Below are 55,147 nucleotides of genomic sequence, written 5' to 3'. Positions count from 1 at the left end.
CGTGAACCTTGAGAGATCTCCCCAGCCTTGAAACCACGGGCGATTTTCCCCAGAAGCTTCCCCTGACAAAGACCCAAGACTGCGAACAGGTTTATCCCCATGAGTCTTCCGCTGATCCTCGCCTCCGGCTCGCAAATCCGCGCCGATCTGCTGCGCGCGGCGGGCGTTTCCTTCGCGATCGAGGTGGCGAAAGTCGACGAATCCTCGATTCGCGACTCGCTGCTGGCCGAGGGTGCGGCGCCGCGCGACGTGGCGGACGCGCTGGCCGAGTACAAGGCGCGCAAAGTCTCCGCCAGGAACCCCGCGGCATTGGTGCTGGGCTGTGACCAGGTGCTGAGCTGCAACGGCAAGCTCTATTCAAAGCCGCAGAGCACCGAGGACGCGCGGGCCCAGCTCATGGAGCTGCGCGACCAGCGGCTGCACCTTCTTTCGGCAGCGGTGATCTACGAGGGCGGCGAGCCGGTCTGGCGGCATGTCGGCGTGGCCCGTCTTAAGATGCGTGCCTTCTCCGAAACCTATCTTGATGACTATATAGAGAGAAACTGGGAGAGCCTGCGCAGCTCCGTGGGGGGCTTCAAGCTGGAGGAGGAAGGCGTGCGCCTGTTCGCGAGTATCGAGGGAAGTCATTTCACCATTCTGGGCCTGCCCCTGCTGGAGCTTCTGGGCTTTCTTGAAGTGCGCGGGGTGATCGCGGGATGAGCGGCGACAGGATCCCTCTCGCGGGCGTCATTGGCTCGCCCATCGCGCATTCCCGCTCGCCGCTTCTGCACGGGCACTGGCTGAAGACCTACGGCCTGCCCGGTCACTACATTCCCATGGACGTGCCGGCGGCGCGGCTGGAAGAGACGCTGCGCCTGCTGCCGCAGATCGGCTTCGTCGGGGTGAACATCACCATTCCGCACAAGGAACGGGTGATGGAGATTGCCGATGTCGTGTCGGACCGGGCTACTCTGATCGGGGCGGCCAACACGCTGACCTTCCGCGAGAACGGCACGATCTACGCCGACAATACCGACGGCTACGGTTTCATCGAGAACCTCAGGCAGAACGCGCCGGGCTGGCGCGCCGATGCCGGGCCTGCCGTCGTGCTTGGTGCGGGCGGCGCGTCCCGCGCGGTGATCACCTCGCTGCTCGAGGCGGGCGTGCCGAAGCTCTACCTCAGCAATCGCACTCGGACCCGGGCCGAGGCCCTGCGTGACGATTTCGGTCAGCGCGTGCATGTCATCGACTGGGTGCATGCGGGCAACGTGCTGGAAGAGGCGAATACGGTGGTCAACACCAGCTCGCTCGGCATGGTCGGCAAGCCCGAGCTGCGGGTGCCGCTGGATGGGCTGCGGCCGGGCACGCTGGTGACCGACATCGTTTATACGCCGCTGGAGACCCGGCTGCTGCGCATCGGGCGCGAGCTGGGCTGCACCTGCGTCGATGGTCTGGGCATGCTGCTGCATCAGGCGGTGCCCGGGTTCGAGCGCTGGTTCGGCAAGCGCCCGGTCGTGGATCAGGCCACCCGAGACGCGGTGCTCTGATGCGCTTTCGGCTCGGCCTCACCGGCTCCATCGGCATGGGCAAGTCGCAGACCGCGGCCTTCTTTGCCGAGGCGGGCTGCCCCGTCTGGGACGCGGATGCGGCGGTGCACAGGCTCTATGGCTCGGGCGGCGCGGCGGTTGGCCCCATCGCGGCGGAATTCCCGCAGGCCATCGTGGAGAAGGCGGTTTCACGTGAGGCACTGCGCGGGGTCATCGCCGCGGACGCCGGGGCGCTGAAGCGGATCGAGGCAATCGTGCACCCGCTGGTGCGGGCCGACCGCGCGGCCTTCGACGAGGGGCATCCCGAGGCGATCGGTGTCTTCGACATCCCCCTGCTCTACGAGACCGGCTCGGAAGCCGAATTCGACGCGGTGGCCTGTGTCACCATCCCCGAAGAGATCCAGCGCGAGCGCGTCCTGGCACGCGGCACGATGAGCGCGGCGGACCTCGACCGCATCCTTGCCCGGCAAATGCCGAACGCCGAGAAATGCGCCCGCGCGGATTACGTGATTACAACGGACACGCTGGACCATGCCCGCGCGCAGGTTCAGGATGTGCTGAAAGACATCGAAAGGCGGCGCCATGCGTGAGATCGTTCTCGACACCGAAACCACCGGCTTCGAGCCGGAACAGGGCGACCGCATCGTCGAGATCGGCGCGGTCGAGCTCTACAACCACGTGCCGACGGGCAAGGTCTACCACCAGTACATCAACCCCGAACGCTCGATGCCGCAGGAGGCCTTCGAGGTGCACGGGCTGGGCGACGATTTCCTGCGCGACAAGCCGGTGTTTGCCAAGATCGTCGACGAGTTCATCGCCTTTGTCGGCACCGACGCCAAGCTGGTGATCCACAACGCCACGTTCGACGTGAAATTTCTCAACGCTGAGCTGAAGTGGGCGAACCGTCCGCAACTCCCGAAGGATTGCGCCATCGACACGCTTATGATCGCGCGCAAGAAGTTCCCTGGCTCGCCCGCCTCGCTGGATGCGCTCTGCCGCCGTTTCGGCATCGACAACTCCAGCCGGACGCTGCACGGGGCGCTGCTCGACAGCGAGATCCTGGCCGAGGTCTATCTGGAACTGATCGGGGGCAAGCAGCCGGACCTTGTGCTGGCGCCGGTGTCCTCGGGCCGCAACAGCGCGGGCGGCGAGGAAGAATGGCGGCCGCAGCGGCGTGCGACACCGCTGCCGTCACGGATCACGGAAGAAGAAAAGGCGGCTCACGCCGCCTTTGTCGAGAAACTCGGAGAGAACGCGCTCTGGTCGCGGGGCTGAGGCCCCGCCACCGGGAGGTCGCTTACGCGTCGAGCTTGCGCTCTTCGCCGGCCGCGGCAGTTGCCTGCTGACGGCGTGCGATTTCGTTGCGGTAGAGAGCGACAAAATCGATGGTTTCGAGGTTCAGCGGCGGGAAGCCACCGTCGCGGGTCACATCCGAAACGATGCGGCGCACGAAGGGGAAGAGCATCCGCGGGCATTCGATCAGCAGGAACGGGTGCAGCTGCTCTGCGGGCACGTTCTCGATGTTGAACACGCCGGCGTAATCCATCTCGAGGATGAAAAGCATGTCGCCGGTCGCCTTCGACTTGGACTCGACCTTCAGCTTCATCACGACTTCGTACTGGTTCTCTGCCGTGCGCTTCTTGGCATCGAGGTTGACCTGCACCTGAACGTCGGGCTGGACCTCACCGCTCACGCCCTTCTGCGCGAGGATGTTCTCGAAGCTCATGTCACGCACGAATTGCGCGAGCACGTTCATCTTCACCGGTGCGGGGGCCTGCTGCGCGTCTGCCGCGCCATTTTCGCTGATTTCAGCCATGGAAATCTCCTGTTGGATTTTGCACCGGAATAGCAGCCCCGGGTTAACGGCTCAATGCTTAGTCCAGCCTGACCCAGGGTGATTGGGCCGCTTGGAGCCGGGAATCTCGGTGAATTCGCCCTCGATCACGTCATCTTGTGACTTCGGGCCGGGCCGGTAGGGTTCGGTCTGGGGGCGCGGACCGCTCTGGGGACGCCCGCCCATCTCGAAGCGCTGCACCTTGATGCGGCTCGACACGAAGCGCATCACTGCGTCGCGCACTGCAGGGATCAGCAGCGCGAAACCGCAGGCGTCGGTGAAGAAGCCGGGCGTCAGCAGCAGTGCGCCGGAGAACAGGATCATCGCGCCATGTGCCAGCGGCCGGGTCGGATCCTGCAACTGCGAGAAAGAACTCTGCACGTCCGAGAGCGCCCGCAGCCCCTCGCGCCGGACAAGCGCCGTGCCCAGGATGGCGGTGACAACGACGATCAGCAGCGTCGGCCAGAGCCCGATAAGCCCCCCAACCTGGATGAACAGCGCGATTTCGATCAGCGGCACTGCGACGAATGCCAGAAAAAGCCACATGGCCTCACTCCTTTTCCGTGGCTGCGCACCGGTAGACTTGGCGCTGCCCAGTGCCTACATAGGAATGCAACATCAGATTTTCCATGTTTTGCCCAAGAGGTGCCGATGAATATGCCGATCGTCCAGCTGCTGGTACTTGCCGCGATCGCGATCTTCCTGATCCTGCGTCTGCGGAGCGTGCTGGGCACACGCGACGGGTTTGAGAAGCCGCCCGCTCAGGCGCCCGCCCGCCGCGACGACAGCCGTCGCGACTTCGAGGTGATCGAGGGCGGACCGGATCATGACATCATCGACCACGCCCCCGAGGGCAGCCCCTCGGCCAAGGCGCTGGCCAAGATGAAGGCGGTCGAACCGAGCTTCAACGTCGGCGAGTTCCTCGGCGGCGCGCGCGGCGCCTATGAGATGATCCTCATGGGCTTCGAGCGCGGCGATGTGGAAGAGCTGAAGCCCTTCCTCGCGCCCGACGTCTACGACAGCTTTGCCGAGGTGGTCGAAAGCCGCCGCCAGCAGGGGCTGACCATCGAGGCGGAATTTGTCGGCGTGCGGGAAATGTCGCTGGTCGAGGCCACCTTCGACGAGGCCACCAAGCTGGCCGAGATCACGGTGCGCTACACCGGCGAGCTGACCTCTGTGGTGAAGGACGCGACCGGCGCGGTGATCGAGGGCAGCCCGACCTCGGTGAAACGTCAGAAGGATGTCTGGACCTATGCCCGCAACATGGGTAGCGACGATCCGAACTGGCAGCTGGTCGCGACCGACGAATGAGGCGTGCGATCCGGGCGGCCGTGCTGACAGGAGCAATACTGGCAGGGACCATGGCCGCTGCGGAGAGCGACACCACTTACGAGATCCTGAGCTTCGGCGATCTCGACGGATGGGCGACGGATGATCATTCCGCCGCCCTTTCGGTTTTCCTGAACACCTGCGGCGATATGACCGACCCGGACTGGGTGTCGCTCTGCGCTTTGGCGCGGGATGCCGGCGATGCCCGCGACTTCTTCGAGCTGTTCTTCCGTCCGGTGATGATCACCGGCGCGCCCGAGGACGAGGAGGAAGGCACCGAGGGGCTGTTCACCGGCTATTTCGAGCCGGAGATCGCGGGATCTCTGGAACGCGATCCGCTTTACAGCCATCCGATCTACCGGCTGCCGCCCGAGGTGGGCGAGACCGAGGGCCCTTGGCTCACCCGGCGCGACATCGTCACCGGCGACACCATGCTGGGACGCGGGCTCGAGATCGCCTGGATCGCCGATCCGGTCGAGCTGTTCTTCCTGCAGGTGCAGGGCTCGGGACGCATCCGCCTGCCCGACGGCCACCACCTGCGGGTCGGCTACGGCGGCGCCAATGGCCACCCCTACCGCTCCATCGGCAAGGAGCTGGTGCAGCGCGGCATCTTCACCCTGCACGAGGTCTCGGCCCAGGTGATCAAGTCCTGGGTGCGCGAGAACCCCGAGGAAGGGGCCGAGCTGCTGATGCACAACCCCTCCTACGTCTTCTTCCGCGAGGTGAACGAGGTGCCTGCCGAACTGGGGCCGCTGGGGGCGATGAACCGTTCGATCACCACGCTGCGCTCGATCGCCGTGGATCCGGCCTATGTGCCGCTGGGCGCGCCGGTCTGGATCGAGAAGCAGGGCGCCGAGCCCCTGAACCGGCTGATGATCGCGCAGGACACCGGCTCGGCGATCAAGGGCCCGCAGCGCGCCGACATCTTCATGGGCACTGGCGACGAGGCCGGGCGCCGCGCTGGCACGATGAAGGATCCGGGCCGCCTCGTGGTGCTGTTGCCGATCCAGCGCGCCTATGCGCTGTTGCCGGAGTCGGTGCTGTGAGCCGCCGCAAGCTGCGCCCCGATGAGGTCGAGCTCTGGGAACTGGTCGCGCGCAGCGCCGAGAAGCTGCCGGGGCGCAAGGTGGCACCCGAACCCCCTGCCCCGAAGCCGTCCAAGCTGCGCAAGCCGATCGCGCCGCGCGACCCGGTGCAGAACTTCGCGCTCGGCACCCGCGCTCCGACGCCGCAGGAGCGGCATGACTTCTTCGCCTCTACTTCGGATCGGCTGGCGCAGGACCCGGTGCGCATGGACGCCAAGGCCTTCGGCCGGCTCAAGCGCGGCAAGCTGCAGCCCGAGGCACGGCTCGACCTGCACGGGATGACGCTGGATCAGGCGCATCGCGAGCTGGCGGGCTTCATCCTCGGCACGCAGATGCGCGGCTTCCGGCTGGTGCTGGTGATCACCGGCAAGGGCATGCGCGAGGACCCGCACGACCCGATGCCGCGTCGTCGCGGCGTGCTGAAGACCCAGGTGCCGCAATGGCTGCGCATGCCGCCGCTCTCGGCCTGCGTGTTGCAGGTCTCGGAGGCGCATATCAAGCACGGCGGCGGCGGGGCCTATTACGTCTATCTCAAGAAGCGGCGGTAGGGCGCTGCGGTCGCCGGGAGGCGCCCTTCAGCCCAGGATCATCTCGCCATGTTCGGCGAGGTAGATGCGCAGCCATGGGGTGAAGGCCTCGGGCTCCGCCGTGATGCGGGCGCGGAGCTCGGGCAGCGTGAGCCAGGCGGTATCCATCACCTCGGCGGCATTGGGCGCGGGTTCGACCCCTGCCCCCGCCTCGGCCACGAAGATGTCGACCAGCTCGTGCTCGGTCATGCCGCCGCCGACCTCGGCGCGGTATTCCACCTGCCCGCGATACAGCGGGTCGAGACCGCGCAGCCCCAGCTCTTCGTCGAGCCGGCGCAGCGCGCAGTCACGCGGTGCTTCGCTCCAGTGCGGATGGGTGCAGCAGGCATTCGCCCAGAGGCCCGGCGTGTGGTACTTTTCCAGAGCGCGGCGCTGCAGCAGGGTACGGCCGTCGCGCATGACGAAGACAGAGACCGCCTTGTGACGCAGCCCCTTGAGATGCACATCGAGTTTCTCCGCCGGAACGAGCTCTCCGTCCACCCATGCGGGAATGTCCTGGGCCATGCTTTGCCTCCATCTGAGGCGCCTGTTTCCTCTCTGCCCGCATCAAGGTCAAGCCACGGGAAATTCTCGGCACCGGGCATTCCGTCGCAGCGCGCCGCGGTGCAGAGTGTCCTAGACCTGTCCCTGGAGACGCGAAACTGGAGAAGTGTATGTACAGCAAGATGATACTGGGTATCGCAGCCATGATCGCGGCGGGCTCCGCGCAGGCGGGTGACGCAGAAGCGGGCAAGAAGCTCTTCGAACAGCGCTGCCGCGCCTGCCACATGATCCAGGCCGATGATGGCACCCCGATCCAGAAAGGCGGCAAGACCGGCCCGAACCTCTACGAGGTGATCGGGCGCACCGCCGGCAGCGAGGAAGGCTACCGCTACAAGGACTCGGTGGTCGAGGCGGGTCAGAAGGGGCTGGTCTGGGACGAGGCAAGCTTCACGGCCTACGTCCAGGACCCCTCGGCCTTCCTGAAGGAGTACCTCGGAGACGGCGGTGCGCGGTCGGGCATGACCTTCAAGCTGCGCAAGGGGGCCGAGGACGTCTACGCCTACCTCGCGTCGGTCGGCGAGTAAGACACGGGATATACCGCGAAATCGAAAAAGGGCGCTCCCCGGGGAGCGCCCTTTCTGTCTGCGTGGGTCAGCGTCCGATCAGAAGGCGTTGGCAGCCGCCACCGAACGCTGTGTCGTCGTCACGCCGCTGTTGACGATGCTGAGCAGGGTCTGCAGTCCGGCCAGCGGGCTCTCGGTCGCGAGCACCACGTCATCGGGATAGATCTGGAATTTGCGGGCGGCGAAGAGACCGTCGGCGGTGGTCATGTCGAAGGTGAACACCACCTGCTGCATGTTCGGCCTGGAGGCGGACCGGCTCAGCTGCTGCGGGGTATATTCGCGCAGCACCATGACGCCGGTGGGATCGGCTCGCACGTCGTAGAGGCCGCCGATCAGCGACAGCGCCTCGAGTGCATTGATCTCGTCCTTGGGGAAGTTCACCAGCGTCTGCCGCGACGAGGCGCCGATGCCGGTGAAGGTGCGGTAGTCCTCCTCGATGATCACCGAGTCGCCGGGCAGCAGCAGCGTGTTGTAGCGGCCGTCCTCCATCAGGGTGCGTGCCGATATCTCGTAGGTGCTGCCCTGCCGGATCAGCCGCACCAGCGGGTTCTTCAGCGTCGGGCTGATGCCGCCGGCATCGGCAATCAGGCCGAAAATCTTGTAGTTGCGAGAGGGCATCGGGAAGCTGCCGGGCCGGGCCACGCCGCTGACCATCTCGATGGCATTGCCGCGGCCCTCGGTGAGGCTGACCTGCACCTGCGCCGTGGGCACGATCGCCTCGAGCTTTTCCTGGATGCGCTTGCGCGCCGACGCCGGGGTCAGGCCGCGGATGAAGACCTCGTCCACATAGGGCAGGAAGATCGCGCCATCGGCATCGACCTGCACGTTGGGCAACACGGTGGATTTCTCGGCGGCATTGGTCAGCAGGGAGTTTTCCTGGCTGTCCCAGATGCGGATGTCGACCAGGTCGCCGGCCTGGATCACGCTCTGCTCGGCACCGGCGCTGGTGCCAAGCCACCGGCTGTCGAGCACCGGGCCGGTCGGCGGCCACGAGGTGATCAGCGACATGTTGGACCGGGTTACCTCGACAACCTGGAAGCTCGGATTCTCCTTGTCCGCTTGCGCCAGGATTTCGGATTGCACCGCGGCCCCCCGGGGCAGCGCGCAGCCGGAAAGAAGAGCAAGGCTCGCGACGAGAGCAATGAGGCTTCGCGATCGTGTAGGCACGTCAGTCTCCGGATCGTTCCGAGGGATTCTAAAGTCCTGTACAAGGTGATAGACAGATCCCGGGGGCGGGAAAAGAAAACGGTCCCCCGGCCCGGCATTTCTTCGCTGCGCGTTGCGCGCTTGCCTACAGGAGACCGACGGTCATGACGCTCTCGAAGCGGTTGCTCGACATCTTGTTGTCCTCGCTGCTGCTGATCGTCCTGTCGCCGCTTCTGCTGGGGCTGGCCCTCGCCATCCTGATCCGCGACGGCGCGCCGGTCCTCTACCTCTCGGAGCGGATGAAGACCCCGGAGCAGGCCTTCCGCCTTTGGAAGTTCCGCACCATGCGCCCCGATGCGCGGGACCGTGGGGTGTCGGGCGGCGACAAGGCAGGCCGAATCTCGAAAACGGGAAACTTTCTCAGGCGCTGCAGGCTCGACGAGCTGCCGCAGCTCTGGAACATCCTGCGCGGCGACATCAGCTTCGTCGGCCCGCGCCCGCCGCTGCGCCGCTACACCGAGATGTTCCCCGAGCTCTACGCCGAGGTGCTGCGGGCCCGCCCCGGGGTGACGGGGCTGGCCACCCTCGCCTTTCACCGCACCGAGGAGCGGCTGCTCGCGCCCTGCCGCGATGCCGACGAGACCGAGGCGGTCTATTGCCGGCGCTGCGTGCCGCGCAAGGCACGGCTCGACCTGATCTACGCCCGCCGCCGCAGCCTTTGTTACGACCTGCGGCTGATGGCCGCGACGGTGGTTCGGCGCATCGGCCTGCATTGATCGCTCAGCGGCGGAGCTGCTGCAGGGTGACCGGGCCGGTGGTCTCGCCGAGCCATTGCATGGACGTGAGGATCTCTCCGGTTCCGTCCACCAGATAGGCGTCGGTAAAGGCGATCTCGCCGCCGTCGCTGCAATCGGCGCGCAGGGCGGTGACCGTGGCACGGACCAGCCCCTGCGCGATCTCAGAGCTCTGGCCCGGGGTGACCGTGCAGCTAAAATTCAGGGTCTCGGTCACGCCCTCGGCGGTCAGGTAACGCTGCACGTAGCGCGCCTGCCCGGCGCTGCGGGCGCGCAGCAGGGCCAGAAGCTGGTCTTCCTCGACCGACATCAGATCGCCGCCGAAGCCGCGCGTGGCGGTTATCATGCCGTTGCGCAGCACGATCGCCAGACGGTCGGAGGTGGCGTAGGTCCGGTGCGCGCCGTTGCGCTCGATCTCCAGCGCCAGCCCCTCGGCCTTTCGCTCGGTGATGCCGAAGCGGATCACCGGCAACTCCGTGGCGGCAAGCGTCTGCGCGACCTGCTGGTCGGAAACCGGCTTCGGATCCCCGGATCCGCCGCCGCCGAACAGGCTGGTATAGGTGGTTTGCAGCACCGGGTCGCGGCGGGGGTCGTTGCCGCAGGCGGCCAGTGCGGCGATCAGCCCGGCCAGGAGCCCGGCGCGGCAGCATGTCTTGAAGGTCATCGCCAGAATCGTCCCCAGGAAGCGGCCGCGTCGGGCTCGTGATTTTCGCGGATGCGCTCGTATAGCCGATTGTCGACGGACAGCCGCGCGCCGCCGTCGCGCTGCACCGAGCGGATGGTCAGCGTGGTGTCGTTGCGCGACGGCTTGCCGGTGCCGACGGACAGCGGGATGGTGAATATCAGGCCCTTGTCGAAGGATCCCTCGCCGAAATCATCGGCAGAGACATCGGTGACCGTGGCAAAGGCGCCGATCCGCCAGCCGTTGACGAACTCTCGGGTGAAGGTCAGCGTCGCGCCGGTGTCGCCGGCGAGGTAGCGGCCGACGTCGAGCTGCGCGTTGTAGCCCTTGCCGAAGTCGTAATAGGCCGAGACGTGGCCGTTCACATGCGGAAAGCTGCGGGTGATGCCGGTGACCGGGTCGGTGGTCTCGTTGCCCTGCAGGCCGAACAGCATGTCGTAGTCGCGGCGTTCGACGTAGTTGATCTCGGCTCCGATCGCCAGGCGGCTGTCCATCGGTTTCCACAGCAGTTCCGCCGAGGCCCCGGCGTACATCGCCTCAAGGTAGCCCACGGTCAGGCGGCTGTAGAACTGGCTCGCGGGCTTGCCGTAGAAGGCCAGCGTCAGGCGCGGGATCCGCGGATCGGCCTCACGCGCGTATTCGGCGTAATCGGTGCGGACCCGAGGCAGCTCCGAGGCCGACTCCCGCGTGATTTCGTCGAGGTTGCCGACGATCTTCTTGTTGATCGAGCCGCTGAAGATGATGTTCGGGGTGAACTGGACTTCGCCGCGCAGCGAGGCGCCGAGGTCGATGCGCAACGGACCGTCGGGGTCGAAGGTGGCATAGCCGAAGGAGGGCGCCAGCGACCACAGGAAGCGCGGGTATTCCGCGAGCTCCATCGCCGGGGTGTCGCGCGGGGCCTCGTCGAAGCGCGCCCGCGCCAGCATCTCGACCGCGGCCTCGTTCTCCAGCGCCTCGAGATCGGAGCGACGGAGGGTCACCGCTGAGGTCGGCATGCCGTTTTCGGACGGAACGATCACGAATTCCTCGACCGAGCCCGGCAGTACCCGGCTCATCACCCGCGCGGCGCGGCCGATGGCCTGGGCCGGGGCGCTGTAGGTCGTATTGCGCAGTCGCAGCGTGGCGCGGTGCGGCTCGAGGTCGAAGCCCTCGAGATCGAGCCTCTCGCGTTCGAGGCTGCGCGCCAGCCGAGCCTGGGTCGAGGCCTCGGCGGCGGCAAGGTCGGTGGTCCAGCCGAGGTCCGCGGTTTCGGCCGGGCTGCGCGGGCTGACCGGGTCGGGCGCGCTTTCGACACCGCCGGGAACGCCGAGCGTCCTGGGGTTCATCGCATAGGTGAGCTGGGCCCCCAGCGTGCTGCCATGAGCATAGTAGAGCGACAGCTGCGTGCCGCCGGCGAAGCGGTAATCCATGCCGAGGTTGATTGGCGAATTATGCTCGAAACCGGCCTGTTCGGATTCGATGTCATAGGCGTCCGAGGAGTATTCGACCTTGAAGGTCAGCCGCTCGTTCGGCGACCAGGCGACGCCGCCGAAGGGCGCGATGTCGCCACGGAACCAGCGGTCGGTGGTGGGCTGGCCGCCGGTGCCGAGGACTTCCGCGGAGCGCTCACCGAAGCCGTCGAAGCCGTTGTAGCTGCCGAGGCGCCCCCAGCCGAGACCGCCGGTGACCTGCCAGCCCGGGGCGACGGTCTTGGTGGCGACGAGATACTCGCCGCTGTAGATGCCGGTGCCGATGAAATCCTGCAGGCCGAGCACCACCGACGGGCGCCACGTGCCCTCAGTGAGGATCTGGAAGCGCAGGTCGAAGCTGCGGTCGTAATAGACCCCGTCCACCGAGGCGTTGTGGTCGAAATCCTCGATGCCGGTGTAGCGGAAGGTGCCGATGAGCCGGGGGGCGATCTGGAAGCTCACCGAGCCGCGGTTGGCGGTGCCGATGCGGCCATAGGTCATCCCCAGCGTCGCATCGGGGGCCATGTTGGCGTCGGGCATGTCGATGAGGCCGGGCAGGCCGTAGAGGTTGAAGCTCGGCACGGTGTCCGCCTGAACGGCGCCTGCCAGCGCCGTCGCTCCGGCCAACATTGCCGCGATACCCGCACGTCTTGCCATCACGTCCTCACCCGCCCATGCGCACACGCCTTTTTTGAGAACGCTAAGGGCAAACAGGACACCTGTCTACGATTTGCATTCCGTAGCGTCAGCCTTTCGGGCATCGCGGCACGGTTCCGCCGGGGCGGGGCCGGAAACTCCGGAGATTTCGATATTTTAAGGCAGGGGTAACCGCGAGACCGTTATTCCGGCGTCGGGGTGCAAGGAAAGTGGTGGATATGGCCGTCGACAGCAATGTCGCGCCAGTCATCATCAAGCGGAAGAAGAAGGCAGGCGGTCATGGTCACCATGGCGGCGCCTGGAAAGTTGCCTACGCGGATTTCGTGACGGCAATGATGGCCTTCTTCATGCTGATGTGGCTGCTCAACGCGACGACCGAGAAACAGCGCAAGGGGCTTGCGGATTACTTCAACCCGTCCATCGCGGTCGCCCGCATCTCGGGCGGCGGCGACGGGCTGATGGGCGGGGACAGCACCTTCTCCGAGAACGTCCTGCCGCGCATGGGCACTGGCGCGACCTCGCTCCACGCAACAGAGATGACCGCCGCGCGGGGCAGCGAGACCGAGGGCGATGCAGAGGCCGCCGCCGAAACCGCCGAGCTCGAAGAGCTGCGGGACCGGCTCACCGCCCGCAGCGGCGAGAGCATGGTGGACGACGGGCTGATGCGCCATGTGGTGACGCGGGTCACCGACGAGGGGCTGGTTGTCGAGCTCTTCGAGACCCCGGAGGCGCGGCTCTTCGACGAGGGCGGAAATCCGACCTTCCTGTTGCGCCGGCTGTCGCAGATCGTGAGCGGCGCGGGCCGGACGGTGCGCAACCCGATCGCCATCGAGGCGCATGTGCCCGCGTCGCCCATCGTGCTGGCGCACGACCGCAGCTGGGAGAATTCCGCCGAGCGCGCCTCGCGGATGCGCGAACTGCTGCAGGGTGAAGGCGTCGCCAAGAGCCGTATCGCGCGGGTCACCGCCCATGCGGACCGCGAGCCCGCACGGGGCAATCCCATGGATGTGCGCAACGGCAGGATCGAGGTGATCTTCCTGCGCAAGTGAACGGCGGGGTGTGCGCTGGGCGTATCTGCGGGGGCAGGGCAGCGCGTCGGCTGCCTGACACGCGCGATCAGGGCGCCGCGCTGGGAAAGATGCCTCGCGCCGAGCGGGGCGGACTCCGCTGCGCCTGCGGTGGCGGGGTCTTCGGCCCGATCTGGGGCCAAGACGAGCGGGCGGAGACGAGCGGGTCAAGACGAGCGGGCGAAGCCGGATTTTCCGGGGATTTTACCTGTTAGCGCCGCGTTAAGTCGCCGCCCGTAGTGTCCCTGAAGACGGGAACAGGTGACAGCAGAAAGGTGCGCCCATGACCATCTCTTCGTCTCTGAACGCCGGTGTCTCGGGGCTCACGGCCAATGCCAGCCGGCTGGCGGCGATCTCGGACAATATCGCCAATTCCTCGACCTACGGCTACCGCCGGGCCGAAACCGAGTTCAACGCGCTGGTGATGACCGACGGGGGCCGATCCTACACGGCGGGCGGCGTGATGTCATCGAACATGCGGGTCATCGACCAGAAGGGATCGCTCGTCACCACCGAAAGCGCGACGGACCTTGCGGTGCGGGGCAGGGGGATGCTGCCGGTCGTCCCCGGTCCGCAATACAATGCCAACCCATCCGAACCCGAGCTCTTGCTGACCTCCACCGGCTCCTTCCGCATCAACGAGGAAGGGTACCTGGCGAACGAGCTGGGCTACTACCTGATGGGCTGGCCGGCCGACATCGACGGCTCCATCCCCAACTTCCCGCGCGACACGGTGGACGGGCTCGAGCCGGTGCGCTTCAGCCTCAATCTGCAAGGCGATCCGACCACCTCGGTGGCGATGAGCCTGAACCTGCCCGCCACCGCGACGATGTCCGATTCGGACGGCGCCTCGGAAACCCTGTCGGTGGAATATTTCGACAATCTCGGCGTGTCGCAGAACATCGCGATGACCTTCACGCCGACGGTGCCGGCAACGGGCATGTCCAACGAATGGACCATCCAGATGACCGATTCCGCCTCCGCCGGCGCGGTGATCGGCGAATACGTGGTGACCTTCGACGACACGCGCGCGGCGGGGGGCAAGATCAGCACGGTGACCACGGTCTCGGGCGGCGCCTACAACGGCACCACCGGGACGATGACGGTGACCGTCGCCGGCGGGCCGATCGAATTCGACATCGGTGCGATCGGCGACACCATTGGCCTGTCGCAGCTGTCGAACAGCTTCGCGCCGATCTCGATCAACAAGGATGGCTCGCCGGTGGGCAACATGGTCTCGGTCGAGGTGGACGAGAACGGCTATGTCAACGCGCTCTACGACAGCGGCGTGAGCAAGACGATCTACCAGATCCCGCTGGCCGACCTGCCGAACCCGAACGGCATGATCCCGATGGACAACCAGACCTTCAAGCCATCGCCGGAAAGCGGGTCCTACTTCCTGTGGGACGCGGGCGACGGGCCGACCGGGGACATCAAGTCCTATGCGCGCGAGGAATCGACCACCGACGTGGCGCAGGAGCTGACCGACCTGATCCAGACCCAGCGGGCCTACTCGTCGAACGCCAAGGTGATCCAGACCGTCGACGAGATGCTGCAGGAGACGACCAATATCAAACGCTGACCGTCCGCGCCGCGGGGCCTGAGCTGACGGCAGGTTCCGGGTGCTGGGCGTCACGCAAGACGCAATTCCAGAGGAGATCGGCGCATGTCCCTGACCGGAGCGCTTTCCAACGCGACAAGCGGGCTCACGGCGAACAGCCGGGCGGCCACCGTCGTTGCATCCAACATCGCCAATGCCACCACGGAAAATTACGGCCGACGTGTGCTGGACACGGCGTCGCGCGGCAGCGGCAGCCACGGCGGGGTGACCGTGCTCGGGGTGACCCGTCTCGTCGATTCCGCGGTGCTGTCGGACCGGCGGCTGTCGGACGCCGCTGCCGGCTTCGCCTCCGACATGGAGGCTTTTGCCACGCGCTTCGGCGGGGTTGTCGGCGAAAGCGGCGCGGCGGGCTCGCTCACCGGCCGCCTCTCGGTCTTCGAGACCGCGCTGGTTTCTGCCGCCGCCGACCCGGCCTCGACGCAGCGGTTGCAGACGTTGGCGCAGGCCGGACTGGATTTCACCGACACGCTGAACACGCTCAGCTTCGAGCTGCAGCAGAGCCGGGTCGAGGCGGATGCCTCCATCGCGCGCCAGGTGGACCGGCTGAACATAGGCCTCGCGCGTGTGCGCGCATTGAACGAGGCGATCTCGGCCGAGGTCATCCGCAAGGGAGATGCCGCCTCGCTGAAGGACGAGCGCCAGCGGGTGATCGACGAGTTGGCCGAGATCGTGCCGCTGCGCGTTGTCGAGCGGCCGCTCGGGGCGCAGGCGCTCTATGCCGCCTCCGGCACCGTGCTGCTAGACCCGACGATCAACAGCGCCCCGGCCGAGATAGGCTTCACCGCCACCGGGGCGATTGACGCCGCGATGACGCTCGCGGGCGGCGCGCTCTCGGAGTTGTCGCTCAACGGCGTGGCCATTTCGAGCAGCAACAGCGGTCCGCTGGGCGGCGGCACCCTCGGGGCGCAGCTGCAGATCCGCGACGTACTGGCCCCCGAGCTACAGGCCGGTCTCGACGGGCTGTCGCGCGACCTGATCGACCGCTTCGCCCCTGGCGGGCCGGACACAACGCTGGCGGCGGGGGATCCCGGGCTTTTCACCGACGCCGGGGCGGCTTTCGATCCCTTGGACGAGGCCGGTCTTGCGGGGCGCATCACGCTCAACGCCCTGGTCGATCCCGAGGGAGGGGGCCCTTGGCGGTTGCGCGACGGGCTGGGCGCGGCGAGCCAAGGTCCGGTCGGTGATGCGACGCTGATCACCGGCTACATGGCGGCGATGGAGGCCCTGACCGTCCCCGCCTCCGCCAGCCTCGGCACCGGCAGCAAGGGCTTCGCGCAACACGTGGCCGAATTCCATTCGGCGATGTCGCTGACCCGGGTGCGGGCCGAGGACGCGCTGAGCTTCACGCAGGCCCGGAACACGGCGCTGCGCGAGATCGAATTGTCGAAGGGGGTCGATACCGACGCCGAGCTGCAGGCACTGATCCGCATCGAACAGAGCTATGCCGCCAATGCGCGGGTCGTCAGCGTCGTGGACGAGCTGATGCAGCGGCTGCTCGCCATCTGAGGAGAATGGACATGGACACGGTCGGAGACCTGGCACGCAGCCTCGTTCTGGGGACGCATCACACCCGGCTCAACCGCGAGCTGGACCAGCTCGGGGTCGAGATCGCCACGGGGTTCGTGCGCGATCCGGCGCGGCACCTGCAGGGCGACGTCACGGGGCTGGTGGCGCTCGACCGCGATCTGTCGCGCCTCGAAGCCTTTCGCATCAGCACGACCGAGGCCGCGGCGCGGGCGGCGACAATGCAGACCACGCTCGAGGAGATTCAGGGCCGGGTCGAGCTGTTGTCGCAGGTGTTGCTTTCGGCCGAGCTGACACCCACGCAGGAAATGCGCGAAACCTTTGCCGAAGAGGCGCAGAACGCCATGGGGCAGGTCCTGGGCGGGCTCAACCGCAACATCGGCGGACGTTTCCTCTTTTCCGGCACCGCGAATGACACGCCCGCGGTGGCCGGTCTCGACACGATGCTCGCCGATCTGAGAAGCGCGCTCGCGGGTCAGACCACGGCTGATGATATCGACACCGCTCTGGACGCCTGGTTCGACACGGTCGGCGGCAGTTTCGAGACGTCGGGCTATCTCGGGGCCACCGAGGATGCCAGCCCGATCCGCCTTGGCACCGGCGAGTCGGTTGCGCTGGATGTGCGCGGTGACGACGCTGTGTTCCGCGCCGTGCTGAAATCCGTCGCCAAGGCGGCGCTCGCAACGGATGACACGCTGGCGCTTGCGCCCGAGGTGCAGACCGAATTGCTGTCGCAAGCAGGGCGCGAACTCCTGGGGCACCAGCAGGGGCTGGTAGAGATGCGCGCCGGGCTCGGTGCCAAGGAGGCGCGGATCGAGGAGGTGACCGCGCGCAACGCGGCGCAGCGCACGGCGCTGAGCATGATGCGGGTCGAGCTGGTTGGGACCGACAGCTTCGAGGCGGCAGCGCGCTACGAGAACGTTCGGGCGCAGCTCGAAAGCCTCTACGCGATCACCGCGCGCTCGTCGCAGTTGTCACTGGTGGACTTCCTGTAATGCGATCTGCGCGGCTCCGCCTCCTGACGATCCTGGCGCTGGGCGCGCTCGTGCTTGGCACCGCGCCGCAGGTGGCAGCGCAGGCGGTGCGGATCAAGGATCTGGTGGAGATGGACGGGGTGCGGTCGAACGACCTGGTTGGCTACGGGCTGGTGGTCGGCCTGAATGGTACCGGCGACGGGCTGCGCAATGCGCCCTTCACCGAGGAGATCATGCAGAACATCCTCGAGCGCCTCGGAGTAAATGTCACCGGAGAGCAGTTCCGCCCGCGCAACGTGGCGGCGGTTTTCGTCACAGGGCGGTTGCCGCCCTTCGGTCGTGCCGGAAGCCAGATCGACGTGACGGTCTCGGCGATCGGCGATGCCAGCAGCCTGCTTGGCGGCACGCTGATCATGACGCCGTTGAATGCCGCTGACGGGCAGATCTACGCGGTGGCGCAGGGCACGGTGATTGCCGGCGGGGCCGACGCGCAGGGTGCCGCGGCGCGGGTGGTTCAGGGGGTTCCCACCTCCGGGGTGATCCCGGCCGGGGCGCGGATCGAGCGCGAGGTGGAGTTCGACTTCACCCGGCTGTCGACGTTGCGTCTTGCCCTGAGGGAGCCGGATTTCACCACCGCGGGCCGGATCGAGCAGGCAATCAACGCCGCGGTCGGATCCGCCGCAGCCCAGATGCTCGACGCAGGAACGGTGTCGGTCGACCTGCGGCAGACCGGTGCAGGGTCCCCGGCGCGGGCGGTGGCGGCGATCGAGAACCTGCCGGTCCAGCCGCAGCGCCGCGCCCGGGTGGTGGTCGACCAGCGCTCCGGCACCATCGTCATGGGCGAGGACGTGCGCATCTCGCGGGTCGCGGTCTCGCAGGGCAATCTCACACTGCGCATCGACGAGGCGCCGCTGGTGGTACAGCCCAACCCCTTTGCCGAGGGCGAGACCATCGTCGTGCCCCGCACCAATGCGGAGATCGTCGAGGAGCCGGGCATCGGCCTTGCCGAGGTCCCGGGCGGGACCTCGCTCTCCGAGGTGATCGCCGGGCTCAATGCGCTGGGCGTCTCGCCGCGCGACATGATCGACATACTCAAGAGCATCAAGGCGGCGGGCGCGCTTCATGCGGAATTCGTCGTCATGTGAGCCGGGCGGCGGGCCGTTCGCCGCACCGGCAGTTGCTGAAAACCAGGGGTGAAGGAGTCACCGGATGCTCGGCATCATCGGCATAGTTGTCATCTTCGGCATGGTCTTCGGCGGCTACCTGGCCGCGGGGGGCAAGATGGCGATCATCATAAAGTCGCTGCCCTTCGAGATGATGATGATCGGCGGGGCGGCGGCTGGAGCTTTCCTGCTCGGCAATGATGGCGGCGTGGTGAAGCACACGCTCAAGGACATCGGCAAGGTGTTCAAGGGGGTGAAATGGAAACCCGGCGACTACAAGGAGTTGCTGTGCCTGCTCTTCGAGCTGATCAAGCTTGCGCGGCAGAGCCCCGTGGCGATCGAGGAACACGTGGAATCGCCGGGCGAGTCGGCGATCTTCTCGAAATACCCCAAGATCCAGTCCGACAAGGTCGCCATCGAACTGATTTGCGACACCATGCGGTCGATGTCGATGAACTACGACGATCCGCACCAGGTCGAGGAGGTGCTCGACAAGCGCATCGAGGCGATGGAGGAGCATCTCATGCATTCCAGCCACGCGCTGCAGAGCATGGCGGACTCCCTGCCGGCGCTGGGGATCGTGGCGGCGGTGCTCGGGGTGATCAAGACCATGGCCTCGATCGATCAGCCGCCGGAGGTGCTGGGCAAGCTGATCGGCGGCGCGCTGGTGGGCACCTTCCTCGGGGTTTTCCTCGCCTATGGGTTCATGGGGCCCTTCGCCAACAAGGTGAAATCCGTGGTCGGAGAGGACCTGCATTTCTACAAGCTGATCCGCGAGGTGCTGGTGGCCAACTTGCACAACCACGCAACCAACATCTGCATCGAGGTCGGCCGCCAGAACACACCGGCGCATTTCCGGCCAAGCTTCGTCGATCTCGAGGAGGCGCTGAAATCGGTCAAGCAGGAGGCGGCATGAGGCGCGCCTGTCGTCGAACCGCCAGAGGCATCGCGCGCCTGTGCCGCCTGTGCTGCCTGTTCGCCTTGCTGCCGTGCGCCGTGGTCGCTCAGACGATCGAGGTGCGCAGTGGCGAACATGCAGGCTTCACGCGGCTGGTGCTCGATCTCCCTGCCGGTGTCGGTTGGCAGGGAAAGGTCGCGGCGGAGCGTATCTACCGGATCGAACTGGACAGTGCGGGCTTCGATTTTGCGCTCGATGGTGTCTTCCGGAGGATCGGAGGCGAGCGTCTCTCGGAAGTGACCGCGCTGGACGGCGGCAGGGGACTCGAACTGCGCCTGGCCTGCGACTGCATCGTCGATGCGTCGCAACATGACGGTCGGATGGCGGTGCTCGACATCAGGGCACGGCGCGCTGACGAACCGCTGCCCGGGCCGACCGCGCCACCTGCAGCGTTTTCAACAGAGGCGCTCCGCGCGTCCGTGTCGTCGCCCGGCACGGTGCCCGGGTCGTCATCCGGACCGGAGACTGGACAGAGGTCTGGACAGAGGTCTGGACAGGGGGCTGGCGCCGAGTTTGGCCCGGAAGCTGGACCGGGGTTTGCGCAGGCGCCCGCGGTCGTTGTCGCCACGGCCCAGACGGCCCAGGAGGGCGCGGCCGCTGGAGCAGCTGGCGCCGGGGTTGATCTTGGGCTTCTCCCGGGCCTGTCCGATGCGGCAGGGGCGCGTTCCCTCTTGCCGGTCTTCGACCCGGGGCCGGCATTGGCGGCACAGGCCGAGGCGACGCAGGCCGAGCGCGAGATCGCCGACGACTTCGGCCGCGCGCTTGCCGAACAACTCGCGCTTGGGGCGACCCAGGGCTTGCTCGACGCCGATGGCCCCGGGCGCGCCCCGTCGGAGACCGCGAACCGGGGCGAGGCGGTTCCCGGTACAGGCGGCGTGCAGCCTTCGGCCCAGAGCAGTGCCCAGACGAGTGCCCCGACCAGCGACCCGCTCGGCGCCGAGCTGGTCACCGGGTCTCCCGCCCAGGGATTCGGCTCCTCCTCGGTGCTGCGGATCGGCGGCCAGCGCGCCTGTCTCGATGACCGGCGGCTCGATGTCCCGGGCTGGTTCGGGACTGGCGGCGAGGCCGGGGCCGTTGCGCGGATCGGAGAGCTGCGCGGCCGGCTTTTGGGCGAGTTCGACCGGGTCGATGGTGCGGTGCAGCGCGATCTGGCGCGGCTCTACGTGTCTCTCGGCTTCGGCGCCGAGGCGCGGGCACTGTTGCGGCTCGAGGATGACCTTCCCGACCCGGTGCTCATGACACTGGCGACGCTGAGCGAGGGCGGCAGCGATCCCGCGGGCGTTTTCGCCGGACAGAGCGAATGTCCGGGTCGTGCCGCGCTCTGGGCGGTGCTCGGGGCGCGGGGTTTGCCCGAAAACGCGGAGATCGCGATCCCCGCGGTCATGAGTGCCTTCGAGGAGCTGCCGCTCGGCCTGCGGCAGTCCCTGGGGCCGAGGCTGGCGGAACGTCTCGTCGAAGAAAGGCACAACGATGCGGCCCGAAATGTCCTCTCGCGGCTCGCCCGGGCACTCGGGCGCAGCACCGAGGAGATGCAGCTCGCTTCGGCGCGCATCGCCCGCGCCAGCGGCAACCCCGCGGAGGCGGGGGCGCTCCTGTCCGAGCTGATCGCCGCGCCCGGGGAGCTGGGCGTGGCCGCGGCGGTCGAAAGCATCGAGCTTGCCGCAGAGGAGGGCCAGCCGGTGGCGCCCGGCATGGTTGATCTGACCGCGGCTTATAGCACCGAGCGGCGCACCACCGACGCGCGTGATACGCTCTGGCTGACGCACGTGCGTGCGGCCTGGGCGAGCGGCGAGTTCGACCGTGCTTTTGCCGAGATCGCTGCCCCCGGCGACGTGGCCACCGAGACGGCTCTGCAGGCCCGGACCGAGGCGCTGGGCGCGCTCACCGATGCGGGAGATGACGGCAAGTTCCTGCGCCACGCGATGGATCCGGAAAACATTGCGCTGGCGCCGGCATCGCCGCGCCTGGCCCTGCGGATCGCGGATCGCTTGCTGGCGCTCGGGCTGCCCGAGGCAGCCGGCACATGGCTGGCCGGTCCCGCGCCGCCCGGGCAGCTGCACGACTGGCGGCTGTTGCAGGCGCGCGGAAAGCTCGCGCAGCAGCAGCCGGAAGAAGCGGAAATCGCCCTGATCGGCCTACAGGGCAATGACGTGCTGCGCCTGCGGGCCGCGGCGCGCGAGGCGATGGGAGACTATGACTTCGCCCGCACTGCCTATGCCGAGCTTGGAGACGCCGAGAACGCTGCCCGGCTCGCATGGCTTGCGGGGGATCTCGATGCGACCGCGGGTGGTGTCGATCCGCTGCGGGCGGAGGCCGCGGCGCTTGCCCAGGCCGCACCGCCCGACCTCGGCCCATTGTCGCTGGCACAGGGCAAGGCCTTGGCCGAGAGCGGACAGGATACCATCGACACGGTCCGCGCGCTGCTGGCCGGGAGTGCGCTGCCCGAGTTTTGAGGGGCGTTCTGGGGGCAGGGCGCTGAGGCGGGATGCAGGGGCGTGATGTAGGGGCGTGATGTAGGGGCTGAGGCAGGAAAAAGGTCTGCCGGCGGGATAGGCGTGGAAAGGAAATCGAAAGCGAATCCGCCTAGACCGGCGGAGCAGTCTGCAGGATGCGGAATGACGGAAACAAGAGCCAGAACGGTCTTTCGGTACGATGCGGCAAGCCTCGACTTGCGGCGACTCCGAAGTCTTGCCGCCGCGCGGGTGCGGTGCCTCGTACTGGCGCTCGTATGGCTGTTGCTTTGGGGGCTGGCAGATGCCGGGCGTGCCGCCACCGGGGATGCGCAGCGCTGTGACCGGGCCGCGATGGTGGCCGCGCGCGCCCTGGGGGTGCCGCTGCCGGTGATGCGCGCTGTCACGCGGGTCGAAACCGGGCGCCGCCGTGACGGCGTGCTCCAGCCCTGGCCGTGGACCGTAAATCTGGGCGGTGACGGCTATTGGTTCGACAGCGCGGCCGAGGCCCGCGCCTTTGCCGCCGCACAGGTGGCGCGCGGGCGTCGGAACATGGATATTGGCTGTTTTCAGGTCAACCTGCGCTGGCACGGAGGCGCCTTTCCCTCCACCGACGAGATGTTCGATCCTGAGGAAAACGCGGCCTACGCCGCCAGGTTTCTCAAGCGCCTGCGGGCGGAGCGGGGCGATTGGGACCGCGCCGTGGCAGCCTATCACAGCCGCACGCCGAAATTTGCGGACCGCTACATCGCCCGGTACCGCGCCGTGCGGGCCGCGCTCGATGACGCGCCGGTCGCGTCTCCCGGAGCCAACGCCCCGTTGGTGAACCGCTTTCCGCTTCTGATCGGCGAGGGGCAGCGTGCCGCGGGGTCTCTGACACCGCTGGGCCGCGGCCTGCGCCCCTTCCTCGACCTGCGCGGCAGGGCCGGGGGCTGAGCCGTGACCGAACCCGTCGCCGCCCCCAGCCTGTTCAAGCCCACGGTTCTGCTGGCCGTGGCGCTGATGGCGATCATCGTGATGATGATCCTGCCAATGCCGTCTCTGGTGCTCGACCTCGGGCTGGCGGCCTCCTTCGGCCTGGCGATCCTGATCTTCACCGTCACCCTGTTCATCGAGCGGCCGTTGGATTTCTCTTCCTTCCCGACGATCCTGCTCGGCTCGCTCATGCTGCGTCTGTCGCTCAACGTCAGCTCGACCAAGCTGATCATCGGCCAGGGCCACACCGGGACGGGCGCCGCCGGCGACGTGATCGAGGGTTTTGCCAATTTCGTCATGGGCGGCAGCGTCTTCCTGGGCCTCGTGGTCTTCGGCGTGCTGATGATCGTGAATTTCGCGGTGATCACCAAGGGCGCCGCGCGCATGGCCGAGGTCGGCGCGCGTTTCGCGCTCGACGGCATGCCCGGCAAGCAGCTGGCGATCGACAGCGACATGTCTGCCGGGGCAATCGACCATGCCGAGGCAAAGGTCAGGCGCGAGCGCGAACAGCAGGAGACGACCTTTTTCGGCTCGCTCGACGGCGCGTCCAAGTTCGTCAAGGGCGATGCCGTTGCCGGGCTGCTGATCACCCTGCTGAACCTCGTGATGGGCATGATCATGGGCGTCTTCGTGCATGGCATGGCGCCGGGAAACGCCTTTGAGACCTACGCGATCCTGACCGTCGGCGACGGGCTGGTTTCGCAGATTCCAGCGGTGATCATCTCGATCGCCTCGGGTCTGCTGCTGGCGAGGGGCGGAGCGACAGGGGCGACCGATGTGGCGGTCGCCGGGCAGCTGGCACGTCACCCGGCGGCGCTGGGCACCGTCAGCGTGCTGATGGCGCTCTTCGCGCTGGTGCCGGGGCTGCCGTTCGTGCCCTTCATGCTGGGGGCCGCGACGCTGGGCGCGCTGGCGCTGCGGATGCGGGGGCGCCTTCTGAAGGCCGAGTCCGCACCACCGGAGTCCTTCCCGGAGACGCCGCGCGAGCGGCCCATCGGGGACGTTCTGGACCTTGACGAGATTCACCTCGAATTCGCGCCCGACCTGGTGAACATGGTGCTGGATCCGGGCACCGGGCTGGATATCCGCATCGCCAACATGCGGCGGCACGTGGCCGCGAGCTACGGGCTGATCCTGCCCGAGATCCGGCTCACCGACGCGCCGGCGCTGGCCACCGGGGTCTACGTGATCCTCGTGCACGGGGTCGAGGTGGCGCGCGGCGAGCTGAACCCGGACTTGGTGCTGGCGCTGGTGCCTGACGATGCCCGCGCGCTGCCCGATGGGCGCGACGTGACCGAACCCGTTTACGGCGCCCCGGCCCGCTGGATCCGCCCCGAGGAGCAGGACCGTGCTGCGCTCACCGGCGTTACCATTGTTACCCCGGCCGAGGTGCTGGCGACGCATCTTCTGGAGGTGATCAAGCGCAACTTCGGCCGACTTCTGACGCTCAAGGCGCTGCGCCGTCTGCTCGACGAGATGGTCTCGCTCTCCGATGCGGCGCGGGCCGAGGCCAATCGCCGGCTGCTCGACGAGCTGATCCCCGACAAGGTGCAGATCGACACGCTGCACGCGGTGCTGCGCCTGCTGCTCGAGGAACAGGTGAGCATCCGCAACATGCCGCTGATCCTCGAGGCGGTCGCCGAGATGCGCGGACAGCAAACCGCGCCCGAGGCGATCTGCGAGCACGTGCGTCAGCGGCTCGGCTTCCAGCTCGTCGCCGGCATGCGCCGCGAGGACGGGACGATCCCGCTGATCCAGCTGGCGGCGGAATGGGAGGAGACCTTTGCAAGCCACCAGGTCGATGGCGGGCGCGGCGTGCTGGACGTGGCGCTGCCGCCCGAGACCTTCGAGGCGCTGACCCGCGGCATTGCCGAAGAGGTGGGCAACGCCGGCGCACGCGGCATCTACCCCGCGCTGGTCACCTCGTCGCGCCGGCGCCGCTTCCTGCGAACCATCATGGCGGCCAAGGGGCTGGCAACCCCGGTCCTGTCTTTCGAGGAGATCGGCCTCGAGGCACGCCCGGCGCTGGTCGGGCTGGTGGTCGCATGACCGGGCTCGGCGCGCTGGTCGATCTCGGCACGCAGGGCCTCTGGCTGGGGCTGCTGATCCTGCTGAGGGTCGGTGCCGCGCTCTTCGCGCTGCCGGGGCTCGGGGAAACCTGGGTGCCGCCGCGCCTGCGGCTGATGCTGGCCATGCTGATCAGCGCCGCGATGCTTCCGGCGGTTGGCCCGATGCTGCCGACGGATCCGCCCTCGCTGGCCCAATTTCTGCGCGCCCTGGCAAGCGAAACACCCGTCGGGCTTTTCCTCGGTCTGATGCTGCGGCTCTTTGTCTTTGCGCTGCAGACCGCGGGCACCATCGCCGCGCAGGCGACCTCGCTCTCGCAGCTGCTTGGAAACGCCGCGACCGAGCCGATGCCGGCCCTGGGGCATGTGCTCAGCGTCGCCGCGCTGGCGCTGCTCATGGTGACCGGATTTCACATCAAGGCGGTGGCCTTTCTCATCCTCTCCTACGAGTTGATGCCGCCGCTGAGGCTTCCCGATTTGGCGGTGCTGGCGGCGGTCAGCCGCGCAGAAGCCAGCCGTGCCTTTGCGTTGGCCTTCTCGCTGGCAGCCCCCTTCGTGATCCTCTCGGCGCTCTACAACCTGACGCTGGGCTTCATCAACAAGGCGATGCCGCAGCTGATGGTTGCCTTTGTCGGCGCGCCGGTGATCACCCTGGGGGCGGTGGCGCTGATGGCGCTGGTGGCTCCGGCGCTGCTGGCGGCATGGATGTCGGCGCTCGACAGTTTCCTGTCGAACCCATTCCGGTGATGCGGCATGGCGGGGGAAGACGGAGCAGAAAAGAGCCACGAGCCGTCGCCGCACAAGCTGGCGGAGGCGCGGCGCAAGGGCGACATCGCGCGTGCGCCGGACCTGCTCACCGCGGCGGCCTACCTCGGGCTGCTGCTGGTGGCCTTTGCGGCGGGACCCGGCGCGCTCCACGGGTTCGGCGCGCTGCTGGTCGCGCCGATCGACCGACCGGACCGGCTGATCCCGCTGTTCTTCGACGAGCCCGCCGCGGCCATCGTCGGTGGGCTGATGGGCGATGTGCTCGGCGCGATCTGGCCCTGGCTGCTGGTTCCCGGGCTCGCGGTGCTTTTGGCGCTTCTTGCAACGCGCGGTCTTGTCTTCACCCCGTCGAAGCTGATGCCGAAGATCGAACGGCTCTCGCCGCTGGAGAACGCGCGCAACAAGTATGGGCGGCGCGGTCTTTTCGAGTTTTCCAAGAGCCTGGGAAAGCTCTGTCTCTATTCCTCGGTGCTGGGCCTGTTCCTGTCGTCGCGGCTCGAACAGATCGCCGCCAGCGTTGCTCTCGCGCCCGGAGAGGCGGCGCAGCTCCTGGCACGTCTCATGCGCGATTTGCTGGGGCTCGCCGTGTTTGTGGCGCTGGCGCTCGGCGGGCTCGATCAGCTCTGGCAGCGGGCCGAGCATCTGCGTCGCAACCGAATGTCCCAGAAGGAGCTGCGCGACGAACAGAAAGAGGCCGAGGGGGATCCGCTGTACAAGCAGCAGCGGCGGGCTCGGGCGCAGGAGATCGCGCTGAGCCGCATGATCGCCGAGCTGCCGCGCGCCGACGTGGTGATCACCAACCCGACCCATGTCGCGGTCGCCCTGCAATGGAGCCGCGCCCCTGGTTCGGCCCCCAAGTGCATTGCCAAGGGCCGGGACGAGATCGCCCGGCGCATGCGTGAGATCGCGGTGGAGCACGGGGTGCCGCTGCATTCCGATCCAGTCACCGCGCGCGCGCTTTACGCCACGACCGAGATCGGCCATGAGATCGCGCCGGAGTTCTACCGTCCGGTGGCCGCGGCCATCCGCTTTTCGGAAGAGATGCGCGCGCGCGCTCGGCGTGGGTGGAGGGGCGGCCCATGAGCGGAGCCGAGACGGACCTGCTGCGCATCGCCGCGCTTCTCCGGGAGCGGGCGCTGAGCCTCTACCGGCGCGACCTGGAAGCCGAAAGGGCCCTGCGGGCCGGGCGCGACGCCATCGATGGGCTGCGCCGTGATGCGCTGGTGGATGGCCTCCGCCTGGGGGCGCACCAGATGCTTGGGATGGGAATGCTCTGGCAGGGCGAACTGCAGCGCCGGCGCACCGCGCTCCAGCTCGGCATCGCCGAGGCGCGGGCGCGACAGGGATATAGCGGCGCTCTGGCTCGGGATGCCTTTTCCCGTGAAGAGGCCGCCCGCCGCATCGTCGAATCTGTCCGCAAGGCAAGGGCGGACCGCCGGCTCGCGGCAGACGAACGCGGTCTCGAAAACCTCGCGGCGCTCCGGATGTGGCGGGCGGATGAGGACGGAGAGCCGGGGCTTTGAGATGCTTCAGTTGTCCTGCCGGGCGATATCCGTGATCAGCACGTTCTTTACCCGCGCGCCGAGCGCGTTGCGGGCGGCTTCAAAGAGCACCCGGCGCAGCGCGTCCATGCGCGGCGTCTCGGTGAAATTGCCGTCGAACCCGCCGATATTGGCGTGGTCGAAGAGCGTGCGCAGGAAGCTGTCCCGGAGTTTCGGCTCTTCCTCGAAGACGCCGGCGGCGCTGCCGGCGGTGACCTCGAGCGAGATCGCCAGAACGACCAGTGCGACGACCCGCGAGTCCGCCACCACCGGCACGACGAACTGGTTGTTGAGTTTGACGAATTCCGTCTCTGCGCCGTGCCCTTCGGCAGCGTCGCCGTGATCCGCGCCTGCCGAAACTGCCGACCCGTGATCGGCCGGTGCACCGTGGCCCTCCGCGCCGGTGCCGTCGTCGGGAGGGGCGGCGTCATGCGCCGAAGCCTCGGCGCCGGTCCCGGAGGCATGATCGTCGCCGCCGGTGCCAGGCGCAAGGAAGAGCCCGGCTCCGATGCCCGCGCCGGTGCCGATGAGTGCGAGAAGGAGGGGGAGAAGTTTTTTCACCAAAGCGTCCTTAGAACGGCAGGATCACGTCGAGCGCCTGCTGGCCGTAGCGGGGCTGCTGCATGTCGCTGATCTGGCCGCGCCCGCCGTAGGAGACCCGCGCCGAGGCGATCTTGTCGTAAGTGATCTCGTTCTGGCGCGAGATGTCCTCGGGCCGCACGAAACCGGAGACGAGCAGTTCGCGCATCTCGAAATTGACCCGCACCTCCTGCAGGCCGGAGATTTCGAGCACGCCGTTGGGCAGGATCTTGGTGACCGTCGCGGCGACGCGCAGCGTCAGTTTTTCGTTGCGCTTGACCGACCCGTCGCCGCTGGCGCTGCTGGCGCTGCTGATGTCTACCGCCGTGGCCAGCGAGGTGCCGTCGGTCATCGTCGCCTCGTGGCGCTGCGGGTAGCCGAGAAACTCGGGGATGCCGAGGCTCTCGGACCCCGAGCGCGAGCGGTCGGTGGAATTGGAGATCTCCGCGCGTTCGTCGATCTCGATCACCACGGTGAGGATGTCGCCGGCGCGCATGGCGCGGCGATCGCCGAGCAGCGAGCCACGCGCGCCGCTCCAGAGCGAAGCGTGATCGGTCACCCGCAGCGGCAGGCCGGGGTCCGCGGCCGAGGAATAGGCCATTGCCGCATGTTCCGCACCGGTTTCCTTCGGGGTGAAACTGGGCGGTTTGCCGAGGTGATCGAACCGTGTGCAGGCGGCGAGACCCAGCAGGCCGAAGAACAGGATGAACCGACAGATCATGGCTTACTCCGGCGAGACATCGACTTTGCCGCCGGGCTCGATGATGCCGACGAGAAGGTTGCGAGAGGACAGGTTCATCACGCGGATCCGATCACCGGCGCTGCCACGGGACAGGGCGCGGCCCTCGGTGGCGATGCGCAGCCCTGCGTGGGTGTAGATCAGTTCGACCAGCTGATTGCGCTCCACCAGTGCGGGTTCGGCAAGCTGCGCGGTCATCAGTGGCTGGCCGGCGTAAACGGCGACACGGGTCTCGCGGCCGACCACCGCCTCCAGCGTTCTGGCCGCGCCCTCGGCCTCGCGCGCAGCCACACGGACGGCCTCGGGGGCAATGACCTCCTGCGCGCGAATGGTGCGGGTGGCAACGACGATCTCGGCCCCGGCGGGCGGGGCGACGAGCATCAGCAGGAGCAGAGCGCGCCGCATGATCAGCGTACCTGCACCGTGGCTGCGAGCATCTGGTCCGCCGTGGTGATCACCTTCGAATTGAGCTCGTAGCCGCGCTGTGCCTCGATCAGCTCCGTGATCTCGTAGATCGGATCGACGCTGCTTTCCTCGAGGTAGCCCTGGCGCAGCATGCCCAGCCCTTCGATCCCGGCGGTGCCCTGCAGTGGCGGACCCGAGGCTTCGGTCTCGGTGAAGAGGTTGCTGCCGATCGCCTCCAGCCCGCGCGGGTTGGTGAAGCCGGTGATGGTGAACTGGCCGAGCAGCTGCGCCGCCACCGCATTGTCGAAATAGGCGTAGACCTCGCCCTGGGGGTTGATCGAGATGCTCTTGGCATCCTCGGGAATGGTGATCTCGGGCGCGACGGGAAGGCCTTCGGAGGTGACGATGAGCCCCTCCGCGCTGCGTTTCAGCGCGCCGTCGCGGGTGTAGCCCGGCAGGCCCGAAGGCAGCGTGACCTCGAGATAGCCCTTGCCCTCGATGGCGAGGTCGAGATCGGCCCCCGTGGCCGAGGAACTGCCTTGCGCGAGATTGACGGAGACCGCCGCGGGGCGCACCCCAAGGCCGAGCTGCACGCCGGTGGGCAACATGGTGCCGTCCGAGGCGCTGATTGTGCCCGCGCGGTGCAACTGCTGGTAGTGCAGGTCGGCAAATTCGGCACGGCGGGCATTGTAGCCCGTGGTGCTCATGTTCGAGAGGTTGTGCGAGATCACCTCGACCCGCATCTGCTGGGCACTCATGCCGGTGGCGGCGATTTTCAGGGCGCGCATTGGGGGCCTCCTTGTCTGATGACTTGTCTTTCACTGTGGATGGTTCGGGTCAGGTCTGGACGCTGGTGCGGGGTCAGGTGAACAGGGTCTTGATGGCGGTGCGCTGGCGTTCATCCTCGCGGTCGAGGAAGGTCTGACCCAGCTCGTAGGCACGCTGGACCTCGATCAGTCGGGCCAGTTGCAGGATCGGATCGACGTTTGACGATTCCAGCGCGCCCTGGATTATTTTTGGATTCTCGACGGGTTCCGTCCCATCCGGGGCGCGGAAGAGGGTGGCCCCCTCGCGCTCCAGGGCTCCGGCGTCGGGCGGTCGGACGAGCCCGATCTGGCCGACGGGCGTGCCGTCGCTGCTGAGCGTGCCGTCGCGGGCGACCGCGAGCTGGCCCGGAGGTACGAAGACCGGCCCGCCCCCGGCGCTGAGCACCGGGTGGCCGTCATGGGTGACCAGGTCGCCTTGGGCGCTGGTGGTGAAGGCGCCACTGCGGGTGAGCCGCTCGCCCGCCGGGGTCTGGACGGTGAAGAACCCGTCCCCCTCGATTGCCAGGTCGAGGGAGGCGCCGGTGCGGGTGATCGCGCCTTGGACGAAGGAGCTGTCGCGCACATGTGCGGCGCTCATCGAGACCGATCCGCCGCGATCCGTCGCGCGGATGTATTCGGAGAAGATCAGCCCCTGCTGCCGGTAGCCCGTGGTGTTGGCGTTGGCGACATTGTTGGCGATGAGCTGCAGCTCGCGCATCAGGCCGCTCTGGCGGGATAGGACGGTATAGCCAGCGGTTTCCATCTCAGCCTCCGGTGATCATCGGGATGACGCGGGACTGGTAGAAGGTGATCAGCGTCTCGGTCATGAAGCTCATGGACATCCAGAAGGTGACGACGATGGCGAGCAGCTTGGGCACGAAGGTCAGGGTCATTTCCTGGATCGAGGTCAGCGCCTGGAACAGGCCGACCCCGACCCCGGCGAGAAGTGCGGCGGTGAGGATCGGCAGGGAGGTCACCGTCGCGACCCAGAGGCCCTGTCGCAGCGTGTCGAAGAAAAGGGTTTCGGTCAGCATGGCTCAGACCGGCATCCGCAGCAGTTCCTGATAGGCCTCGACCACCTTGTTGCGCAGGGTCACCACCGTCTCGACCGCCAGCTCGGACTGGGCGAGGGCCTGTACCAGTGCGTGCGGGTCGGCATCGCCGGTCATTGCCGCGTCGGATATCTCCTCGCTTTCGGTGAGGGTCGCGGCAAAGTCGCGGGCGGCGCCGGCAAGCCGGGCACCGGCGCCGCGGCTGTCGGGTTCCGGCTCCATGGCGGGGCGGGACGCCGCGTATTGCTGCGCGGCGAAGAGCGATCGGACATCCATTCTGAATTCCTTTCACGTTGCGTGGAAAAGCGAGTGGTCAGGGCCATGCGTCACCTGCGCAGCAGGTCGAGCAGGCCCGAGGACATCTGCCGTGTCTGTTCGAACATCTTGAGATTGGCCTCGTAGCTGCGCTGGGCTTCGCGGGCATCGGCAAGCTCGATCAACAGGTCGACATTGGAGCCGAGGTAGTGGCCGCTTCCGTCGGCGAGCGGGTGGCCGGGATCGTAGATCTGCGCCAGCTCCTTGCGGTCCAGGGATACCTTGCCCGGCACGACGCGGGTCAGCTCGGAACTGCTTTCGGGCTGCGAGGTGAAAGGAATGGTCTTGCGCCGGTAGCCGGGGGTGTCGGCATTGGCGATATTCTCGGCGAGGGTCCGCAGGCGCTGGGATTGCGCTTTGAGCCCGCTCGAGGTGACGGAGAGTGCGTCGGAAAAGGCGCTCATCTGCTGCTCCTTTCATCGGATGCCGGAACCCATCGGCTGCCGGGCACATCAGGTGCCGAGGCTGGCCCGCAGCAAGGTGAGGTTCGATCGGTAAATGGACAGGGCGCGCTCGTGGGCGCGCTGGGCATCCACGGCACCGAGCATCTCGACCTCGATCGAGACGGTGTTGCCGTTGGGGTCCTCGGTCCCGCGCCGTTCGACGAACTCGGGGGGCTGCGCCGAGAGCGACCGGGCGCCAAGATGACCACCAAGATGACCGGCCCGCGTGACGCGCATTGCGCCGCCGGTCTGGTCAAGCGTGTCGGTGAAGTCCGGCAGATCGACGCCGCGATAGCCGGGCGTATCGGCATTGGCGATGTTCTGCGCGCTCGCCGCCTGGGCGGCGCCGGCGTGGCGGGCCATGGCCATTGCAGTGCGGAACACATCCAGGGTCTGGAACATCGGGGCTTCTCCCTCGATTGGTTTCAACCAAGGCTTAACGGCGATTCCTTTAGAAATGGTTTGAACCTGAGGAAGGGATCGCCCGATGGAAGAGAGCCAGATCGCCTCGCTGCGCCAGCGCATCGCGGGGGTGCAGGCGGTGCGCGCGGTGGGCCGGGTGCGCTCGGTCGAGGGAACGGTGATCTGGGTGCGCGGATTGGCGCACAAGGCCCGGATCGGTGACCGGCTGCGCCTGATGCGCGAGGCCGGACCTCTCGAGGGCGAGGTGCTGCGCATCCGCGAGGAGCTTGTCGCCATGCTGCCTGACGATGGGGTGGAGGGGGTGTCGCAAGGGGACCGCGTCGCGGTTCTTGGAGCGCCTGGGCTGGCACCCGCCGATGGCTGGATCGGGCGGGTGATCGACCCTTACGGGCAGCCGCTGGACGGCGCCCCGATCAGCCCGGGGCCGCAGCTGCGCTCGATTCGCGGCAGCCCGCCGCCCGCGGCGCGGCGGCGCGGGCTGGGCGCGCGGCTGGCAACCGGCATGGCCGCCTTCGACACGCTCCTGCCGATTGTGCGTGGTCAGCGGATCGGGCTGTTCGCCGGTTCGGGGGTGGGCAAGTCACGGCTGCTGGCCGGGCTGGCGCGCGGCATGGCGGCCGAGGTCGTCGTGCTTGCGCTGGTCGGCGAGCGGGGGCGCGAGCTGCATGATTTCGTGCATGACGTTCTGGGGCCCGAGGGCATGGCGCGGGCGGTGGTCGTGGCCGCGACCTCGGACCGCTCGCCGCTGGAGCGCCGGCGCTGCGCCCTGGCCGCGATGACCGTCGCCGAGCATTTTCGCGATCGGGGGCGACAGGTGCTGTTCCTGGTGGACTCCATCACCCGCTTTGCCGAGGCGCACCGCGAGGTGGCGATCGCCGCGGGCGAACTGCCGGCGCTGCGGGGATTTCCTGCCTCAACGGCGCATCAGATCATGCGCCTTGCCGAACGTGCGGGCCCGGGGTTGGAGGACAGCGGCGATATCACAGCGGTCTTCTCGGTGCTGGTGGCCGGTTCGGACATGGAGGAGCCGATCGCCGATATTCTGCGTGGGGTGCTCGACGGGCACACGGTGCTCAGCCGGGACATCGCGGAACGCGGGCGCTATCCGGCGATCGACGTTCTGCGCTCGGTCTCGCGCAGCCTGCCCGAGGCAGCCAGCCCCGAGGAGAACGAGATCCTGCTGAAGGTCCGACATCTGATCGGTGCCTATGCGCGGTCGGAGGCGATGATCCGCGCCGGTCTCTACCGCGACGGTGAGGACCCTCTGCTCGACCAGGCAATTCGCATCTGGCCCGAGTTGGACGGGTTCTTTGCCGAAGCCTCGCCCGAAGGGCCGGCGGGGGCTTTTGCGCGGCTGACGTTGCTCCTGCGCCGCGCAGCAGCGGCTGGCCATTCGGAGCGACGTGGCGGCCGGGACAGGCAGGCCAGTTAGCGGCGGCTGCTGTCAGAGGAACCCTGGCCAGAGAGACCCCGGTCAAAGGGTTCCCAGTCAAAGGGTCCCCAGTCAGAGGGCATCCCAGCGGGGCACGTTCATGAGCAGGGTCAGCGCGATCTGCCCGGTGCCCGCGGCGGTGAAATCCTTGACCTGCTCCTGCAGAAGGTAGGTCTGAACGATCCGGTTCAGGGTCTTGTCCGTGGCAAGCTCGGCAATGTCGTTTGTGCCGAACCTGCTCGCCGCCTTGTCCTTGAAGACCTCGAGCTGTTGATCGATGTCGAGCTGTCCGAGAGAGGAGGGCAGGCCGAGGGCACCTTCGAAAACGCTGCGCAGGGGCTGGTTGCCCATGATGCGGAACCATTTGGTGTCATTGGCGACATTCGCTGCCGCGAGCTCCGGAAGGCTGCGCTGGAGCGAGAGTGAAAGGCGCAGGGCATTGTCCTGCTCGCCGACGGCCACCTCGAACTGCTGCGCGCGGAACTTGCCGATGATTTCCCCGGCGAACCCGTCGAGCGTGGTGCGCGGACCGTTGGGCCGGTCGAAGCCGAAGCCGCGCGCCAGTGCCTTGTAGCGCTCATCCGCCAGCTTGTTGGCGAGGGCGTCTGTTTGGGTGGTGCCCTCTTCCAGAAGTTTGCGGATGAAATAGCGGCTGTCGATATCGTCCTGCAGCCCGTAGGCACCGAGGGCGACCCGCAGCAGGCGGCGGTCTGACACCAGTTCCTCGGCGGTGGAGATCGCGCCGATGTTCTCGGCGAAATACTCGGTGTCGCGCACCAGCGCGGGGCTGCTGTCGAAACTGGCACGCTGGGTTTCGCGGGTGCTTTGCAGGAACTGCCAGGCGACCAGCCCGGTGCCGACGATGATGGGTTGAAAGCTCATGCCCGCCCCGCCGCCAGCAGCCTGTCTTCGCGCGGGATCAGGGCGCGAAGCGATTTCAGGCAGTGATAATATTGCGCGTCGAGCAGCGCCTCGGTGGCGCGGGTGAGCAGCGCCCGGCTGTCCGGGTCGGTGAGGATGTGGCTCAGCTCCTCGATATTGCGCAGCAGCTGGGCCCGGGTTCCCTCGGGCGGGGCATCGCCGGTGAGCACGAGCTGCGCGGTGTAGCACAGGCGGCGCACCGGGGTGCAGGCTTCCTCGGGGTGGATGGCATCCTTGAGCCGCAGGATGTTCGCTCCGGGCGTCATGATCGATAGCTTGCTGCGGCGGTCGCCATTCTCGATCACCGCGCCGTTGATCAGCAGCCGCTCGTGCGGTCCGAGCTTGAGCACCAGCCCGGTCATCGCAGCGACGCCAGCGAGGACGCATCGGCCCGGGCACCGGTGCCGAGGACGGTGGAGCCGCCTGCGGGTCTCGATGCGGCGGTCGCGGGCCGGGAATTCAGGCCGGCGAGAATGGCGCGGTTCACCTCGATCAGCGGGGCAAGTTTCGCTTTGCGAGACAGGATCTTGCCCGTGTGATGCTGGACGAATTCGCAGAGGTAGAAAATCTGCGCGCGAAGCTCCTGCGGGAGCTTGTTGTCCTCGTCCGCCACATCCACGGCAAGCGCAGTCCAGAGCTTGCGGTTGTCGTGCAGGGCGGCGACGAGCGCGGGGTAGCTGCGCGGACCGGCCTCGGCGGCGCTTTTCATGCGATGGGTGACCCGCGCGATCAGGTCGTATTCGATGGCGCGGGCGGTGCGCGTGCTGGTGTTCGACTGCGCATAGGCGCGGCGAGCCATGAGATGTGCATTCATGACGATGCCCTTATTCCTTGGTCCGATGCCGTCCATTCTGGCGAAGCTCCGGGGCCGGGTGGGCCGGCCCCGGAGGGGTCACGTCAACGGAAGAGCGACAGGAGAGATTGCGGTGCCTGGTTGGCGATCGACAGCGCCTGCACACCGAGCTGCTGCTGCACCTGCAGCGCCTGCAGCCTGGCCGAGGCTTCTTCCATGTCGGCATCCACCAGCGTACCGATGCCGGACTTCAGCGCGTCGGTAAGGCCCGAGATGAAGGCCGTCTGCGTTTCGATCCGGCCCTGGGTCGAACCGAAGGCGGAGGCCGAGTCGATGGCCGTCTGGATCAGCCCCTCGATCTGGTCGAGCGCCGAATCGGCGCCGGCCTGGGTGGTGACGTCGATATTGCTGAGCTGCTCGAGCTTGCCGCCGATGGTGTTGCCCTCGGAGGCGTTGACCGAGGAAAGCGTCACGGCAACGGTGTCGGTCGCGTCGGTGAGCGTGGAGGTAAAGGTCAGCGTGTCCCCGGTGACGGTGGCATCGAGCACATCCGAATCCAGCTCGTTCGCCGCCATGAAGCTCTTGAACGAGGCATGCAGCCCCTTGGCCACGTCGGTCGCGGTATCTCCTTCGCGGGCGACATAGACGATCTCGAGCGTGGTGACCTCCGTCGCGCTCGGGCCGGCGGCCGTGGTCGAGCGGTAGTCGGTCTGCGTGAACTTCGAGTTGTCGGCATCGGTGCCGAAGACGTTCAGCGTATAAGCGGTGCCGGCGGTGAAGCCGCTGTTGGTGGTGCCGATGTCGATCGTATCGGTCTGCGTGCCGTTCAGCGTCACCGCATCGACCGAAGCGGTCAGCGCTGTCGCGGCGACCGTGCCGGCGACCGCCGCGGCGCCGGTGCCGAGATCCTGCTTGGTGACGTTGATGTCCGAGGCGGCGACACCGGTGACCGAGCGATCGAGCGAGGCCAGCACGTTGATGCTGCCCGAGCCGACGGTTTCCTCGATGTTGGACAGCAGGTTGAGGCCGTTGAACTGCGCGGCGCTGACCACGGCGCCGATCTGTCCGCGCAGCGCGTCGATGTCCGCCTGGATTTTCGCCCGGTCGACGTTCTCTTCCTGCGCGGCGACGATCTTGCCCTTCACGTCGGTGAGCAGATCGGTCACGGTTTCCGCCGCCTGGCGGGCCACGGCAACGGTGGACTGGCCGAGGTTGAGGCTGTCGGAAATACCCTTGAAGCCCTTCACGTCGGCTTCCATGACCTTGGAGATGGCCCAGACCGCGGCGTTGTCTTTGGCGCTGGCGACGCTCTTGCCGGTGGAGATCTCACCCTGGGTGTTGGTGAGGTTCATGTTGATGGACTTGAGAGTTTGCAGCGCGACCATCGCGCCATTGTTCGTCAGGATGCTAGACATCGATTTTCGTCCTTGAATGTGGCGCTTTGCGCCATTCCTGTCACCGGTCGCGGCCCATGGTGGGGCGACCTTCTTGGACGTCGTTCTGACGAAGCAGTTGAGGAGCCTCTCCCCCTGCGCCATCCTTTTCGGGATGCCGCGTCACCGTAGTCGGCGAGTTCTTAATCCAAGGCTAAACCGCGTCCGAATTTGCCATGTATCGCGGCGGGAATGACTAGAGTTTCCGATGAATTTTTCCGGTCGGCCCGTGCCCGATGCCGGTCTTCTGCCCGTCAGGGCCGTAGGTCTCCATCCGCTGGGAGAGCCTCTCCCAGTCCGAGAGCCTGGACCGGACCGCGGCAAGCCCCTGCAATGCGCTGCCAAGCAGGCGCTGATTGCGGCGCAGCGCGGCCAGCAGCGCGGGCGCGCGCACGGGCTGCGCCATGTAGCGCATGGCACAGGCCTGCTTGGCGCGGTCGAGTTCGGGCAGCCGTGTGAATTCGCCGGAGAGCAGCGCCCGCCGCTCTTCGTCGAGGAGCGCCAGGAACTCCGCCTCGGCACTCCCGGAGGTGCCGGTCCGCGGTGTCATCGCCCTGCCGCGGCAGGCGCGGTGCGATCCGGCAGGATATCCGGCAGAAGCTGCACCCGCTCGGCAAGGCGCGCGGCATATTCCTCGCGCAGGAAGGAAGCGAACTGTTCTTCCCCCGCGCCCCCCCCGAACGCGCCTCGGGTCGGCACGACGTCGGCAAACTGCAACATCTGAGAGAGGAACAGCCGGTTCAGCAGGGCCTGTTGTGCGGAGAGGGACGAGGTCACGGGCAAAGTCTGGACCGGCATGGCGGGCTCCTGTCGATTCGAATGAATGCTCTGGGGAATGTGTAAAATACCCGGGGTAAAGGCATTCTTAGCGACTGCCGTCCTAGGGTTGCTCCCATGCCAGAAATGGGGTCGACAGAATGTTCCCGATTCCGATGGAAACCCAATCTCCCGGGGGCAGGCCGAGGCCGGGCGCCCCTGCCGAAGCGGCGGGCGAGCGCAGGCTGCCATCCGGCCCGCGCGACATGCCGGATGCGCGCGACAGGCCGGACGCGCGTGACATGCCTGATGCGCGTGACGGGCCGGATTTTCGGCACGTTTTTCTCTCGTCCGGAAAGGAGCGCCCGGTGCCGCCCTCGGCCGGGCAGGCGCCCGGAGGCCCCCCGTCGCCGGGTCCTGATGGGCCTACGTCCTCAGGGGTGGCAGGAGAGTCCGATGCCGCGTTCTCCGTGGTCGCGGATGCGGTGAATGCGGCACGCGGGGATGCGGGGACCTGGCTTACCGATTCCGGCGCGGTTGTCGACGAAGAGGAGGACGCCGCGGAATGGATCATGTTCCCAGGCGCCGATCGACCAGCCCCCGGAGGAGTCATCCCAGGTTCAGAGGCGTCGGGGCTTGCGGGCGGGTGGATCAACGACAGCGGTGATAGGGCGGGCGGCGCGCCGTCGGTTGCCGCACGCGTGGAAACGGGTCTCGGGCAGGCATCCGCGGCCGATGCGTCGCAAGCTCCGGGCGGGCCCGATGACCGGGTTGCAACTATTTCAGCAGAGCGTTCCGCAGCGTCTGCCGACCCGGCTTCGCTTCGGCCGTCTCGCGACCAGACCAGCATGATGCCCATGGGCGCTCTCTCGATGGTCGAAGCCCCGACGCCCGGCCCGCATCAGCGCACTCTCGAGACGGGTCTCTCCGGGGGCGCAGACACCTTTCGAACGGATCCGGCCGGGCTGACCCGCGAACCTTCGGTTCTGCCGCGTCCGGTTTCGGCGGCTCGAACAAATGCTGCAGCCACGGCGCGACCGGTACTGCCAGGAGGCGCGGGCAGAGAAACGCAGGATCAGGCGGAGGCAAGCTCCGGGGGGGCAGGACAGCCAGGTTCCGCAGATTCGAGACCGACAAGCCCGTCGTCTTCCGGACCGCTGGTCGCGATCGCAGCAGGGCCGCAGGACCCCGGCCCGAAGATTGCCGCAATCCGGGCCGCGACCGCTCCCTCGCGCGGGCTCTCCGGGAAAGGCGTGGGCGGCTCCTTTCCGCCCCAGGGCGCGGTGAAGGGCGCACAATCGGGGCAGCCGCAGCCAAATATGGGACCGGAAAGCCCGCCCGGGCCCGCGCATTCGTGGCAGGGCGCGGTGGGTACCTCAATGTTCGGTCCGGCCAGTCGAGCCGGTTGGGGCCCTCATGATCCAGACCCCGGCAGCCGGACAGATGCCACTGAGACCCCGCGGGGTGCCAGCGAGTCCGTTCCGGCAAAGGGCGCCTTGGGGAGTCCTCCGGGTGATCGGGTGCCAGGGCGGCGCGACGCTGCGCATGACCAGCAAAAACATATCGCGCGCGGAACACCCAACGCCACGCCAGCCACCGACGCCGCTCGGGACCCTGGTCAGCTCCGGCGCGTCGGGCGCTGGAGCACGGCACCAGTTGGAACACCCGGGCAGCAGGCCGCTTTCGCGCCCGGACCCGGCCAGCCTGTCGAACCCGTCGCGGAGGGCGGCGATCAGGTCGAGCTTGCCGACCGCAGGGCAGACGCGTCTCTCTCGGAGGCGGCGCAAGCGCAGGTCGAAAGGGGGGTATCCGCCGCCAGAGGCCAAAACCCCGCAGCGACCACGGCGCAGGCGTCGAGCTTCCGGCAGGTCGCCGAGGCGATCGCCGCGGCAGAGCGGGCCCGTGTCGAAATCCGGCTGGAGCCAGAAGAGTTGGGGCGCATCCGGTTTCACATGCAGATCACGGATCACGGCATCGCTTTGCAGGTGACCGCGGACCGCGCCGAAACCCTCGAGATGATGCGCAGGCATGTGGATCAGCTGGCCCGGCACCTGTCAGACGCGGGCTTCCCTGGCAGCAGCTTCAGTTTTGCGGGTGAGCGCCAGGGCAGGCCGGGAACGCCGACGCCCGAAGCGCCGCCCAGCAACGAAGCGCCGCCGGCGGAGAGGGTCGCGACCGCGGCGGGCGACAGCAGCGCCGACCCCGCCACACGGGACGGGCTGGATCTCAGGCTTTAGGCAAGCGGCTAAACCCAGGAGTGAATGTATGGATGTTTCGACGGTGAGCCAGGCTACGGCCACGACCACTGCAACGGGGGGAAACCCGGATCAAGTCTCTGTCCTGACGAGCGATTTCGACACGTTTCTGCGGATGCTGACCACCCAGGCGCAGAATCAGGACCCCTTCAATCCCGTGGATGCGACCGAATACGCCTCGCAACTCGCCAGTTTCTCGGCGGTAGAGCAGCAGGTGCTGACCAACAAGCTGCTGACGGGGCTGGTCGAGAGGGTGACCGGCGAAGGGTTCGAGCGAATGGCATCGTGGATCGGGCTGGAGACGCTCGCGCCCGGCGCCGCCTATCTTGACGGTGCCGGGGTCGCCTTGACCTTCGATCCGGTCGAGGAAGACGAAAGCGCGGTGCTGGTCCTGCGCGATGCGACCGGGGCACTGCGCAACCGCATCAGCCTTGCCGCAGGGCAGAAAAGCTACGTCTGGGATGGAACCGACCTGTCGGGATCGCAACTTCCTGCGGGTGTCTACGGCGCGGCGCTCGAGCTTTCCCGCGAAGGCGTGGTCGTCGAGACGCGGGATGCCCGTTCCTACATGCGGATCGACGAGGTGCGCCGGGACGGCGCGAGCTACCTGCTAACCCTGCAGGGCGGCGGTCATATGGACGTTTCGGAGGTAGCAGCCCTGCGTCGACCGGAGGTGTGAGCCATAGCGCGCCTGTCGAGCGGCCGAAGCGCGGCCGCGGAGCTTTTGGGCGGACATCGGAACGATAGCGCCGGTGGTGTCACGGCTGACCTGCGGAAAGGTCCGGCTTCAGAAGGGAAGTCCGGCATCAGAAAGAGGGTGTCGAAAGGAACCGCTGGTGAAGTCCGCCGTGAAGATCGAACGGAGAAATCCAGCGGACCTCCTTGCGGAGCACCCCGCCGGAACTCCACTTCAGAAAATCGACAGAAGAACCAGCGTCAGCCCCGCGCCGGAAATCAGCCCGCCGATCCCCCAGCCGAGCCGGCGCGCCCATTTCGATTCGAGCTCGTCGGCGAGGCCTTGGGTCTGCCGGATCAGCGCCTCCTCGACCAGTCCGGGCAGCCGCGGACCGAACCGGGCCATCACCCGCGCGGTCTTGGCGAAATCGCGCAGCGCAGCACGGGGGCCGATCGAGGTCTTGATGTATTGCTCGACCACCGGGCGTGCGACGCTCCAGATGTTCATGTGCGGGTTCAGCGACCGGGCCACGCCCTCGACCACAACCATGGTGCGTTGCAGCAGGATCAGCTCGGTGCGCGTCTCCATGCCGAAGCGCTCCGTCACCTCGAAGAGGTAGTTGAGCAGTCGTCCCATCGAGATACGGGTCGAATCCATGCCGAAGATCGGCTCGCCTACGGCGCGCAGGGCGCGGGCGAACTCGTCCACGTCCTGATCGGCGGGCACGTAGCCGGCCTCGAAATGCACCTCTGCGACGCGGCGATAGTCGCGGCGGATGAAGCCGTAGAGAATCTCGGCGTAGACCCGGCGGGTGTACTCGTCGATATGGCCCATGATGCCGAAGTCATAGGCGATGATGTCGCCGTTCGGCGCGACCTTCAGGTTGCCCTGGTGCATGTCGGCGTGGAAGAAGCCGTCGCGCAGCGCGTGGTTGAGGAAGAGTTGCAGGACCCGCTCGCTCAGCGCGACGCGGTCGTGGCCGGCGGCGTCAATGGCCTCGTTGTCACCGAGCGGCACGCCCTCGGCCCAGCTCATGGTCATCACGCGGCGGCCCGACAGACCCCAGAGCACTTCGGGCAGCTGGAAGCCCGCGTCATCGACGGTGTTCGCAGCGAACTCGCTGGCCGAGGCGCTTTCCAGACGCAGGTCCAGCTCGCCGTTCACCACGCCCTCGAAATGGGCGATCACGTCGCGCGGGCGCAGGCGGCGCGAAGCGGGGGAGAGAAAGTTGATCGCATCGGCGGCCAGCCAGAAGGCATCGATGTCCTTGCGGAAGGCGCGTTCGATCCCCGGGCGCAGCACCTTCACCGCGACGGTCTCGCCGGTCTCGGCCAGGCGTGCCTTGTGCACCTGCGCGATCGAGGCGGCGGCGACGGGCGGGCTGAACTCGGAGAAGACCTCGTCGACCTTCACGCCGAGTTCGGATTCGACCTGGGTCTTGGCGGCCTCGATGGCGAAGGGTGGCAGCTTGTCCTGAAGCACCCGAAGCTGGTTGGCGAGATCTTCGCCCACCACGTCGGGCCGGGTCGAGAGCACCTGGCCGAACTTGATGTAGGCCGGGCCAAGCGCGGTGAGCGCGCGGGTCACCGGCGGCATTGCGGGATCGCCCTCGTAACCGAGCCACTTGAAGGGCCAGGCGAGGATGCGCGCCGCGGCGCGCAGCGTCGGCGGCGCATCCACCGCGTCGAGCACCACGCCCATGGCGCCCGTGCGCTCGAAGGTGGCGCCGGTGCGAACCAGCCGCCAGATGTTGTGCGGACCCTTCATGTCAGATCTTCCAGCCCGAATGCAGGCAGGCGATGCCCATGCTCAGGTTGCGGTACTTGGCGTTCTCGAAGCCGGCCGCCCGCACCATGCCGAGGAAGGTCTCCTGGTCGGGGAACTTGCGGATCGATTCCACCAGGTACTGGTAGCTGTCGCGGTCGCCCGCGATCACCTGCCCCATGCGCGGGATCAGGTTGAAGGAATACATGTCGTAAACCTTCTGCATCAGCTCGTTGGGGATCTGGCTGAATTCCAGCACCATGAGCCGCCCGCCGGGTTTCAGCACGCGGTAGGCCTCGTTGAGGGCTTCCTGCGGGCGGGTCACGTTCCGGATGCCGAAGGAGATGGTGTAGACGTCGAAAGTGTTGTCGGCGAAGGGCAGGGCCATCGCGTCGCCCACCACCCAGTCGAGCTGCTCGGCCATGGCATCCGCCTCGGCGCGCTTGCGGCCCTCGACCAGCATTGGTTCGGTCAGGTCGCAGACCGTGGCGTGCCCGTGGCCCGCGCGCTTCAGGAAACGGAAGGAGATGTCGCCGGTGCCACCTGCCACGTCGAGCAGCTTCTGCCCGGGCCGCGGTGCCAGCCAGTCCATCATCGCGTCCTTCCAGATGCGGTGAATGCCGAAGGACATGGCATCGTTCATCACGTCATATTTCGACGCAACGGAGCCGAAGACGCCGCGCACGCGGCCAGCCTTCTCTTCCTCAGGGATGTCGGTGAACCCGAAGTGGGTGGTTTTTCCGGTCTCTTTGGTCATGGGCCTTGCCGTCCTGTGTCCGACACTCCTTATAGAGCCCGCGCGCCGCGCTGCAATGCGGCCCAGTGGAAAGGATCCGTGATGCCCGAACTTCCCGAGGTGGAAACCGTCCGTGCGGGGCTTGCCCCGGTGATGGAAAACCAGGTGATCGCCGAGGCGAAGGTGAACCGCCCCGATCTGCGCTGGCCCTTCCCCGAGCGCATGGCCGAGCGGCTGACCGGCGCGCGGGTGCTGCGGCTGCGGCGGCGGTCCAAGTACATCCTCGCGGATCTCGACACGGGCGAAACCCTGCTGATCCACCTGGGCATGTCGGGGCGGATGCTGGTTTCGGGCGATCCGCTGGGCCGCTTCGTGCATGAGCACCCGGCACCGGAAAAGCACGACCACGTGGTCTTCGAGATGGCCAGCGGCGCACGCGTCACCTTCAACGATCCGCGCCGGTTCGGCGCCATGGACCTGATGGAGACCGCCACCGCCGGGGCACATCCGCTGCTCGCGGCGATCGGGCCGGAGCCGCTGGGCAATGAATTCAGCGAATCCCATCTGGTGGCCGCGCTGAAGGGGCGGAGCATGCCGATCAAGACGGCGTTGCTGGACCAGAAGATTGTTGCCGGATTGGGGAATATCTATGTTTGCGAAGCCTTGTTCCGCGCCGGCATCAGGCCTTCACGCCGCGTCAACCAAATCTCGGAAAAGCGCATCTCGGCGCTTGTTCCGATCATCCGGCAAGTGCTGACGGACGCCATTGCCGCGGGCGGCTCCTCGCTCAAGGATTTCCGGCAAGCCGATGGGGAACTTGGATATTTCCAGCACAGCTTCGATGTCTACGGACGCGAGGGGCAGCCCTGCCGCGGGGATGGTTGCGCCAACACCGTTCACAGAATCGTGCAATCCGGACGCTCTTCCTTCTACTGTCCGAGCTGCCAAAGATAACTTGATTGCAGGGGTCAAGTTGGTAAGGCTGCGCGACAATGCCAACGGACGGGAGCCCGAAGTCATGGCCTATGAGACGATTATCGTCGAAGTAGACGACGACGTTGCAACGATTACACTGAACCGCCCGGACGCCCTCAATGCGCTGAACAGCCAGCTTCTTGGCGAGCTCGCGCAGGCGCTGACCGAGGCGGATGCCAATGACAAGGTGCGCTGCATCATCCTGACGGGTTCGGCCAAGGCCTTTGCCGCAGGGGCCGACATCAAGGAGATGTCGGAAAAGTCCTTCGTCGATATGTTCCTCGGCGATTTCTTCGAGCCGGCGACCGAGGCGGTCGCGAAGGTGCGCAAGCCGGTGATCGCCGCGGTGAGCGGCTACGCGCTCGGCGGTGGCTGCGAGCTGGCGATGATGTGCGATTTCATCATCGCCTCGGAGACCGCCAAGTTCGGCCAGCCCGAGATCAACCTCGGGGTCATTGCCGGGATCGGCGGCACGCAGCGCCTGCCGCGCTATGTCGGCAAGGCCAAGGCGATGGACATGCACCTGACCGGGCGCTTCATGGATGCCGAAGAGGCCGAGCGCTCCGGGCTGGTGAGCCGCGTCGTGCCGGTGAAGCAGCTGATGGAAGAGGCGCAGAGCGCCGCGGCGAAAATCGCCGAGAAGTCGATGCTGGCTTCGATCGCCGCCAAACAGGCGGTCAACCGCGCCTTCGAGACCACGCTGGACGAGGGGCTGCTGTTCGAGCGGCGCCTGTTCCACTCGTTGTTCGCCACCGAGGACCAGAAGGAAGGCATGTCGGCCTTCCTGGAAAAGCGCACGCCGCAGTTCCGAGACCGCTGAGTCCCCGGCTGTCGGGATGACCCGCGGAAAATATCGGCCTGTCCCATGCGGGGCAGGCCTTTTTCATGGCCGCGTTCAGGCGGCCGCTATCCGCCGGTCAGGATTGCAGCGGTCCGCGCACCTGCCGAATTGCCGCCTGGATGGCGCGCCAGTTCTCCGCCTCCTCGGCAGCGCCCCTCTGTTCGTTCTCGCGCACCTTGGCAGCGGCCTCGGCTTCGGCGCGGCCACCATGGACCCGGTAGAGCGCCTGTGCGGCCTCGTTGATCTGGATCGCGTTCATGGCTGATTCCTCCTTTCAGTCAGAAGCGTCCCGCGACAGGGGCCGCGGGAGGCCGATCCTAGCCGATTCCCCACCCATTCCCCAAGTTTTGCCGTCAGCCCCTTTGCAACCGGCGGAAAATGGGCTATGCGCCCCGCCTACATGCGTGTGATGCCCGCTCAGGCAAGAATCGGTCCGGCGACGACAGATCCGGGTCTGATGGATATTGCACGTCCGAAATTCAGACCTTGGCCCCCGTCGGCCACAGACACATAGGACCGATCATCATGGCAAACACGCCCCAGTCCAAGAAGCGCGCACGTCAGAACGAGAAGCGTTACGCCGTCAACAAGGCACGCCGTTCGCGCATCCGCACCTACCTGCGCAAAGTCGAGGAAGCGATCGCTTCGGGCGACAAGGACGCAGCCACCGCAGCTCTCGCCGCAGCTCAGCCCGAACTGATGCGCGGCGTGACCAAAGGTGTCTTCCACAAAAACACCGCATCGCGCAAAATGTCGCGCCTTTCCTCGCGGGTGAAGGCGCTCGCCTAATCACGTCAAGTGTACGGCTGAAATGACACACCTAAAAAGTGTGTGATCGAAAAGGCATCGCCATTGGTGGTGCCTTTTTTCGTGACTCACACCATATTTTGAAGGCCGAGATTCTTTTTTCGGATTCCATTGAGTCAAGTTTGAAGTTCGGTTGCTGCCCTTCTCAGAACAGGAGTAATTTCATCGAGCGAGTCACATCGCTGGGGGGACAGGCAATCGGGGACTAAGCCACACGTACATGTGGAACATGTTTCCGTCGCTTCGGTCGTCTATCACAGGACGCCGAAACCGGGGTGATTTCATCCTGCCAGTCCATTTGTAAAATGGGTGAGTAGTGCGCCTTACGGGGTCGCTTCGGGATACTGGGAGTCCCGGAGATTCCTTATGCGTTTCTATTCCACCGGGGCAGAGAATTCTCGTCCTGACTCATGCCAATTGGCATGGGACCGTCTTTTGCTTCCCTGCTGTGGCTCGAATGGGCGCGTGTGTGTGTCGCCCGAGGGACAGAGAAGAACCGGTGAAGACACGGAGCGGGGATAAATGACGCAGGAACAATGGGGTGCGCTGCAAGACAGGCTGAGCAGCACGATCGGGGAAAACAATTACCGAACCTGGATCAAGCCCCTCGAATACAAAGGTCTGGAAGCCGACGGGGTGGCGGTCTTCCTGGCACCGACGAATTTTATCGGCACCTATGTGTCGCAGAATTTCGGAGACCTGCTGCTGTCGCAGATCTCAACGCTGGATTCGCAGGTGCGCCGCCTGCAGTTCCGCGTCAGCAACGCGCCGCGCCCGGCTGCTGGGCGTCCGCGCCCGGTTGCCGCGCGGCCAGAGCAGGGAACGGCGCAGCCGGTCCAGGCCAGTGGCGCGAATGGTGCGGCGAATGGCCAGTCGAACGGTCAGGCCGCGGGGGCGGACCTGCTGCCGAGCGCGCCGCTTGATGCGCGCTTCACCTTCGACAACTTCATTGTCGGCAAGCCCAACGAGCTGGCCCATGCTGCCGCGCGCCGCGTGGCCGAGGCCGAGACCGTGACCTTCAACCCGCTGTTCCTCTACGGCGGCGTGGGTCTGGGTAAAACGCACCTGATGCACGCGATCACCTGGGAGTTGCGCAACCGCCGCCCCGACCTGAACGTGCTGTATCTGTCGGCAGAGCAGTTCATGTATCGCTTCGTGCAGGCCCTGCGCGAACGCCGCATGATGGACTTCAAGGAGCTGTTCCGCTCGGTCGACGTGCTGATGGTCGATGACGTGCAGTTCATCGCCGGCAAGGATTCGACGCAGGAAGAGTTCTTCCACACGTTCAACGCGCTGGTGGACCAGAACAAGCAGATCGTCATCTCGGCCGACCGCGCGCCGGACGAGATCAAGGACCTGGAAAACCGTATCCGCTCGCGCCTGCAGTCCGGCCTCGTGGTCGACCTGCACCCGACGGACTACGAGCTGCGTCTCGGCATCCTGCAGTCCAAGGTCGACACCTACCGCACGCAGTATCCCTCGCTGCAGCTCGACGACGGCATCCTCGAGTTCCTCGCGCACCGGATTTCGACCAACGTGCGCGTGCTCGAAGGCGCTCTGACGCGGCTCTTCGCCTTCGCTTCGCTGGTCGGCCAGCCGATCACCATGGAGCTGACGCAGGACTGCCTTGCCGACGTTCTGCGTGCCTCGGACCGGAAGATCTCGATCGAGGAAATCCAGCGCAAGGTGGCGGATCACTACAACATCCGGCTCAGCGATCTGATCGGCCCCAAGCGCGTGCGCAATTTCGCCCGCCCGCGCCAGGTTGCGATGTACCTGTGCAAGCAGCTGACCGCGCGCTCGCTGCCCGAGATCGGCCGCCGGTTCGGCGGACGCGACCACACCACGGTCATGCACGGCGTGAAGCGGATCGAGGAACTGCGCATGCAGGACAGCCAGATCGCCGACGACATCGAGCTGCTGCGCCGCGCGCTCGAGGCCTGAGGCCCGGGCCGCGGTATCCGGGCCCGGAAGATCCGGCCTGAGACCGCACGACCACATTTGGGAACGGGGCTGCCTTCGGGCGGTCCCGCGGCCTTGACGCTGCAGGCAATCCATCGGATCAATCAGCAAAACAATTTGGAGTAGCTTCGCAAAAGCGCCAAGCTGCCCCTTCGGCCAACCGAGGAACAGGGCGATGAAAGTCAGCATAGAACGGGCGACGCTGCTCAAGGCAGTCAGCCAGGCACAATCGGTGGTCGAACGCCGGAACACCATCCCGATCCTGGCCAACGTGCTGATCGAGGCCGAGGGCAACACCGCCAGCTTCCGCGCCACCGATCTCGACATCGAAGTGCTCGACCGCGCCCCCGCCGTCGTCGAGCAGGCCGGTGCGACCACCGTCTCTGCGGTGACCCTGCATGAGATCGTCCGCAAGCTGCCCGACGGCGCGCTGGTCCAGCTGACCGCCGACAATGCCGCCGGCCGCCTGACCGTGGCCGCGGGTCGCTCGAACTTCAGCCTCGCGACGCTGCCGAAGGAAGACTTCCCGGTCATGGCCTCGTCGGAGTATTCGTCGAATTTCACCGCCAAGGCCGAGGTTCTGCGCCGGCTCTTCGACAAGTCGAAGTTCGCCATCTCGACCGAGGAAACCCGCTACTACCTCAACGGCGTCTACATGCATGTGGCCGAGAGCGAAGAGGGCCGGGTGCTGCGCTGCGTCGCCACCGACGGCCACCGTCTCGCCCGGATCGACGCGACCCTGCCCTCCGGGGCCGAGGCGATGCCCGGGGTGATCGTGCCGCGCAAGACCGTGGGCGAGCTGCGCAAGCTGCTCGACGAGGATGACATGGACATCGCCGTCTCGGTCTCCGAAACCAAGGTGCGCTTCGCGACCCCCGACATCACGCTGACCTCGAAGGTCATCGACGGCACCTTCCCGGACTATTCGCGCGTCATCCCGATGAACAACACCCGCCGCCTCGAGGTCGACGCGGGCGAGTTCGCCAAGGCGGTGGACCGCGTGGCGACCGTCTCGTCCGAGCGCTCGCGCGCCGTGAAGCTGCAGCTTGACGAGGATCGGCTGGTGCTCTCGGTCAACGCCCCCGACAGCGGTGCCGCCGAGGAAGAGCTGGCCGTGGCCTATGGCGACGAGCCGCTGGAGATCGGCTTCAACGCGAAGTACCTGCTGGAGATCGCCAGCCAGGTGGATCGCGAGAACGCCGTCTTCATGTTCAACTCCTCGGGCGATCCGACGCTGATGCGCGAAGGCACCGACACCTCGGCTGTCTACGTCGTCATGCCGATGCGGGTCTGACGGCACCGCCACGCCGTGAGTATTTGGAGAAAGATGAAAGGCAGGGGCGCGGCTTCTGCCTTTCATCTTTCCGAAAATACTCACTTTCCGACCGCGCCGCATCGCGCTACCGCCTGAGCCATGTCCCTGCATCTCACCCGCCTCACGCTGTCGCATTTCCGCTCGCACCATGGTGCCGAGCTCGATGTGGATGCGCGTCCGGTGGCGCTGCATGGCCCCAATGGCGCGGGCAAGACCAATATCCTCGAGGCGGTCTCGCTGTTCTCGCCCGGGCGCGGCATGCGGCGGGCCTCGGCGCAGGAGATGGTGCGCCGCCCCGAAGCGTTGGGGTGGAAGATCGAGGGCCTTCTGCAGACCGGGACAGCGCTGCACGAGATCGCTTTCCGCTCGGAGGCCGGATCCGCTCGGCAGGTGCAGATCGACGGCAAGGCAGCGCCGCAGGTGGCGCTGGGACGGCTGGCGCGGGTGCTCTGGCTGGTGCCCTCGATGGACCGGTTGTGGATCGAGGGACCGGAGGGGCGGCGGCGCTTTCTCGACCGGATGACGCTGAGCTTCTTTCCCGACCACGCCGAGTTGAGCCTCGGCTACGAAAAGGCCATGCGCGAACGCAACCGGCTCTTGCGCGACCAGGTGCGCGACGGCTTCTGGTATGCGGCGCTGGAGGGGCAGATGGCCGAGGCGGGCGCGGCGCTGCAGGCCAACCGCCGCGCGGCGCTGGCGCGGCTGGCCGAGGCGCAGGCCGGGGCCGAAACGCAGTTCCCCGCCGCCGAGCTGGCGCTGGTCGACGCCGAGACGCCCACCCCCGAGGAGACCGCCGAATTGCGCGCGGCGCTGGAGGCCAGCCGCCCGCGCGACCTGATGGCCGGGCGCACGCTGGTCGGGCCGCACCGAGCCGATTTGCGCGGGGTGTTTGCCGCGAAGGGCGTGCCCGCCGAGGATTGCTCCACCGGCGAGCAGAAGGCTTTGCTGATCTCGCTGATCCTCGCCAATGCACGGGCGCTTGCGCAGGAGACCGGCGCGGCGCCGATCCTGCTGCTCGACGAGGTGGCGGCGCATCTCGACGCGGGCCGCCGCGCGGCGCTCTACGACGAGATCTGCGCGCTCGGGGCGCAGGCCTGGATGACCGGCACCGGGCCGGAGCTTTTCGCCGAGCTGGGGGCGCGGGCGCAGCAGCTGGAAGTCACCGAGCGGGATGGGCAATCATTGGTTGAAAACCGCGGTCTTTGACACCAAATCTTGTGTCAGCGGCGTGACAATCGTGCCTGAACACCGTATAAAACCAACAAAAATCATGAAGGATCGCGGCATGGCCGAACCGGCAAGCGCACCGCAGGAATACGGCGCGGATTCCATCAAAGTTCTCAAAGGCTTGGAGGCTGTCCGCAAACGCCCCGGGATGTATATCGGGGACACGGATGACGGCTCGGGCCTGCACCACATGGTCTACGAGGTCGTGGACAACGGCATCGACGAGGCTCTGGCGGGTCACGCGGACGCGGTCCGGGTGAAAATCCACGCCGACAACTCGGTCTCGGTGCGCGACAACGGCCGCGGTATTCCCGTCGATCTGCACCAGGAAGAGGGCGTCTCGGCGGCCGAGGTCATCATGACCCAGCTGCACGCCGGCGGGAAGTTCGACCAGAACTCCTACAAGGTCTCCGGCGGCCTTCACGGCGTGGGCGTTTCGGTGGTGAACGCGCTGTCGGTCTGGCTGGAGCTGCGCATCTGGCGCAACGGCAAGGAGCACTACGCGCGCTTCGAGCACGGCGAGACGGTCGAGCACCTGCGCGTCGTCGGTGACGCCGAGGGCGAGAAGGGCACCGAGGTGCGTTTTCTTGCCTCGACCGATACCTTCAGCAACCTCGAGTACAGCTTCGAGACGCTGGAGAAGCGCCTGCGCGAGCTGGCCTTCCTCAACTCGGGTGTGCGCATCATCCTCGAGGACGAGCGCCCCGCCGAGCCGCTGAAGACCGAGCTGCACTACGAAGGCGGCGTGAAGGAGTTCGTGAAGTATCTCGACCGCTCCAAGCAGCCGGTGATGACCGACCCGATCTACATGACCGGTGAGAAGGACGGCATCGGCGTCGAGATCGCCATGTGGTGGAACGACAGCTACCACGAGAACGTGCTGCCCTTTACCAACAACATCCCGCAGCGCGACGGCGGCACCCACGTGGCCGGCTTCCGCGGTGCGCTGACCCGCACGATCAACAACTATGCGCAGGCCTCGGGCATCGCCAAGAAGGAGAAGGTCTCCTTCACCGGGGACGACGCCCGCGAGGGTCTGACCTGCGTGCTGTCGGTGAAGGTGCCGGATCCGAAGTTCAGCTCGCAGACCAAGGACAAGCTCGTCTCCTCCGAGGTGCGCCCGGCGGTCGAGGGGCTGATGAACGAGCGGCTCGCCGAGTGGTTCGAGGAGAACCCCAACGAGGCCAAGCAGATCGTCGGCAAGATCGTCGAGGCGGCGCTGGCCCGCGAGGCCGCGCGCAAGGCGCGCGAGCTGACCCGCCGCAAGACCGCGATGGACGTGAACTACCTCGCTGGAAAGCTCAAGGACTGCTCCGAGAAGGATCCGTCGAAAACCGAGCTGTTCATCGTCGAGGGTGACTCCGCAGGCGGCTCGGCACAGACCGGGCGCGATCGGGGCACCCAGGCGATCCTGCCGCTGAAGGGTAAAATCCTCAACGTCGAGCGCGCGCGTTTCGACCGGATGCTCGGCAGCCAGGAGATCGGCAACCTGGTGATGGCGCTCGGCACCGGCATCGGCCGCGACGAGTTCAACATCGAGAAGCTGCGCTACCACAAGATCATCCTGATGACCGACGCCGACGTCGACGGCGCGCACATCCGGACGCTGCTGCTCACCTTCTTCTACCGGCAGATGCCGGAGCTGATCGAGGGCGGCTATCTCTATATCGCGCAGCCGCCCCTCTATAAGGTGACCCGTGGCAAGTCCGAGGTCTACGTGAAGGATCAGAACGCGCTCGACGAGTACCTGATCAACCAGGGCATCGACGGCGCCGGGCTGAAGCTGGCCAATGGCGAGGTGATCGCCGGACAGGATCTCGTGCGGGTGATCGACGAGGCGCGCCAGCTCAAGCGCGTGCTGGATGCCTTCCCGACCCACTACCCGCGCCACATCCTCGAGCAGGCGGCGATCGCCGGCGGCTTCGTGCCGGGCGCGGTGGAATCGGATCTGCAGGGCGTCGCCGACAAGGTGGCGCAGCGGCTCGACCTGATTGCGCTGGAGTATGAAAAGGGCTGGCAGGGCCGGATCACCCAGGATCGCGGCATCCGTCTCGCGCGCATCCTGCGCGGTGTCGAGGAGGTCCGGACGCTGGACGGTGCGATGCTCCGCTCGGGCGAGGCGCGCCGCACCGGCAGCTTCACCCAGGCGCTGCAGGCGGTCTACAGTGCGCCCGCCGTGCTCGAGCGCAAGGATCGCCGCCAGGCGGTCTACGGCCCGCTCGACCTGCTGAAGGCGATCCTCGAAGAGGGCGAGAAGGGCCTGTCGCTGCAGCGCTACAAGGGTCTGGGTGAGATGAACCCCGGCCAGCTCTGGGAAACCACGCTGGACCCGGATGCCCGCACGCTGCTGCAGGTCAAGGTCGACGACATGGCCGAGGCCGACGATCTCTTCACCAAGCTGATGGGCGACGTGGTGGAGCCGCGCCGCGACTTCATCCAGCAAAACGCGCTGAGCGTGGAGAACCTCGACTTCTGATCCAGTTGGACGAGCGAAATTGAGAACGGCGCGCAGGGGACTGCGCGCCGTTTTGCTTTTTGCGGTTCGTGCCTTCCTCGACGGCGAGCCTGCCACGCGGTGAAAAAGGCGCGCTGCGGAGCTCGACTAGCGGCCCGCAAACCCTTCGAGCAACATCGGGAAGTCCGCTTCGGGTGGGAAGCCCGCGTAGCGGTGCGGCGCCGGCGTCTTCGCCCAACCCAGCTTTTCCGAGGTCATCGTCTCGATGAACGGAAGGCACCACTCGGGCACGTCGAACATGATGGGCCGCACGTTCACGAAAGCCTCGTTGCCGGTGATCCGGGTGAACATCCAGCTGCCGCACTCGGGGCACATGTAATGGTCGAGCTGCGGCCCCTTGATCCCGCCCTTCACCGGTGCGCCGGTAACCACCCTAAAGCCCTCGGTCGGCACCATCATTGTGAGGGAGAAGGCGCTGGCGCTCATCTTCTGGCAGCCGCGGCAGTGACAGGCGGCGGTCATCATGGGGGGCGCGCCTACCTCGATTTCCAGCGCGCCGCAGCGGCAGCGGCCGATCTGGGGAAGCTCGGTCATGGCGGTCTCCTTGTCAGGGGGCGCCTCGATCGTAGCGCCAAAGAAAAAGCCGGCCCCGGGGCCGGCTCTTCGATCTCACTCGGTCCGCAGTCCTGCGGCCGATTCCTTGATGGCGTCATACTGCCCGCCGGGCCGGAAGCGCCACAGGTAGTCGGGCATCACCGCCTCGGGTGCGACCGGGCTGATGCCGAGGTCCGCCAGCCCCAGGGCATCCTCGCTCACCACGTTGTCACGGCGCAGCATCACCACCTGGTCACGGGTGATCGGCGCGGTGAACAGCCCGCCGGTGATCCGCTGCACGAATTCCGAAATGCCGCCGACCATCGAGGCAAGCCCGTAGGGCAAGTTCACCAGCATCTTGCGACGGCGGATCACCGTCAGCATCTCCTCGATGAAGGCGCGGAAGCTCTTCACCTCGGGCCCGCCAAGCTCGTAGACGCCTGGCGCGGCGGTTCCGGTCAGACCTTTTTCTGCGGCCTCGGCGACGTTGTCGACATAGACCGGCTGGAAGTTCTTGTCGGCCCCGACCAGCGCCAGCACCGGGCCCATGCGTGACATGGCGGCGAAACGGTTGAAGAACTGGTCTTCCATCCCGAAGATCACCGAGGGGCGCAGGATCATCGCGCCGGGGAAGGCGGCAAGCACTGCCTCTTCGCCGAGCGCCTTGCTCCGGGCATAGCCGCTCGTGCTCTCCTTGTCGGCGCCGATCGCTGAGACATGCACCAGCGCGCTGACGCCCTGCTCGGCAGCGATGCGGGCGATCCGGCCCGCACCCTCGACCTGCACCGCATCGAAATTGTTCTTGCCGCGGGCATCGAAGGTGCCGACGCAGTTCATCACCGCATCCGCCCCCTGCATCACACTGCGCACCGACTCGTCGTCGCGGATATTGCAGAAGACCGGTTCGACCTGGCCGACCGAGCCGTAGGGCTTCACGAACAAGGCTTCGTTGGGGTGGCGGACGGCGACGCGGACGCGCCAGCCGAGCTTGGCCATGCGGCGGGCGACATAGCGACCGACAAATCCCGATCCGCCGTAGATGGTGACGAGCTTGCTCATCTGGCTTCTCCTGCTCCGAGGTTCTGAGACCTTGAATACCGGCCCGTCCGGGACCCGGCAAGCCGGCTCCGTCGGGGAAGTTGCACAAATTGAAAAATCTGCGTTGACACTCCCTGCGGACATATTTAAACGCCCCCTCACCACCTGTGCCCAGGTGGCGGAATTGGTAGACGCGCTGGTTTCAGGTACCAGTGACTTAACGGTCGTGGAGGTTCGAGTCCTCTCCTGGGCACCATCAAACCCCCGCAAAATCTTCGGATTTTGCGGGGGTTTTGCTTTTCCGGTGTCGATCTCCTGTCTGCCTTCTTCGTGATCCAAGGCTTGCAGGGGGCGGCACTGCCCCTCTCGAATTCCCTCACCCCGGACCCACTCTGCTCGGGCGCTTTGCTGGCGTGCTCGGCGTGAGGCGTCGCGGGCGCAGACATGTGTCCTCCTGCCGGAGGAGACGCAGGTGAACCCGGGCAATTCTCCGCGCATATATACGCACCCGAAAATCTGCAGCACCTGGGGGCGGTGACTCGCTCCCACAATGTGCCGTCCAGAGGGGGATCGGGCTCTTGTCGAACAAGGACTCCGCTGATTTCGGGCGCTGCAGCCGACAAAAACGGGGCAGGAGATCGCCGAGACGGCTGTGATGCGCCGGTCCTCGTGGTGGGACCCGCCTAGGAGCCCGTCCACCGGGCCCTGTTTTTATGCGTTTTTCGGCTTCCATGCATTTTTTATGACGAAAAATGAAAAAAGAGGTTGCAGCCCCCCGGCACTGACCGTAAAAGCCCCTTCACCGGCGGCGCTGAGGCGCACAACGGGACGCCAGACGGGGCGGCGGCGGAGACGCCAGCGCAGACGAGGCGGTAAGAAATTCGAGAGACGGGCAGGCGGGCGCGCCGGAAGTTAGGGCGCACTGGTCTTGTTTTGTCTCTCACGCTCTTTGACATCGCAGATATCTGAAGAGATATGCGGGCGGCACTGGTTCATTTCGATGGATCAAGCCTAGCATATCAACGCTTCTAGGGTTTCGACCCGATGATGAAGTGTCAGCTTCACTGTTTGTCGGTCTTCGGTGCCTTTGGTACTGAAGCACGAGAA

57 protein-coding genes and 1 tRNA gene are annotated in these 55,147 nt (G+C 66.8%); 32 read left to right on the top strand and 26 right to left on the bottom strand.

The genetic code is table 11. The annotated features are described in order from the left end of the window. The first annotated feature begins 99 nt into the window (after positions 1-99). From BM397_RS15425 to dnaQ, 4 genes are read left to right on the top strand one after another with little or no spacing between them, the layout of a single operon-like run. On the top strand, positions 100-699 hold the full coding sequence (locus BM397_RS15425) for a Maf family protein (RefSeq protein ID WP_092425657.1): 600 nt from the start codon (positions 100-102) through the stop codon (positions 697-699). Next, positions 696-1,526 carry a shikimate dehydrogenase gene (locus tag BM397_RS15420; RefSeq protein WP_092425654.1) on the top strand — a complete coding sequence of 277 codons (831 nt, stop codon included), beginning with the start codon at positions 696-698 and terminating at the stop codon, positions 1,524-1,526. Before BM397_RS15425 ends, BM397_RS15420 begins: the two co-directional genes overlap by 4 nt. After that, positions 1,526-2,116: a dephospho-CoA kinase gene (gene coaE, locus BM397_RS15415; protein ID WP_092425652.1), complete on the top strand. Its 591-nt coding sequence runs from the start codon at positions 1,526-1,528 to the stop codon at positions 2,114-2,116. Before BM397_RS15420 ends, coaE begins: the two co-directional genes overlap by 1 nt. Next, the gene (gene dnaQ, locus BM397_RS15410) at positions 2,109-2,801 is read left to right on the top strand and encodes a DNA polymerase III subunit epsilon (RefSeq protein WP_092425650.1); all 693 of its coding nucleotides are present in this window, start codon (positions 2,109-2,111) and stop codon (positions 2,799-2,801) included. Before coaE ends, dnaQ begins: the two co-directional genes overlap by 8 nt. A 22-nt stretch (positions 2,802-2,823) precedes the next feature. On the opposite strand, the gene secB is transcribed toward dnaQ, so the two are convergent. After that, entirely contained in the window at positions 2,824-3,342 is a 519-nt protein-coding gene (secB, locus tag BM397_RS15405) for a protein-export chaperone SecB (protein ID WP_176806687.1), read from the bottom strand. 51 nt (positions 3,343-3,393) lie between these two features. Beyond that, positions 3,394-3,906, bottom strand: coding sequence for an FxsA family protein (locus tag BM397_RS15400; RefSeq protein WP_092425648.1), 513 nt, complete (start codon positions 3,904-3,906; stop codon positions 3,394-3,396). A 105-nt stretch (positions 3,907-4,011) separates the two neighbouring features. On the opposite strand from BM397_RS15400, the gene BM397_RS15395 reads away from it, so the two are divergent. The 3 genes from BM397_RS15395 to BM397_RS15385 are packed head-to-tail and all read left to right on the top strand — an operon-like array spanning position 4,012 to position 6,322. Continuing rightward, positions 4,012-4,671: a Tim44/TimA family putative adaptor protein gene (locus tag BM397_RS15395; RefSeq protein WP_092425646.1), complete on the top strand. Its 660-nt coding sequence runs from the start codon at positions 4,012-4,014 to the stop codon at positions 4,669-4,671. Beyond that, entirely contained in the window at positions 4,668-5,735 is a 1,068-nt protein-coding gene (mltA, locus tag BM397_RS15390) for a murein transglycosylase A (RefSeq protein ID WP_092425644.1), read from the top strand. The genes BM397_RS15395 and mltA overlap by 4 nt, the downstream gene beginning before the upstream one ends. Beyond that, positions 5,732-6,322: a Smr/MutS family protein gene (locus BM397_RS15385; RefSeq protein WP_092425642.1), complete on the top strand. Its 591-nt coding sequence runs from the start codon at positions 5,732-5,734 to the stop codon at positions 6,320-6,322. The genes mltA and BM397_RS15385 overlap by 4 nt, the downstream gene beginning before the upstream one ends. Positions 6,323-6,349: 27 nt before the next feature. On the opposite strand, the gene idi is transcribed toward BM397_RS15385, so the two are convergent. Further along, positions 6,350-6,865 (bottom strand): isopentenyl-diphosphate Delta-isomerase, encoded by a 516-nt coding sequence (idi, locus tag BM397_RS15380; protein ID WP_092425640.1) that lies wholly within the window; start codon positions 6,863-6,865, stop codon positions 6,350-6,352. A 149-nt stretch (positions 6,866-7,014) separates the two neighbouring features. On the opposite strand from idi, the gene BM397_RS15375 reads away from it, so the two are divergent. Continuing rightward, the gene (locus BM397_RS15375) at positions 7,015-7,428 is read left to right on the top strand and encodes a c-type cytochrome (RefSeq protein WP_092425638.1); all 414 of its coding nucleotides are present in this window, start codon (positions 7,015-7,017) and stop codon (positions 7,426-7,428) included. A gap of 78 nt (positions 7,429-7,506) precedes the next feature. Here the strand turns inward: BM397_RS15375 and BM397_RS15370 are convergent, their stop codons facing one another. Further along, positions 7,507-8,550: a polysaccharide biosynthesis/export family protein gene (locus tag BM397_RS15370; protein WP_245696093.1), complete on the bottom strand. Its 1,044-nt coding sequence runs from the start codon at positions 8,548-8,550 to the stop codon at positions 7,507-7,509. A gap of 227 nt (positions 8,551-8,777) precedes the next feature. On the opposite strand from BM397_RS15370, the gene BM397_RS15365 reads away from it, so the two are divergent. Beyond that, positions 8,778-9,389 (top strand): sugar transferase, encoded by a 612-nt coding sequence (locus BM397_RS15365; protein ID WP_092425635.1) that lies wholly within the window; start codon positions 8,778-8,780, stop codon positions 9,387-9,389. 4 nt (positions 9,390-9,393) lie between these two features. On the opposite strand, the gene BM397_RS15360 is transcribed toward BM397_RS15365, so the two are convergent. Then, a complete protein-coding gene (locus BM397_RS15360; RefSeq protein ID WP_092425633.1) occupies positions 9,394-10,071 on the bottom strand; it encodes a YjbF family lipoprotein in 678 nt (225 codons plus the stop codon). Then, positions 10,068-12,194, bottom strand: coding sequence for a YjbH domain-containing protein (locus BM397_RS15355; protein ID WP_245696092.1), 2,127 nt, complete (start codon positions 12,192-12,194; stop codon positions 10,068-10,070). Before BM397_RS15355 ends, BM397_RS15360 begins: the two co-directional genes overlap by 4 nt. Positions 12,195-12,412: 218 nt before the next feature. Between BM397_RS15355 and BM397_RS15350 the strand changes: the two genes are divergently transcribed. The 12 genes from BM397_RS15350 to BM397_RS15295 all read left to right on the top strand — a co-directional run bounded on the left by BM397_RS15350 (position 12,413) and on the right by BM397_RS15295 (position 27,280). Beyond that, complete coding sequence (locus tag BM397_RS15350) at positions 12,413-13,243, top strand: flagellar motor protein MotB (protein WP_092425628.1); 831 nt, start codon at positions 12,413-12,415, stop codon at positions 13,241-13,243. A gap of 301 nt (positions 13,244-13,544) precedes the next feature. Beyond that, positions 13,545-14,843, top strand: coding sequence for a flagellar hook protein FlgE (locus BM397_RS15345; RefSeq protein ID WP_092425625.1), 1,299 nt, complete (start codon positions 13,545-13,547; stop codon positions 14,841-14,843). Between the two features lie 84 nt (positions 14,844-14,927). Beyond that, positions 14,928-16,388, top strand: coding sequence for a FlgK family flagellar hook-associated protein (locus BM397_RS15340; RefSeq protein WP_092425622.1), 1,461 nt, complete (start codon positions 14,928-14,930; stop codon positions 16,386-16,388). A gap of 11 nt (positions 16,389-16,399) precedes the next feature. After that, positions 16,400-17,401 (top strand): flagellin, encoded by a 1,002-nt coding sequence (locus BM397_RS15335; protein ID WP_092425619.1) that lies wholly within the window; start codon positions 16,400-16,402, stop codon positions 17,399-17,401. Further along, positions 17,401-18,525, top strand: a complete 1,125-nt coding sequence (locus BM397_RS15330) for a flagellar basal body P-ring protein FlgI (protein WP_245696091.1) — start codon at positions 17,401-17,403, stop codon at positions 18,523-18,525. The genes BM397_RS15335 and BM397_RS15330 overlap by 1 nt, the downstream gene beginning before the upstream one ends. 64 nt (positions 18,526-18,589) lie before the next feature. Beyond that, positions 18,590-19,459, top strand: coding sequence for a flagellar motor stator protein MotA (gene motA / locus BM397_RS15325; RefSeq protein WP_092425617.1), 870 nt, complete (start codon positions 18,590-18,592; stop codon positions 19,457-19,459). Beyond that, complete coding sequence (locus BM397_RS15320) at positions 19,456-21,954, top strand: hypothetical protein (RefSeq protein ID WP_092425614.1); 2,499 nt, start codon at positions 19,456-19,458, stop codon at positions 21,952-21,954. The genes motA and BM397_RS15320 overlap by 4 nt, the downstream gene beginning before the upstream one ends. A gap of 162 nt (positions 21,955-22,116) precedes the next feature. Then, complete coding sequence (locus BM397_RS15315; protein ID WP_245696090.1) at positions 22,117-22,887, top strand: transglycosylase SLT domain-containing protein; 771 nt, start codon at positions 22,117-22,119, stop codon at positions 22,885-22,887. 66 nt (positions 22,888-22,953) lie between these two features. Further along, positions 22,954-24,975, top strand: a complete 2,022-nt coding sequence (flhA, locus tag BM397_RS15310) for a flagellar biosynthesis protein FlhA (RefSeq protein WP_092426185.1) — start codon at positions 22,954-22,956, stop codon at positions 24,973-24,975. Then, the gene (locus BM397_RS15305) at positions 24,972-25,739 is read left to right on the top strand and encodes a flagellar biosynthetic protein FliR (RefSeq protein WP_092425610.1); all 768 of its coding nucleotides are present in this window, start codon (positions 24,972-24,974) and stop codon (positions 25,737-25,739) included. The genes flhA and BM397_RS15305 overlap by 4 nt, the downstream gene beginning before the upstream one ends. 6 nt (positions 25,740-25,745) lie before the next feature. Next, positions 25,746-26,840 (top strand): EscU/YscU/HrcU family type III secretion system export apparatus switch protein, encoded by a 1,095-nt coding sequence (locus BM397_RS15300; protein ID WP_092425608.1) that lies wholly within the window; start codon positions 25,746-25,748, stop codon positions 26,838-26,840. Continuing rightward, positions 26,837-27,280 (top strand): hypothetical protein, encoded by a 444-nt coding sequence (locus BM397_RS15295; protein ID WP_092425606.1) that lies wholly within the window; start codon positions 26,837-26,839, stop codon positions 27,278-27,280. The genes BM397_RS15300 and BM397_RS15295 overlap by 4 nt, the downstream gene beginning before the upstream one ends. 6 nt (positions 27,281-27,286) lie before the next feature. Here BM397_RS15295 and BM397_RS15290 read toward each other — a convergent pair whose 3' ends face one another. From BM397_RS15290 to BM397_RS15250, 9 genes are all read right to left on the bottom strand, one after another. Continuing rightward, a complete protein-coding gene (locus BM397_RS15290; protein WP_176806685.1) occupies positions 27,287-27,862 on the bottom strand; it encodes a flagellar basal body-associated FliL family protein in 576 nt (191 codons plus the stop codon). A gap of 7 nt (positions 27,863-27,869) precedes the next feature. Further along, positions 27,870-28,598: a flagellar basal body L-ring protein FlgH gene (gene flgH, locus BM397_RS15285; RefSeq protein ID WP_092425604.1), complete on the bottom strand. Its 729-nt coding sequence runs from the start codon at positions 28,596-28,598 to the stop codon at positions 27,870-27,872. Positions 28,599-28,601: 3 nt separating this feature from the next. After that, positions 28,602-29,021 carry a flagellar basal body P-ring formation chaperone FlgA gene (gene flgA / locus BM397_RS15280; RefSeq protein WP_092425602.1) on the bottom strand — a complete coding sequence of 140 codons (420 nt, stop codon included), beginning with the start codon at positions 29,019-29,021 and terminating at the stop codon, positions 28,602-28,604. Between the two features lie 2 nt (positions 29,022-29,023). After that, on the bottom strand, positions 29,024-29,809 hold the full coding sequence (flgG, locus tag BM397_RS15275; RefSeq protein WP_092425600.1) for a flagellar basal-body rod protein FlgG: 786 nt from the start codon (positions 29,807-29,809) through the stop codon (positions 29,024-29,026). Positions 29,810-29,882: 73 nt separating this feature from the next. Continuing rightward, positions 29,883-30,590 (bottom strand): flagellar hook-basal body complex protein, encoded by a 708-nt coding sequence (locus BM397_RS15270; RefSeq protein ID WP_092425597.1) that lies wholly within the window; start codon positions 30,588-30,590, stop codon positions 29,883-29,885. A 1-nt stretch (position 30,591) separates the two neighbouring features. Beyond that, on the bottom strand, positions 30,592-30,861 hold the full coding sequence (locus tag BM397_RS15265) for a flagellar biosynthetic protein FliQ (protein WP_092425594.1): 270 nt from the start codon (positions 30,859-30,861) through the stop codon (positions 30,592-30,594). A 3-nt stretch (positions 30,862-30,864) separates the two neighbouring features. Further along, on the bottom strand, positions 30,865-31,155 hold the full coding sequence (gene fliE, locus BM397_RS15260) for a flagellar hook-basal body complex protein FliE (RefSeq protein ID WP_092425591.1): 291 nt from the start codon (positions 31,153-31,155) through the stop codon (positions 30,865-30,867). A gap of 50 nt (positions 31,156-31,205) precedes the next feature. Continuing rightward, entirely contained in the window at positions 31,206-31,598 is a 393-nt protein-coding gene (gene flgC / locus BM397_RS15255) for a flagellar basal body rod protein FlgC (RefSeq protein WP_092425588.1), read from the bottom strand. Positions 31,599-31,646: 48 nt separating this feature from the next. Further along, positions 31,647-32,039 (bottom strand): FlgB family protein, encoded by a 393-nt coding sequence (locus BM397_RS15250; RefSeq protein WP_092425585.1) that lies wholly within the window; start codon positions 32,037-32,039, stop codon positions 31,647-31,649. Between the two features lie 85 nt (positions 32,040-32,124). On the opposite strand from BM397_RS15250, the gene BM397_RS15245 reads away from it, so the two are divergent. Continuing rightward, a complete protein-coding gene (locus BM397_RS15245; RefSeq protein ID WP_092425583.1) occupies positions 32,125-33,492 on the top strand; it encodes a FliI/YscN family ATPase in 1,368 nt (455 codons plus the stop codon). Between the two features lie 72 nt (positions 33,493-33,564). Here the strand turns inward: BM397_RS15245 and BM397_RS15240 are convergent, their stop codons facing one another. The 6 genes from BM397_RS15240 to BM397_RS15215 all read right to left on the bottom strand — a co-directional run bounded on the left by BM397_RS15240 (position 33,565) and on the right by BM397_RS15215 (position 37,437). Next, entirely contained in the window at positions 33,565-34,374 is an 810-nt protein-coding gene (locus BM397_RS15240) for a DUF1217 domain-containing protein (RefSeq protein WP_092425581.1), read from the bottom strand. After that, positions 34,371-34,775, bottom strand: coding sequence for a flagellar biosynthesis repressor FlbT (gene flbT / locus BM397_RS15235; RefSeq protein WP_092425579.1), 405 nt, complete (start codon positions 34,773-34,775; stop codon positions 34,371-34,373). The genes BM397_RS15240 and flbT overlap by 4 nt, the downstream gene beginning before the upstream one ends. Beyond that, a complete protein-coding gene (gene flaF, locus BM397_RS15230; RefSeq protein ID WP_092426181.1) occupies positions 34,772-35,227 on the bottom strand; it encodes a flagellar biosynthesis regulator FlaF in 456 nt (151 codons plus the stop codon). Before flaF ends, flbT begins: the two co-directional genes overlap by 4 nt. Before the next feature lie 83 nt (positions 35,228-35,310). Beyond that, entirely contained in the window at positions 35,311-36,621 is a 1,311-nt protein-coding gene (locus BM397_RS15225) for a flagellin N-terminal helical domain-containing protein (RefSeq protein ID WP_092425577.1), read from the bottom strand. Between the two features lie 214 nt (positions 36,622-36,835). After that, the gene (locus tag BM397_RS15220) at positions 36,836-37,189 is read right to left on the bottom strand and encodes a hypothetical protein (protein WP_092425574.1); all 354 of its coding nucleotides are present in this window, start codon (positions 37,187-37,189) and stop codon (positions 36,836-36,838) included. Beyond that, positions 37,186-37,437 (bottom strand): hypothetical protein, encoded by a 252-nt coding sequence (locus BM397_RS15215; RefSeq protein WP_092425572.1) that lies wholly within the window; start codon positions 37,435-37,437, stop codon positions 37,186-37,188. The genes BM397_RS15220 and BM397_RS15215 overlap by 4 nt, the downstream gene beginning before the upstream one ends. A 1,478-nt stretch (positions 37,438-38,915) precedes the next feature. Here BM397_RS15215 and BM397_RS29355 point away from each other — a divergent pair. Then, the gene (locus BM397_RS29355) at positions 38,916-39,632 is read left to right on the top strand and encodes a flagellar hook-length control protein FliK (RefSeq protein WP_176806683.1); all 717 of its coding nucleotides are present in this window, start codon (positions 38,916-38,918) and stop codon (positions 39,630-39,632) included. A 28-nt stretch (positions 39,633-39,660) separates the two neighbouring features. Next, entirely contained in the window at positions 39,661-40,329 is a 669-nt protein-coding gene (locus BM397_RS15205; protein WP_176806680.1) for a flagellar hook capping FlgD N-terminal domain-containing protein, read from the top strand. Between the two features lie 231 nt (positions 40,330-40,560). Here the strand turns inward: BM397_RS15205 and ubiB are convergent, their stop codons facing one another. Together ubiB and ubiE are read right to left on the bottom strand one after the other, a co-directional pair. Next, the gene (ubiB, locus tag BM397_RS15200) at positions 40,561-42,093 is read right to left on the bottom strand and encodes a 2-polyprenylphenol 6-hydroxylase (protein ID WP_092425566.1); all 1,533 of its coding nucleotides are present in this window, start codon (positions 42,091-42,093) and stop codon (positions 40,561-40,563) included. 1 nt (position 42,094) lies between these two features. Further along, entirely contained in the window at positions 42,095-42,847 is a 753-nt protein-coding gene (gene ubiE, locus BM397_RS15195; protein WP_092425564.1) for a bifunctional demethylmenaquinone methyltransferase/2-methoxy-6-polyprenyl-1,4-benzoquinol methylase UbiE, read from the bottom strand. An 81-nt stretch (positions 42,848-42,928) separates the two neighbouring features. On the opposite strand from ubiE, the gene mutM reads away from it, so the two are divergent. Together mutM and BM397_RS15185 are read left to right on the top strand one after the other, a co-directional pair. Continuing rightward, the gene (gene mutM, locus BM397_RS15190; protein WP_092425562.1) at positions 42,929-43,780 is read left to right on the top strand and encodes a bifunctional DNA-formamidopyrimidine glycosylase/DNA-(apurinic or apyrimidinic site) lyase; all 852 of its coding nucleotides are present in this window, start codon (positions 42,929-42,931) and stop codon (positions 43,778-43,780) included. 64 nt (positions 43,781-43,844) lie between these two features. Further along, the gene (locus BM397_RS15185) at positions 43,845-44,621 is read left to right on the top strand and encodes an enoyl-CoA hydratase (protein ID WP_092425560.1); all 777 of its coding nucleotides are present in this window, start codon (positions 43,845-43,847) and stop codon (positions 44,619-44,621) included. A 97-nt stretch (positions 44,622-44,718) separates the two neighbouring features. Here the strand turns inward: BM397_RS15185 and BM397_RS15180 are convergent, their stop codons facing one another. Then, complete coding sequence (locus BM397_RS15180) at positions 44,719-44,901, bottom strand: hypothetical protein (protein WP_092425558.1); 183 nt, start codon at positions 44,899-44,901, stop codon at positions 44,719-44,721. A 266-nt stretch (positions 44,902-45,167) separates the two neighbouring features. On the opposite strand from BM397_RS15180, the gene rpsT reads away from it, so the two are divergent. The 5 genes from rpsT to gyrB all read left to right on the top strand — a co-directional run bounded on the left by rpsT (position 45,168) and on the right by gyrB (position 52,429). Further along, complete coding sequence (gene rpsT, locus BM397_RS15175) at positions 45,168-45,431, top strand: 30S ribosomal protein S20 (RefSeq protein ID WP_092425556.1); 264 nt, start codon at positions 45,168-45,170, stop codon at positions 45,429-45,431. 540 nt (positions 45,432-45,971) lie between these two features. Next, entirely contained in the window at positions 45,972-47,393 is a 1,422-nt protein-coding gene (gene dnaA, locus BM397_RS15170; RefSeq protein WP_092425553.1) for a chromosomal replication initiator protein DnaA, read from the top strand. A gap of 193 nt (positions 47,394-47,586) precedes the next feature. Then, complete coding sequence (gene dnaN / locus BM397_RS15165) at positions 47,587-48,705, top strand: DNA polymerase III subunit beta (protein WP_092425551.1); 1,119 nt, start codon at positions 47,587-47,589, stop codon at positions 48,703-48,705. Between the two features lie 120 nt (positions 48,706-48,825). Further along, positions 48,826-49,932, top strand: a complete 1,107-nt coding sequence (recF, locus tag BM397_RS15160) for a DNA replication/repair protein RecF (protein WP_092425549.1) — start codon at positions 48,826-48,828, stop codon at positions 49,930-49,932. A gap of 79 nt (positions 49,933-50,011) precedes the next feature. Further along, positions 50,012-52,429 carry a DNA topoisomerase (ATP-hydrolyzing) subunit B gene (gene gyrB / locus BM397_RS15155; RefSeq protein WP_092426178.1) on the top strand — a complete coding sequence of 806 codons (2,418 nt, stop codon included), beginning with the start codon at positions 50,012-50,014 and terminating at the stop codon, positions 52,427-52,429. 126 nt (positions 52,430-52,555) lie between these two features. On the opposite strand, the gene BM397_RS15150 is transcribed toward gyrB, so the two are convergent. Next, on the bottom strand, positions 52,556-53,002 hold the full coding sequence (locus tag BM397_RS15150) for a GFA family protein (protein ID WP_092425546.1): 447 nt from the start codon (positions 53,000-53,002) through the stop codon (positions 52,556-52,558). 75 nt (positions 53,003-53,077) lie between these two features. After that, entirely contained in the window at positions 53,078-54,061 is a 984-nt protein-coding gene (locus BM397_RS15145) for a complex I NDUFA9 subunit family protein (protein WP_092425544.1), read from the bottom strand. A gap of 148 nt (positions 54,062-54,209) precedes the next feature. Here BM397_RS15145 and BM397_RS15140 point away from each other — a divergent pair. Beyond that, positions 54,210-54,296, top strand: a tRNA-Leu gene (locus BM397_RS15140). The last annotated feature ends 851 nt before the right edge of the window (positions 54,297-55,147 follow it).

The organism is Alloyangia pacifica, from assembly GCF_900116195.1.
GTDB lineage: Bacteria > Pseudomonadota > Alphaproteobacteria > Rhodobacterales > Rhodobacteraceae > Salipiger > Salipiger pacificus.
Note: the sequence above shows the minus strand (reverse complement) of the source record. Positions and strands in the feature narration are given on the sequence as shown.

Coding starts and splice junctions, on each gene's coding strand:
- BM397_RS15425 (WP_092425657.1), top strand. CDS start 100: ATGAGTCTTCCGCTGATCCTCGCCTCCGGCTCGCAAATCCGCGCCGAT.
- BM397_RS15420 (WP_092425654.1), top strand. CDS start 696: ATGAGCGGCGACAGGATCCCTCTCGCGGGCGTCATTGGCTCGCCCATC.
- coaE (WP_092425652.1), top strand. CDS start 1,526: ATGCGCTTTCGGCTCGGCCTCACCGGCTCCATCGGCATGGGCAAGTCG.
- dnaQ (WP_092425650.1), top strand. CDS start 2,109: ATGCGTGAGATCGTTCTCGACACCGAAACCACCGGCTTCGAGCCGGAA.
- secB (WP_176806687.1), bottom strand. CDS start 3,342: ATGGCTGAAATCAGCGAAAATGGCGCGGCAGACGCGCAGCAGGCCCCC.
- BM397_RS15400 (WP_092425648.1), bottom strand. CDS start 3,906: ATGTGGCTTTTTCTGGCATTCGTCGCAGTGCCGCTGATCGAAATCGCG.
- BM397_RS15395 (WP_092425646.1), top strand. CDS start 4,012: ATGAATATGCCGATCGTCCAGCTGCTGGTACTTGCCGCGATCGCGATC.
- mltA (WP_092425644.1), top strand. CDS start 4,668: ATGAGGCGTGCGATCCGGGCGGCCGTGCTGACAGGAGCAATACTGGCA.
- idi (WP_092425640.1), bottom strand. CDS start 6,865: ATGGCCCAGGACATTCCCGCATGGGTGGACGGAGAGCTCGTTCCGGCG.
- BM397_RS15375 (WP_092425638.1), top strand. CDS start 7,015: ATGTACAGCAAGATGATACTGGGTATCGCAGCCATGATCGCGGCGGGC.
- BM397_RS15365 (WP_092425635.1), top strand. CDS start 8,778: ATGACGCTCTCGAAGCGGTTGCTCGACATCTTGTTGTCCTCGCTGCTG.
- BM397_RS15360 (WP_092425633.1), bottom strand. CDS start 10,071: ATGACCTTCAAGACATGCTGCCGCGCCGGGCTCCTGGCCGGGCTGATC.
- BM397_RS15355 (WP_245696092.1), bottom strand. CDS start 12,194: ATGGCAAGACGTGCGGGTATCGCGGCAATGTTGGCCGGAGCGACGGCG.
- BM397_RS15350 (WP_092425628.1), top strand. CDS start 12,413: ATGGCCGTCGACAGCAATGTCGCGCCAGTCATCATCAAGCGGAAGAAG.
- BM397_RS15345 (WP_092425625.1), top strand. CDS start 13,545: ATGACCATCTCTTCGTCTCTGAACGCCGGTGTCTCGGGGCTCACGGCC.
- BM397_RS15340 (WP_092425622.1), top strand. CDS start 14,928: ATGTCCCTGACCGGAGCGCTTTCCAACGCGACAAGCGGGCTCACGGCG.
- BM397_RS15335 (WP_092425619.1), top strand. CDS start 16,400: ATGGACACGGTCGGAGACCTGGCACGCAGCCTCGTTCTGGGGACGCAT.
- BM397_RS15330 (WP_245696091.1), top strand. CDS start 17,401: ATGCGATCTGCGCGGCTCCGCCTCCTGACGATCCTGGCGCTGGGCGCG.
- motA (WP_092425617.1), top strand. CDS start 18,590: ATGCTCGGCATCATCGGCATAGTTGTCATCTTCGGCATGGTCTTCGGC.
- BM397_RS15320 (WP_092425614.1), top strand. CDS start 19,456: ATGAGGCGCGCCTGTCGTCGAACCGCCAGAGGCATCGCGCGCCTGTGC.
- BM397_RS15315 (WP_245696090.1), top strand. CDS start 22,117: ATGACGGAAACAAGAGCCAGAACGGTCTTTCGGTACGATGCGGCAAGC.
- flhA (WP_092426185.1), top strand. CDS start 22,954: ATGGCGATCATCGTGATGATGATCCTGCCAATGCCGTCTCTGGTGCTC.
- BM397_RS15305 (WP_092425610.1), top strand. CDS start 24,972: ATGACCGGGCTCGGCGCGCTGGTCGATCTCGGCACGCAGGGCCTCTGG.
- BM397_RS15300 (WP_092425608.1), top strand. CDS start 25,746: ATGGCGGGGGAAGACGGAGCAGAAAAGAGCCACGAGCCGTCGCCGCAC.
- BM397_RS15295 (WP_092425606.1), top strand. CDS start 26,837: ATGAGCGGAGCCGAGACGGACCTGCTGCGCATCGCCGCGCTTCTCCGG.
- flgH (WP_092425604.1), bottom strand. CDS start 28,598: ATGATCTGTCGGTTCATCCTGTTCTTCGGCCTGCTGGGTCTCGCCGCC.
- flgA (WP_092425602.1), bottom strand. CDS start 29,021: ATGCGGCGCGCTCTGCTCCTGCTGATGCTCGTCGCCCCGCCCGCCGGG.
- flgG (WP_092425600.1), bottom strand. CDS start 29,809: ATGCGCGCCCTGAAAATCGCCGCCACCGGCATGAGTGCCCAGCAGATG.
- BM397_RS15270 (WP_092425597.1), bottom strand. CDS start 30,590: ATGGAAACCGCTGGCTATACCGTCCTATCCCGCCAGAGCGGCCTGATG.
- BM397_RS15265 (WP_092425594.1), bottom strand. CDS start 30,861: ATGCTGACCGAAACCCTTTTCTTCGACACGCTGCGACAGGGCCTCTGG.
- fliE (WP_092425591.1), bottom strand. CDS start 31,155: ATGGATGTCCGATCGCTCTTCGCCGCGCAGCAATACGCGGCGTCCCGC.
- flgC (WP_092425588.1), bottom strand. CDS start 31,598: ATGAGCGCCTTTTCCGACGCACTCTCCGTCACCTCGAGCGGGCTCAAA.
- BM397_RS15250 (WP_092425585.1), bottom strand. CDS start 32,039: ATGTTCCAGACCCTGGATGTGTTCCGCACTGCAATGGCCATGGCCCGC.
- BM397_RS15245 (WP_092425583.1), top strand. CDS start 32,125: ATGGAAGAGAGCCAGATCGCCTCGCTGCGCCAGCGCATCGCGGGGGTG.
- BM397_RS15240 (WP_092425581.1), bottom strand. CDS start 34,374: ATGAGCTTTCAACCCATCATCGTCGGCACCGGGCTGGTCGCCTGGCAG.
- flbT (WP_092425579.1), bottom strand. CDS start 34,775: ATGACCGGGCTGGTGCTCAAGCTCGGACCGCACGAGCGGCTGCTGATC.
- flaF (WP_092426181.1), bottom strand. CDS start 35,227: ATGAATGCACATCTCATGGCTCGCCGCGCCTATGCGCAGTCGAACACC.
- BM397_RS15225 (WP_092425577.1), bottom strand. CDS start 36,621: ATGTCTAGCATCCTGACGAACAATGGCGCGATGGTCGCGCTGCAAACT.
- BM397_RS15220 (WP_092425574.1), bottom strand. CDS start 37,189: ATGACACCGCGGACCGGCACCTCCGGGAGTGCCGAGGCGGAGTTCCTG.
- BM397_RS15215 (WP_092425572.1), bottom strand. CDS start 37,437: ATGCCGGTCCAGACTTTGCCCGTGACCTCGTCCCTCTCCGCACAACAG.
- BM397_RS15205 (WP_176806680.1), top strand. CDS start 39,661: ATGGATGTTTCGACGGTGAGCCAGGCTACGGCCACGACCACTGCAACG.
- ubiB (WP_092425566.1), bottom strand. CDS start 42,093: ATGAAGGGTCCGCACAACATCTGGCGGCTGGTTCGCACCGGCGCCACC.
- ubiE (WP_092425564.1), bottom strand. CDS start 42,847: ATGACCAAAGAGACCGGAAAAACCACCCACTTCGGGTTCACCGACATC.
- mutM (WP_092425562.1), top strand. CDS start 42,929: ATGCCCGAACTTCCCGAGGTGGAAACCGTCCGTGCGGGGCTTGCCCCG.
- BM397_RS15185 (WP_092425560.1), top strand. CDS start 43,845: ATGGCCTATGAGACGATTATCGTCGAAGTAGACGACGACGTTGCAACG.
- BM397_RS15180 (WP_092425558.1), bottom strand. CDS start 44,901: ATGAACGCGATCCAGATCAACGAGGCCGCACAGGCGCTCTACCGGGTC.
- rpsT (WP_092425556.1), top strand. CDS start 45,168: ATGGCAAACACGCCCCAGTCCAAGAAGCGCGCACGTCAGAACGAGAAG.
- dnaA (WP_092425553.1), top strand. CDS start 45,972: ATGACGCAGGAACAATGGGGTGCGCTGCAAGACAGGCTGAGCAGCACG.
- dnaN (WP_092425551.1), top strand. CDS start 47,587: ATGAAAGTCAGCATAGAACGGGCGACGCTGCTCAAGGCAGTCAGCCAG.
- recF (WP_092425549.1), top strand. CDS start 48,826: ATGTCCCTGCATCTCACCCGCCTCACGCTGTCGCATTTCCGCTCGCAC.
- gyrB (WP_092426178.1), top strand. CDS start 50,012: ATGGCCGAACCGGCAAGCGCACCGCAGGAATACGGCGCGGATTCCATC.
- BM397_RS15150 (WP_092425546.1), bottom strand. CDS start 53,002: ATGACCGAGCTTCCCCAGATCGGCCGCTGCCGCTGCGGCGCGCTGGAA.
- BM397_RS15145 (WP_092425544.1), bottom strand. CDS start 54,061: ATGAGCAAGCTCGTCACCATCTACGGCGGATCGGGATTTGTCGGTCGC.